The organism is Actinomadura miaoliensis (assembly GCF_039536785.1).
GTDB lineage: Bacteria > Actinomycetota > Actinomycetes > Streptosporangiales > Streptosporangiaceae > Spirillospora > Spirillospora miaoliensis.
In genome coordinates this window covers 199462-255466 of sequence record NZ_BAAAZG010000006.1, presented here as the reverse complement: position 1 = coordinate 255466, position 56005 = coordinate 199462, and the positions used below count along the sequence as shown (strand labels likewise).

Sequence of the window (56005 nt, the reverse complement as noted above, 5' to 3'; positions counted from 1 at the left end):
ACCGGTCACAGCCTCGCGGTGGACGGCGGCTCCCGTCATGTCTGACGCCTCGTCCACCGAGACCGTGCGCTACCCGGCGGTCGTGCTGGTCACCGGCGCGGCGGGCGGCATGGGCGCCGGGCACGCCCGGGCGCTGGCGGCGCGGGGCGTGCACGTGTGCGTCGCCGACGTGGCCGACACCGCTCCGGTCGTCGCGCGGATCCGCGCGGAGGGCGGTTCGGCGAGCGGCCACACGCTGGACGTCGCCGACCCCGGCGCGTGGGCGCGGGTCGTGGCGGAGATCCGCGACGCGCGCGGCGAGCTGGGCGGCCTAGTCAACAACGCCGGGATCTCGCGGCGGCTGGAGTTCCTCGACACCTCCGACGAGGTGTGGGAGCGGGTCATGCGGGTCAACCTGTTCGGCCCGTTCTACGGGATGAAGGCCGTGGCGGGGCTGATGCGCGACTCGGGCGGGGGCTCGATCGTCAACATCTCGTCCATCGCCGGGCAGATCGGCTACTTCTCGCCCGCGTACTCCTCCAGCAAATGGGGCCTGACCGGGCTGTCGAAGTCGGCGGCCGGAGCCTTCGCCAAGTGGGGCATCCGCGTCAACTCCGTCCACCCCGGGCTGGTCGACACGCCGCTGCTGGACGGCGCGGACGCGTTCGTCGCCTCCGCCGTCGCCAGCGTCCCCGCGGGGCGGACGGCCCGTCCCGAGGAGGTCACCGACGTCGTGCTGCACCTGCTGTCGGACCGTTCCACCTACCTGACCGGCAGCGAGGTCACGGTGGACGGCGGCCTGACGTCCAACGGTCTCTATCACCGCATCGTCGCCGAGTCGGGAGGTGCCCGGGCATGAACTGGGATGTGATCGTCATCGGGGGCGGCGGCGCGGGGCTCGCCGCGGCGGCCTCGGCCGCCGAGAGCGGCGCGTCGGTGCTGCTGCTGGAGTCCGAGCTGGAACTCGGCGGCTCCACGCAGCTGTCGGCCGGGATGTTCACCGCCGCGGGGACCAGCGTGCAGGCCGCGCTCGGCGTCGACGACTCGCCCGAGCGCTTCTTCCAGCACTACATGGACCTCAACCAGTGGATGCTGAAGCCGGGGCTGGTCAGGGCGTTCTGCGAGCAGGCCGGGCCGACGCTGGAATGGCTGCTCGGGCTGGGCGTGGAGATCCCGGCCGTCGTGTCGCACAACGCGCACATGCCGGGGCTGTGCCAGGCCGGGGTCGAGGACGTCTGGCGCGGGCACGTCCCCAAGGACCAGGGGCTCGGGCTCGTCCAGGTGCTGGCCAGGGCGTGCCGGACGGGCGGCGTCGAGATCGTTCTCGGCACGCGCGTGGACCGCCTGCTGCACGAGGACGGCCGGGTCGTCGGAGCGGTGGCCGACGACGTGGAGGTGCGGGCGGGCGCGGTGGTGGTGGCCAGCGGCGGTTTCGCGCGCGACCCCGAGCTGCTGGACCGCTACTACCCGTCCGCGGGACGCGCCGGCGACGCGCTGTTCGTGGTGGCGGCGCCCGGCAGCCGCGGCGACCACCTGCGGTTCGGCGAGCAGGTCGGCGCGGCGGTGACCGGCCACGAGTGGGGGCTGATGCTGCCGACCGCCTACTTCCAGCGGCTGCACCACTGGCAGTCCGGCTTCCCGCCGCGCTCACGGGTGTACGTCAACGGGCACGGCCGCCGGTTCATGGACGAGGACGCCTCCTACGCCGTCTCGGGCGGGATCATCGAGGCCCAGGACGGCCCGGTGTGGGCGATCTTCGACGAGCGGGCCCGGCGCGGCCTGCCGCCCGGGTACGCGCACTGGACGCCGGAGCACGTGCTGGCCGAGGCGGAGGCGGACCGCACCGCGCGCGCCGCCACCCTGCCGGAGCTGGCCGAGACGATCGGCGTCCCGGCCGACGCCCTGGTCGCGACCGTCGAGCGGTGGAACGCCCAGCTGCCCCACGGCCGCGACGCCGACTTCCTGCGGCACCGCACGCTGGCGGCCAAGGGCGCCGACGGCCCGCTCGACCCGATCGGCGAGCCGCCGTTCTACGCCGTCCGCACGCTGCCCGCCGAGCTGGTGTGCACCCACGCCGGACTGGAGATCAACGCGTCCGCCCAGGTCCTGGACGTCCGCGGCGACGTCGTCCCCGGCCTGTACGCGGCGGGCGAGGCGGGCGCGGGCGTGCTGGGCCCGCGCTACGTCGGCGGCGGCAACGCCGTCGCCAACGCGCTGACGATGGGCCGCATCGCGGGCCTCGACGCCGCCCGGACCGCCGGAGCGTCCGCCGCCGCGGCCTCCGCGTAGCACGACTCCCCCGCTTCCACCGCCGCCCGCCCCGGCGGATCCGACACGGGCTCCCACCCCGAGAGTTCGAGGAGAACGAACCATGGCCCATCCGACCACCGCCCCCGCCGACGCCGACGTCGGCGCGCGCACCGTCCGCCGGGTGTCGGCACGCATCCTGCCGATCGTCGGGCTGCTGTACGTGTTCAACTACATGGACCGTGCCAACATCAGCTACGCCCAGCTCGGCATGGAGCACGAGCTGGCCATCACGGCGGCCGTCTTCGGCACCGCGGCGGCGATCTTCTTCCTGGCGTACGTGGTGTTCGAGATCCCCAGCAACATGATCATGAAGCGGGTCGGCGCCCGGCTGTGGCTGGCCCGCATCGCGATCAGCTGGGGTCTGGTCACCGTCGTGACCGGGTTCGTGCACGACGTCACCCAGCTCTACATCGCCCGGATCCTGCTGGGCGTCGCCGAGGCGGGACTGTTCCCGGGCCTGCTGCTCTACATGACGCTGTGGTTCCGCTCCGGGGAGCGGGGCCGGGCGATCGCCGCGCTCGCCCTGGCCCAGCCGATCGCGATGATCCTCGGCAGCCTCACCGGCGGCCTGATCCTGGACCACGTGCACTGGTTCGACATGAGCAGCTGGCGCTGGGTGTTCATCCTGCAGGGCCTGCCCGCGGTGGTCCTGGGCGTGATCGTGCTGTTCTACCTGCCGGACGTGCCGTCCCGCGCCCGCTTCCTCAGCCCCGCCGAGAAGAAGTGGCTGGACGACGAGATCGCCAAGGAGTACGTCCCCGAGGGCAAGACCGGGCCGCTGGAGGAGCTGCGCGTCGTCCGCGACCCGAAGGTGCTCTACCTGGCGGTGGCCAACTTCTTCGCCGCCTGCGGGCTGTACGGGTTCACCTTCTTCCTGCCGCAGATCGTCAAGCAGATGGACCCGTCGTACTCGGCGACCAACATCGGCTTCCTCGGCGCGATCCCGTTCCTGGTCGGCGCCGTCGGCATGCTGCTGGTGGCGCGCAACTCCGACCGGACGGGGGAACGGCGCGGGCACGTCATCGCGCTGATGCTGCTGGCCGCGCTGGGCCTGTTCGGGACGATCCAGTTCCGGCACTCCCCGGTGCTGGCCCTGACCTGCCTGTCGATGGTCGCGATCGGGGTGCTCGGCTACATGGCGCCGTACTGGGCGATGGCGGCCCGGCTGCTGTCCCGCGAGCACACCGCGGTCGGGCTCGCGGCCATCAACTCCATCGCGGCGCTCGGCGGGTTCTTCGGCCCGTACGTGATCGGCAAGAACGCCACCACGGACAACGTCACGATCGGCCTCTACTTCCCGATCGCCTGCCTGCTGATCTGCGCCGTCATGCTGACGTTCCTGCGCGTCCCCCGAACGGCCTCCGGGAGCCGGCCGGTGAACGAGCGAACGTGACCGCCGCCCCGCTCCGGCCCCGCAGCCCATAACCGCACCCATCCAGCGACAGGGCGTCGCCGCCCGCACCGACCGGGCGCGAGCGACGACGCCCTCCGCACTTTCCGCCCAGCCCGAGCAACGCTCAAAGCTGACGGCGTCCCGGCAATGCCGGCTCTCGCCTGACCGTGGACAGGGCTCGATGCGCCCGGGCCCGCATGGCGATCGCATGTGTAGAACTCACCCTTCGGGTAGGGGTAAAGCCAGACCCCAAGGAAGGAAAAGGACAGATGCGACGCATCAGTGCCGCACTTCAGGCCATCATCGCCACGGTCATCAACGTCATCACGCTGCCGTTCAGGGTCATCGCGCGGCTGCTGACGCCCTCACGGGGGCGTCCGGCCTCGGCGGGCCGCCGGAGCACCCGGCGGAGGGCGGCCTGACGTCCCGGCCCGCGTTCGCCGCGCGGGCCGCACGCGACGCGACACAGCCTGACATGTCCCGGCCGGTGATCGGCCGAGAACCCGCCAGTGGCCGGGGGCACCCGCGAAGCCCCCGGCCACTGGCCTGCGGTGACCCCCGACGCCCCGCCGCAGCCACGGTGCTCGGTGAGCCGGTGTCCCGAGAGTCCCGGTTCGCCTGAAGCGGTTCCGGGTAGGGCCGCGCACAGAGCAGCCGCGCAAACACGGGGGACACCGCCATGACCAGGCACGGGGAGGCAGGCACGGTCTCCGATCCGGTCCCGCCGCAGGATCTGTCCGGCATCGTGGGACACCGTTTCATCTACACGTACGCCAACGGCTGGCAGTACGAGATGTACGTCAAGAACGCCACGGTCATCGACTACCGGATCCACAGCGGGATGGTGGGCGGCCGTTGGGTCAAGGACCAACAGGTCGACCTGGTCCAGCTTGACGAGGACAGCTACAAGGTCTCCTGGACCGAGCCCACCGGAACCTCCGTCAGCGTCAACGTCCTTCCGCGCAGCCGCCGCCTGCACGGCGTGATCTTCTTTCCGCACTGGGTGATGGAGCACCCCGAGCAGACCGTGCCGTTCCAGAACGACCACCTGGACGAGATGCACGCCCTGAGGGACGCCGGCCCCACCTACCCGATCCACGTCGTTCCGGAGTTCGCGAAGATCAGCCTCTTCGAGCGGGTCGGCGAGAACGACGAGACGGTCATCTCCACCGCCCCCGCCGACCTGCCCGCCGATTTCCCCGCCCGCACGAACTGACCGGGTCCCGCCAGGGCGGGTGCATGGCTGGGAACCGCATGAGCGTGGGTGACTGGTGGCGGTAGGCGCTTGGTGCGCCGGCGCGAGCTGCTCCTTACCGCCATGCGTGTTCCTCGGAGGGCCCGTCCGGATGGAAACTCGGCGCGGAGGTTGCCATGGGGAAGCACGGTAAGCCGGTGGACTGCGCGCTCTGCAACGGCAAGGGCAAGGTTCTGGTCAGCAAGAACGGCAGTGAGGAGCAAGAGGAGCGGACCTGTTCGCGCTGCAATGGGACCGGGCAGACTTGAGGTCATGACAGACAGGCTCGAATGTCCTGACTGCGGGGGAACGGGTGAGGCGCGTATCGGTGCACTGGTGATGCAGTGCGAGTTCTGCTGCGGGGCCGGATATGTCGGGGACGACAATGAGCCTGCGGAGGAGCATCCGCCGGGGCCGCCGTCGCCTGTCTGGGGGCAGGTAGGGGCGGATGCTCTGCCGGGGTGCCCGTTCTGTTTGGGACGGGGCGTGGTGATCAGTTTGGGGTCCGAACGACCGGCGAAAGTGATGGTCGAAGTGCCCTGTGCGGCGTGTTCTGGTAAGGGACGGGACACGTCGTGAGCGGGGCGGAGTAGCCGGCCTGCGTTGGGCTTGAATCCGGGCGCGTGGCGCGAGTACTGGGCCCGCGACATCTACGTGGGACGCAGCCGCGCCTGACGCTGGTCCCCGCCGTTTCCGTGATGTTCGCCTTGCCGGTGTCGGACGGCGACCGCGGCGTCGGGCGCGGTGGACACCCTCTCCGCCGTGAAGGTCGCCATCGTGACGGAGTCGTTCCCGCCCCGGGTCGACGGGGTGGCCAACTCGGTCGTCCGTGTCGTCGAGCAGCTCACCGCCCGCGGCCATGACGTTCTCGTGATCGCGCCGGGCGGTCCCGGGGACGCCGTGGGGCTCGGGCCGAGCGGCCCCGGCGGGGTGCCGGTCGAGCTGGTGCACGGCGTGTCCCTGCCGTTCTACCGGTCGTTCCACGTGGGGTTGCCCACCCGCCGCGTCACCGTCGCCCTGCGCGATTTCCGGCCCGACGTGGTCCATCTCGCCTCGCCGCTGGTGCTGGGCCTGTCCGGGCTGGCCGCCGCGCGCCGCCTCGGCATCCCGGCCGTCGCGGTGTTCCAGACCGACGTCGCCGGGTTCGCCCGCTGCTACGGGGTGCGCGGCGCCGATCCGCTCATCTGGTGGTGGCTGCGCCGCCTGCACCGCCGGGCCGACCGTACGCTCGCGCCGTCCACTCCGGTGCTGGCCGAACTGGAGCGCCGTGGGGTGCCGCGGCTGGCGTTCTGGGGACGGGGCGTGGACCGGCGCCGTTTCCACCCCGGCCACCGGTCGCCGCAACTGCGCGCCCGGCTCGCCCCAGACGGCGAGGTCGTCGTCGGGTACGTGGGACGCCTGGCGATGGAGAAACGCCCCGCTCTCCTGGCACGGATCGCCGACCTGCCCGGAATGAGACTGGTGGTCGTCGGGGACGGTCCCGAACGCGAACGCCTGGAGCGCCTGCTGCCCGACGCCACGTTCACCGGTTTCCGCACCGGGGCGGAACTGTCGGAGCTGGTCGCCTCCCTGGACGTGTTCGTCCACACCGGTGCGGACGAGACGTTCTGCCAGGCGATCCAGGAGGCGCTGGCGTCGGGTGTGCCGGTGGTGGCGCCCGCGTCGGGCGGTCCCGTCGATCTCGTCCGGCCCGGTGTCAACGGGCTCCTGTACGCACCCGGAGACGCGGGGCAGTTGCGCGCTTCGGTGTCCGCTCTGGTGGAGCACGCCACGTTGCGGCACTGGATGAGCGAGCGTGCCGTGGAGTCCGTGCGGGGACGCGACTGGGAGTCGGTGTGCGACGAGCTGATCCGCCACTACCGCGAGATCGCGGGAATCGCCGCCCCCGACACGCCACCGGGCCGTCAGGACGCCAGGGCGCGGCAGACAGAGGACGCCGTGTGATGGGCGAGTCCACGTTCCCCTTCGTCGTCTCGGTACACGACGCGGCGCCCGTGACGGCGGAGGCCGTCCAGCAGTGGCTGGACGACCTGGACGAGCGCGGCGTGCCGTCCACCGTGCTCGTCATACCGGGCTCCTACGGCGGCGGCCCCGCCCTACCGGACGCGCCAGACCTGGTGCGGTTCCTGCACAAGGCGGCCGTGCACGGACACGAGCTGTCCCTGCATGGACTGGAACACCGGGACGTGCCCGGAGGGCCGCCTTGGCGTCGAACGGTGAACCGGGTGCTGGCCAGAGGCGCGGGCGAGTTCTGGTCACTGTCAGAGGCACAGGCGCGTGCCCGGCTGCGTACGGGGCTGGACATCCTCACCGACGCCGACATCGGAGTGGTCGGGTTCACCCCGCCCGGTTGGCTGGCCTCCCCTGGCACGCGGCGCGCACTGGCCGCCCTGGGGTTCACCTACTGGACGAGCCAGCTGGGCGTGCACTGCCTCCCGGGCGGGCCCTCACGGCGCATGCCCGCGCTGTCCCATCGCCCCGGCGGGGCGGGCGAGCAGGCCGGTGCGCACCTGATGACGAGGGCCGCACGTGCCTTCGCCCGGGTACGCATGCCGTTCCGCATCGCCCTGCATCCGGCGGACCTGTCCAGGCCGGGCCTACGGGAGGCCGCACTCGACGCCATCGACACCGCACTCGCCGCAGGTGGCCGTGCCGTCACCTACGAGACGTTGGTGACCGCGTGAGGGTCGTGCAACTGGCCAACCTCTACAGCCCGGTGTCCGGTGGCCTGCGCACGGCCGTCGACATGTTGGGGAGCGGGTACGTCGCGGCGGGGCACGAGCGTGCGCTCGTCGTCCCGGGCCGTACGTACACGCGGCGGGAGACGGAGGCGGGGCTGGTCGTCACGGTGCCGGGGCCGTCGGTCGCCCCCGGGTACCGGCTCGTCCTGGATCCGCGTCCGGTGCTGCGCGTGCTGGGCACCCTGCGTCCGGACGTCATCGAGGTGTCCGACAAGGCGACGCTCACCGTGGCGGCGCGGTGGGCGCGACGCAACGACGTCCGTACCGTGCTGTTCTCCCACGAACGCTTGGACACGATCCTGCGCGCCCGTATCCCCGCCTGGTTCCCCTTGGAAACGCTGACGGACCGGTGGAACCGCCACCTGGCGACCGCGTTCGACGCCGTGGTGGTCACCTCCGCGTACGCGGCGGCGGAGTTCGCCCGGGTGGGGGCGTCCCGCCTGCACCGCGTGCCGCTGGGCGTCGACCTGGAGACGTTCCGCCCTGCCGGGGCGACGCCCGGCGGCTCCCTACGGCTGGTGCATCTCGGCCGTCTCTCCAAGGAGAAACGACCGGACGTCTCGTTGCGGGCGTTGGCCGAGTTGCGGCGCCGGGGCGTCCACGTCCATCTCGACGTGGTGGGCAGCGGCCCGATGTACGCCGCGCTGCGTGAATACGCGACGCGCCGGGGGCTGCCGGTCACGTTCCATGGGCAGGTGCGGGGGCGAGCCGACGTCGCGCGCCTGCTTGCCCAGGCGGACGTGTCGCTCGCCCCCTGCCCAGTGGAATCCTTCGGGTTGGCCGTGCTGGAATCCCTTGCCTGCGGCACGCCCGTGGTGGCGGCCGACAGGGGCGCCGCGCACGAGCTGCTGGCCCCGGGCGCCGGTGTCACGGCCGCGTCCACGCCCGCGGCCTTCGCCGACGCCGTCCTGGAGCTGGCGCGCCTGCCCTCCGACCAGCGTCGCAAGGCGGCCCGTGCCCGCGCCGAGTCCTACCCGTGGTCAGCCACCGTCACCGGCATGCTGGACGTCCTCACCGGCCCGTGGTGAAGCCCGGTCAGTCGGCCACGAACACGTCCCGGGCCGGTGCGAAGCCGACGCCGCGCACGGTGTCGGCGCCGGGCCCCCGCCGCTCGCGCTGCCGGCGGATCACGTAGGTGCCCGGCGCGATGCCGCTGCCGCCGTGCTCGGGATGGATCAGGTACGCCGGTGCGGTCGCCCGCAACGCGCCGACGGCGAGGCGGTCACCGTCGGTGAGCTGGGTGGTCCACTGGCAGGTGCGGGGGTCGGCGACGAGCGTGTGCGGGTTGCCGCCCGCCACGCCGCGGACGATTTCCACCCCGGCCTCGGGCACCCACCGCCACTCGGCGGCCGCCCGGATCGTCACCTGCGGCAGCATCGCCAGCGGAACGACGATCAGGTCCCCCTGGGCCTGCAGCCCGTCGATGACCGGGATCGTCACCTCCCGCTCCAGATGGTCGAGGACGTCCAGCCCGGTGCGCCGGGTCAGGTCGGCGAGGGTGGTGGCATGGGTCATGGCAGGAGTCATGGCAGAGTTCATGCGGATCACTTCCTGAGGTGAGGAGTCGGGTTCAGGTGCGGCGGGCCAGCCGGGCGTACTGCGCCCCCGTCAGGCCGTAGGACCAGCCGACCGCCGCGACCGGGTCGTCGATGCCGGCCGGGACGCCCAGCCCGTACCGGCGGCGGTGCCCGTCGCGTTCGACCGAGCCGTTGACGGCGAGCAGCACCCGCGTCGTCCCGCCGAAGCCCCAGGGCACGTCGTAGAGCTGGAGGTCACAGCCCGGATTGCCGGGGTCGGCGGTCTCGGCGACCAGGCGCAGCCCGGCCTGTTCGATGTAGGCGTCCCAGCCGATGTGTTCGATGGCGCTGCGGCGCACCTCGACGTTGTTCTCCCGGTGGATGCGCTCGACGGTCGGGTCGGTGACGACCCAGGACGGGACGAGCGTGCCGTGCCAGGAGTACACGCCCCATCCGTCGCGGAACCGTACGGCCGGGCCGTCCTCGCAGTGCAGCCGCCGCTGCCCGTGGAGACCGCCGGGCAGCGGCTCGGTGCGCACGGTGGCGGGCCGTTCGGACACCACGCACACGTCCTCGCCCGACCACCACCAGCCGCACGACCGCGCGACGGCGGCCCACACGTCGAGGTGCCGCTCCTGGACGGCCCCCATGCGCAGCGCCCCGACGCGCAGCCGCACGTCGATGTCCGCGATCCAGTGCGCGTCATGCTGCCCGTACCAGGTGCGCCCGGCGATGTCCGGGGCGTCCAGTTCGGTGCGCAACGGAGTGGCGAGCTGGTCCCGCAGGGTGTAACCGAGCGACTTTTCCACGACCTCGTCGAGCACGTGTGCCAGCGGCCACCCCGCCTCCAGGGCCTCCTGTGGCGTCATCGCCGCAGGAGTCCACCCCATGCCGGGGGCCCACATCAGCCTGTCGATCCGTCGCCCCAGGTTCCGGAGCGCGGACATCTCGGTGGCCAGCCGGGAGAAGAACGGCCAGTCCGCGCCCCGCGGGGGCGCCGACACACCCCGCAGCCGCAGGGGCCGGCGCTGGTCGTCGGGCAGCCGGGCGAGGCCGGCACGCGGCGAGTCCACCCAGACGAAACGGGGCGGACGCTGGCCGGCCAGCCGGTACAGCTCGGTGATGGCCGCCTCAGCGGCGGCCCTGTCGGCCGGGTCCACGGACAGTCCGTGCCCCAGCCACTCGTCTCGGATCTCGATGGCCCGGCGCAACCGCTCGCTGGCGATCTTCGTTGCGCGCGGGGTGGTCCGGCCCGTCATAGGGCGGCGGCGGAGCCCGCCTTTCTTTCGATCATGCGCCCGATGGTGCCAGCGGGCCCCGGCGCCGCGCAAGACGTTTGGGCGTCAGTCACCCGTCCCGCAGACGACGTCGCGGCCGGGCAACCGGCCGGTGAGCAGGTAGTCGTTCACCTTGTCGTCGACGCAGCGGTCGCCGTAACCCGACTGGTAGGGCGCGTGGACGTTGGCCTTCAACGTGATCAGCCGGGAGCCGTTGAGCGCCTCGTGCAGGCTGACGGTGTCGCGGTAGATCGTCCGGGTGTCGCCGGTGGCGCCGACGAGCAGCGCGGGAAGTTCGACCGCCGCCTCGGTCAGCGGCTCGCGCGGGGCCCACGCCCAGAACGCGCACGGGTTGGTGTTGGCGCCCAGCCCGCCGAACACGGGGTGGCGCTTGAGGTCCTTGCGCACGTCCCGCCAGTAGACCTGCGGGTCGCGCGGCGCCGCCGCGTCACCGCAGATGATCGCGCTCTGCGCGCTGCCGTACCGCGACTCGTCGCCTCTCAGCTGGAACACCAGGTCGTCCTTGAGCGCCCCGGTCGCCTCCACCGGGGTGCCGCCGGCGGCCTTCTTCAGCTGGACGACCGCGTCGGTGAACTCGGCGCGGCCCTCGTCCCGGTCCCTGTCGATCAGGTCGAACAGGGTGACCGGGACGATCGTGTCGTCCACCCCGGGCAGTCCCACGATCGGCAGCGGCCGTTCGGCCGCGGACTCGATGATCCGCCGCACGGTGCCGAGCACCTCGTCCTGGGTCGCGCCGAGGTGGTAGGTGTCGTCGCGGCGCGCCGCCCAGCCCGCCCAGTCGCGCAGTGCCGCCTCGTTGGCGGGCTCGGTGCCGTGGATGAGGCGGGGGCTCCAGCGTTCCGGGTCCACGGCGCTGTCCAGGAGCACCCGGTCGAGGCGGCCGGGGAACATCGCGGCGTAGACGGCTCCCAGGTAGGTGCCATAGGACCCGCCGTTGTAGGAGACCTTCCGTTCGCCCAGGGCGCCGCGCACGACGTCCATGTCCCGGGCGATGTTGCGGGTGCTGATGTGCGGCAGCGTGTCCGGATGCGCGCGTGCGCACCGCCGCGCCAGATCCCGGGCGAACGCGACGCCCCGGTCGAACGAACGCCGGTCGAGCCCGGACGACCGGATCCACGTACTGGCCGGCCAGCCGCAGTCCACCGGCGCGCTGCGGCCGATCGACCGCGGGTCCATCCCCACCAGGTCGAACCGGGGCCCCGCCTCCTTCATCAGGTCCCGCATGTACGGCGGCATGTCGATCGCCGGTCCGGGCCCGCCCCCGTTGAGGATCATCGTGCCGATCCGGTGACGGGGGTCGCTCGCCCGCAACCGCGAGATCGCGATCTTGATGGTGCGTCCCTCCGGCCGCGCGTAGTCCAGCGGCACGGTGACGTCCGCGCAGCGCGCCCCCGCCGCGTCCAGTTGCCTGCCCACCTCGTCGTCCGGGCCCAGCGTGCAGTTCTTCCAGTGCAGACGCTGCTGGTAGAAACGCCCGAGCTCGTCTTCGCCCGTGTCCGCGTCGGCGACACCGGCAGTCCCCGCCGCCAACACGGCGACGGCGACTGCGACGCACCTCCGCAAATGGCGGCGCCCAATGTTCTTCATGCGGCGAAGCTATTCACGCCCCGCCATTTCTGACATTGACGCCCCCACCCCTATTGATCCTCCGGTCATCCCCATGGACGGTTCTCGGCGGCGGGGCCCGGCTCCTCCGTCCACCCGGCCCGCCCCTTACCATCGGTGACGATGAAGACCATCGACAAGGTCGCCTGGATCCACCTCGACGACGGCAGGATCCTCGGCGCCCGCTCACGCGGCAAGGACGTCTACTACCTTCCGGGCGGCAAACCCGAACCCGGCGAGTCCGCCCTCGACACCCTCGTCCGCGAGATCGACGAGGAACTCGCCGTCACCATCGACCCGGCCACCGCCCGCCACCTGGGCACCTTCGAGGCCCAGGCCCACGGCCGTGCCGGCGACGTCACCGTCCGCATGACCTGCTACACAGCCGACCACCACGGCACCCTCACCCCCAGCGGCGAGATCGCCGAGATCGCCTGGCTCACCTACGCCGACCGCACCCGCGTGTCCCCCGTCAACCAGCTCATCTTCACCCACCTCCACCAAACCGGCGCCCTCCACTGACCCGCGCCCCGCTCCCCCCGCGACGCGAGGATCCGCGGGTCGCGGTGCCAGGACGCTGCTGGGGACGTGCGCCGCAACGTCACCGCACGGGCGAAGTCCCGGCCACCACCACGACGGCCTGCTCATCGCCCCCCAGGGCGGGTGAACGATACGGGTCCCTCACTGGCAGTTCCTCGGTCCGCCGACCAGCAACAGCAGGCATCTCCCGCCCTGCGGACGCGCACCGTCGCCGATCGCCGGGGTCACAGCAGTTTCGTCCGCCCTGCCATTCACGGCGTGGACATCGTCCCCGGCGACTCCAAATACCGCCGGATGTCGGCGGCGATCTCGTCACGCTGACTTTCGCTCAGGGCCCGCCCGTCGGGCTGGTTGAGCAACGCGAAGACTTTCGGCCCCCGCAACTCCGTCGCCAAGTCCCGCATGCGCGGGACGATGTGGAAATGCACATGGGAGAAGCCCTCAGCCTCGGCGAACTGAGCGACATAGGTCTTGGCGCAGCCGGTCGCGGCGTGCAAGGCCCGGGACAACCGCACCTGCCACTGCCCCAGACCTGCGGCTTCGGCGTCGGTCAGCTCGGCGATGGCGGTCACGTGCCGCAGAGGGACCAGGACCAGCCAGCCGCGCAGACCGGTGCCGAACGCGTGGGCCACCCGCCAGTGCTGATCGGACGCCAGGTGTTCCCGGGGCGGCGGTGAACCGAGGCGCGCATTCTCGTCACATATCAGGCATCCCGCAGATGTCGTCACGGTCCTCGATATTAGATCGCACCCATCGGCTCGACCGAGAAAAACCGCCACCGCTTCTGATCAACTGACGAACCGCAAGAACGCCCCCTGGCAACGTTCGCATTCCTTGCCCGAAATCGCGGCATCGCTGCGCGAACAAGACGCCCGAGTGCTCACCCTTGGCGCGGTGGTGGTCAGACCGGCCAGCAGGCGCAGGGCGGCCTCGGACGGTGATCCGGGCTCGGCGTTGAAGACGGCCACCCGCTGCCCGTCGTCGTTCGGCAGCGTCATGAACTCGGCCGTCAGCATCATGCCGCCCACCAGCGGATGGCGGTAGGCACGCGGGCCGGTCTCGCAGTCGGCCACCGGGTGCGCAGACCACAGTTCCGCGAACTCCCTGCTCGCCATGCTCAGCTCGCCGACCAGTGCGGCCAGTTCCGGGGCGTCCGGATACCGGCCGGCGATCAGGCGCAGATCGGCGACGGTGGAGCGGGCCTTCCGCGGCCAGTCGGCGTACAGCGCCCGCATGTGCGGGTCGAGGAAGAGCAGGCGCGCGATGTTGGGACGACCGGTGGGGTCGGCGGGCGCGTCGAAGTCCAGGTGCCCGGCCAGCAGGGCGTGTGCCATCGGGTTCCACGCGAGCACGTCGGTGAAGCGTCCCAGGACCAGGGCCGGCACGTCTCCGAACGAGAGGATCATTCGGCGGACGCCCTGCCGCACCCGCTCGGGCGCGGCCGCGTGCCTGCACGCATGCGTCCTGGGCCGGGCCAGCGTGTACAGGTGAGCGCGTTCGGCCTCGTCCAGCCGCAGGACCTGGGCGACCGCCTCGAGGACGGCGTCAGAGGCGTTCGGGCTCTGCCCCTGTTCGAGACGGGTGTAGTAGCCGGCGCTCACCCCGGCGAGCTGGGCCAGTTCCTCACGGCGCAGGCCGGGCACTCGACGACGCCCCCCGTACAGGGGAAGGCCGGCGTCCTCGGGCCGCACACGCGCCCGCCGCGACCGCAGAAACTCCCCCAGCTCCGCCTGAACGCGCATGCCGACCATTGTCGTGCACGCCCACCCCGCCGTGCCTGCACCTGACAGGTGTAGGCACAGCAGAGGGATGGCCGGTCCCTGACACCTCCCGCACGCTGATCCCCGACGAACACGAGCGGAGGAACTTGCATGCGCGTTCTTGTGATCGGCGCGACGGGCACCATTGGCCGCGCGGTCGGCGACCTGCTGGGCGAGCACCACGAGGTGGTGCCCGTCTCACGCCGCGGCCCCCTGCACGCGGACCTGACAGACCCGGCGAGCATCGACGCGATGTTCGCCGAAACCGGCCGGGTGGACGCGGTGGTGTGCTGCGCCGCCAACGCGCCCATGGCGCGCCTCAACCACCCGGACTATTGGACCGGCCTGGACGGCAAGCTCCTCGGGCAGGTGAACCTGGTGCGCCAGGCGGTCCCCCATGTCCGCGACGGCGGATCGATCACGCTCACCAGCGGCCGGTTCACCGAGCCGCTGCCGGGCACTTCGCTCGGCCACCTGGTGAACGCCGGACTGGAGGCGTTCGTCCGCGCGGCGGCCACAGAGTTGCCACGCGGCCTGCGCCTGAACGTCGTCAGCCCAGGGTGGGTCCGCGAAACCCTCCTTAACCTGCACATGGATCCACAACCGGGCACTCCCGCCGCCGACGTGGCCCGCCTCTACGCCAGCGCAGTGGAAGGCACCGCCCAAGGCCACACCTTCACCTGAACCGCGAAATCTCGCTACAGCGGTTGGAAAAACGCGAGTGACATATTGCGCACTTACCCATCTACTCGACACGTCGGACGTGATTTCGTGTGCTTTACCACCTGAGCCTGGACGTTCTGCCTAATCCAGTGGGTGCCGGGGTGGTAGAACGCTCGGTTATGGGCGATGAGCGGCTGCGGGAGATCGGGCGGGAACTGCGGTGGCGGCGGGCGGCCGCGGGTTTGACGGACGTCGAAATCGCATCGCGGGCCGGTGTGCCCGAGCCGACGGTGTCGCGGGTGGAGACGGGACGGCGGGTCTCCGACCCCGAGGCGGTGCTGCGGCTGTTCGCCGTGCTGGACATGGAGGCCGGAGAGGCCGGACGGCTGGCCGCCCTGGTACGGGACGCCTATGCGGAGACGGTGCCTCGACGGATGGAGGCGGGCGTGTCCTTCCGGCCCGGCGCCGCGGTGGATCTGGGCGAGAGGGCGACGGCGGTGTGGGGGTTCGGGGCGTTCGTCGTTCCCGGGCCGCTGCGGACGGCGGAGTACGTGGCCCAGTCCGCGCTGCCCATCGGGGGCGGCGGGGTGGACTGGGCCGCGGTGTTGGCGGACGAAGGTCGGCGGTTCACGTTCGTGCTGGCCGAGGCGGCGCTGCGGACGCGGCCGGGCTCGGGGACGTGCTTGACGGGACAGCTGGCGCATCTGCTGGCGGTGGCGGAACGACCCAATGTGCGGCTGGGCGTCGTGCCGGGCTCGTCGGATGGCTGGCCGCGGCTCCCGTTGCACGGCTTCACGGTGTTCGGCACCTTGGCCGTGACGGTGGAGACGTTCACACGCGAGCTGACCTTGACCGACGCGGCCGAGGTACGCAGGTACGCGGAGATCTTCCGGGAGTACGAACGCGCCGCGCTGTTCGGCGACGAGGCCCACCGGATGCTCGGACGGGCAGCCCGCGACAGTCCAGGAGACCACGCCGCGTGACTCCCCGCTGGCCAGTTCATCCCCTCGACGGCTGAGGCGGTCAGGGCATGGCCATGCTGTCTTCGCCGACGCGTCCGGTGGTGACCTTCGTCCCGGTGACGACGTGGACACGGTCGCCGATCACGGCGACGATCCGGTCGCCGGACACCTCGAACATCGTCGCCGCATCGGGAGCGCTCGGCGGCAGCGGCACCTGACGCGTGATCGTCTTGGTGACCGTCGAGTACCACAGCACTCGGTTCTGCCTGCCGTTGCGCACCAGCGCCACGATGTGCGTGCCGTCCTTGTCGAACGCGGCGCCGCACAGCATCCCGTCACCGATCCCCAGCGGGACCGGGCTGATCCGGCCCGTCGCTGTGTCCAGCGTCTGCAGGGTGCGCTCCAGGTAGTCGCCCATGGTCTCGAAGACCAGTTCCCGGCCGTTCGGCGCCCATCGCAAAGAGCTGGCCAGCGCACGAGGCGGAAGGCGTGTGACGCGTTGTTCGCCGGTGGCGGGGTCGACGACCGTGATGACGCCCCTGGCGGAGGCGCCTCCGCATTCCTTGCCCGCGAACGCGATACGGCGCGTCTGCCGGGACACGGCCAGCTGGTCCGGCCCCTCCCCTATCTGCTGCCGCAGGGTGGCGCGGCGCAACTCGGTCAGTCCCTCCTTCGGTCGGCCGTCCGCTCCCAGGGTCAGCCGGTAGAAGCGGACACTGCAGGCCTGCGGGTCGGCGGTGGTGAGGACGAACGTCCTGTTGTCCCCCGAGTCGGCGGAGTCACGGAAGCCCGACGACCCCTTGGGCGCGGGGAGCGTCGCGATCTGCCGGCCGGTGTCGGCCTTTCGCACCCTCACCCACTGACCGCCTGTCGGCCACGGCCCGTCGAGCACGTAGTCGATGCCCGTGTAGGCGGCCAGGGAGAAGGCCGGGGACGCGCCGTCCCGCCGGTGCTGCGACCACGGCGCGACGAGGAGGACGACCGCGATGGTCGCGGCGGCCGCCACGGCCAGGCCGCCGAGCGGCGCTGCACGCAGGCGGCGCCGCCGCTGGGGCCGGGCGGGCAGCGGCCGCAGTGCCTCTGGGCGGACGGTGTCGGCGGCGTCGGCCAGGGCTGCCCGTAGCAGTTCGTCGGAGACTCTGGTCATCGTTCTTCCTCGTAACGGTCGCGGAGCGCGTCCAGGCCCCGGGAGATGGTCGACTTGACGGTGCCGGGCCGCACGCCCATGGCAGCGGCGATCTCCGCTTCGGAGAGGCCGAGGTAGTAGCGCAGGACGATCGCCTCCCGCTGCCGGGCGGGCAGCCGGGTGAGGGCTCGGAGCACGCGCCGGCGGTCATCGGCGAGCAGCGCGTCGTTCTCCGCCGACCACACCGGCTCCGGAGGCTGGAACAGCCGGTTCGTCAGGGCCCGGCGACGCAACAGCGTCCGGCAGGCGTTCAGCACGGCGGCCCGGGTGTACGCGAGCAGCTCCGGCGGCGCGGCGGGCAGCCCGTTCCCCCGGCCACGCCTTTCCTGACGCCGCTGCAGCCGGGCGTACACGTCCTGGACGACGTCCTCCGCACTGCCCAGATCTCCCACAAGCAGCACCGCGAGCCGTACCAGCGACACGTGATGAACCCGAAACAGCCTCGTCAGCACGTCATCGGCCGCGGCGGCCTCCGCGTCAGCCGTGGCGGCGCCCACGCCGGATCCCCCGGCCTCCTCAGCCTCCTCCAAGCCCACGTCTCCGTCAGAGCCCTCGGACGCTCCACCGCCGTCGCGGCTCGCACCGCCCACCGCTGCGGCCAGTCCACTGTGCAACCTCATGCCCTGAGAACCAACGAACCCGGAAAAGGTTGCTTCCGTTCCCGGACATCCACCGGTGGCGTCCGCCGATGCCCTCGCGGCGCTGCGCCAAGGCGCGCCCTGTGCAGGGGCAGGCCGCTCCCTGCGGGGTCCGGCGCCATGTGCACCATGTGCCAAACTGCCCCGATGACTGGCTTCGACCCCAAAGCAGACCTTCACCGCTGCTTGCAGGACGCGCGCGAGGTCCTGTTGTGGAAGCTGGAGGGGCTGTCGGAGTACGACGTCCGCCGCCCCATGACTCCGACCGGCACCAACCTGCTGGGGCTGGTCAAGCATCTGGCGGGCGCCGAGGCGGCATACTTCGGCGCGGCCTTCGGACGTCCCTTCGACGGGCCGCCGCTGTGGATCGCCGGGGAAGCCGAGCCGAACGCGGACATGTGGGCGACCGCCGACGAGACGCGCGAGCAGATCGTCGACCTGTACCGACGGGCCTGGGCCCACTCGGACGCGACGATCGAGTCGCTGCCCCTGGACGCCGTCGGCCGCGTGCCCGGCGGAGACGGGCGTGAGCTGACGCTCCACCGGATCCTCGTCCACATGATCGGCGAGACTCATCGTCATGCCGGGCACGCCGACGTCGTCCGGGAACTCATCGACGGGGCCGTGGGGCAGCGAGACGGAGGCGGCAACATGGCGCCGGGCGATTCGGCGTGGTGGCAGAACTACCGAAACCGCCTGGAGCGCGTCGCCAAGCAAGCCGACCGAGGCCCGTAACCGACCACGCCCGGGCTGACGGTTGAGCAGGACACCAGCGCCAAGGAACAGGGCACCATCGACAGCGGATGGAGACGTCAGTGGGGCTGGCAGCGGGTGTGGCGTTGGCGGCGGCGCTGCCAGAGCTTCCAGGGCCACAATGCGTTCACGCTTCTGGCGGAGGGGCTCGGCAGGGACGAACACCCGCACGCGGATGCCAAGCCGGCGACAGGAGAAGGCGACGCCCTGACCGTGGTCGCCGACACCAGCGCATGGCGGAGGGTGTTGGCGGGGACGAACACCCGCACGCGGATACCGAGCCGGCGACAGGAGAAGGCGACGCCCTGACCATGGTTGCCGACACCGGCGCAGACCACCCCGCGCCGCCGCTCGGACTCGGTCAGCGAGGGCATCAGGTTGAAGGCTCCCCGCACCTTGTACGAGCGGCAGATCTGCCTGTCCTCGCGTTTGAACGTCACCGAGACGTCCAGCAGATCGGCCAGTCTCTGGTTCTCCTCCAGCGTTGTGGGCAGAGCACCGGTTCCAGCCACTCGGCCGCCCTCCGAGAGCCGTCCGGTGTCAGCCGATACGGTCGTTGTTCGCTCATGTGATCTTTGCCGCGGGGAAGGTGCCGCTCGGTGGCCGCGCTCGCGCAGGCCCGGCAGGCCACCGCAGAGCGCGACGAGCTGGCCACGAAGGTCAACGAAATCGCGATCCACCGGTACCCCTCCTGCTCGACAAGCTGCCGGAACAACTCGTTGCGCAAATCCAGCAGAACGCCCTCGCCGGAGGTGGTGTAACAGTTTTCGCAGGTGGAGAAGCCCCACCTTGTACACGCTGGCCAGGCTGCCTGGTAGGCCCCCTCCACTCCTACTACTAGACGATGCCTCTGGCGGTGCTCTGCAACGCCGTCCGGGGAAAATCCTGCCCCGCAAAGTCCTGCTGCGCGTCTCCAAGCCTCGGAAACGGCATGTGAAGCCCTGGAGCGTGGAGAAGGTCTTGAATTCCTCCTCTCGGCTCGTGATTCATGAGACTCGATGTAAATCGCATACGTCCCTCGCTCTCAGGCTGTGGCGGCGAGGTGCTCGCCTGCGATGGGCCGAGGTGGGCCTGGAGCATCGGGTGGCAGTGCAGCGGATTGACGGTCAGCTCCCGCACCGCGAGACCAAGACGAAGGCGTCCGACGCGCCCCTTCCCGTCGCCCCGGTTGGCGGCCGATTGCGCCGGTAGGGTCGGCACATGGCTGACTACCTCCAGGTTTCCACCACGACCGACAGTCGTGAGGCGGCGCAGGCGCTGCTCCGCTCCGCCGTGGGCGCCAGACTCGCCGCGTCCGGGCAGGTGTTCGGCCCGGCCGGGTCGGTGTTCTGGCATCTGGACGAACTCGGTGAAGGCGAGGAGTGGCAGCTGTTCCTGCGTACCACGGCCGAGCGGTACGAAGATCTGGAGAAGCACCTGGTCGAGCATCACCCGTGGGACAACCCCGAGGTGACGTTCACGGTGATCGACGGCGGGTCAGCCCGCTACCTGGAATGGCTCAGGCGAATGACAACGCCCTAGCCTGCTCGAACACCTCTGCCACCGCAGGCACGGACCTGTGCGGCTCAAGCCGCCGGAGCGCTACCCGCACTCTTTGCTTCGGCCGGGTCGACGCAACTTCGCATCCCAGGTCGATGGCGTGGCCGAGCCGCCGGGCACTCTCGGTGATCTCCCCAGCGTCGATGAGGGCTTCGACCAGCCATGTCGTGTAAAGCGACTTGTCGCGCGCGTGTGCGTCGTCATACCGGGCCAGCGCCTGCGTGAGCGCAGGCACTGCGCGGTCAGGTCGGTGGAGGGTGCTCCAGCAACGGCCGGTCATGATCTGCAGCTCGGTGCGGTCGACCCATGATGCCCAGTCCGGGTCGGGGGCACCGTCGTCTGCCAGGGCCTCCTCGGCCTTGTCCAGTGCCTCCGCGACCTGCGACTCATGATGCGACCCGGCCACCGCGTGGGCGAAGGCGGCGCGTTCGTACAGCAGTGCACGCACCGCGCGTGGTGCGTCCGGGGGCACCATCCGGCAAGAGGCGTCTGCCTCGGCCGTGCCCATCGCGCCCGCGCTAACCTTCTGGTACGCCGTGAGCGCCAGCGCGTTTCCCATCAACGCCGGATCCCCGGCTTCAGATGCGGCGGACAGGCTGTCGTGGAACAGACTGCGAGCCGCCGCTGCCCGTCCCGAGTCCAACGCGGCCCATCCCGCCTGCTGCGCCTGCTCGGCTAGGACACCCAGCAGCCTGCGGCCGGTCTCTTCGCTGTAGGTGGCCGTCTTCATCAGCCGTCTGGTGGCTGACAATTCGGCGGCGTAGATGCGGTAGGTGTCGCCGCCGCCGAGCACGTCGTCAAGGCGCCGGAGCCGGGACATGCGGCGCCTCAGTCGATCGACGGCGCCGGTTCCGACTCGCGTACCTGCCCGGCCAGCGACCTTCGTCGATGCGACCACGAGTCCGGCAGTGACCGCGGACGCTTCCAAGAACTCTCTCCGGAGCACAGGCACATCATCCCCCGGCACAGCGAAAAGTGTCTCCTCTGCAATCTCGAAGACGGCGGAGTACGCCACGCGGTAGCGGGGGCTGACGCCGACTTTGCCCCGCTCCCACCGTTTGACGTAGTCGGTGACAGTGTCCAGGTCCGGCACCTGAGTGCCAGTCAGCGCGTCTTGGAGCTGCCCGGCTACCTGCCGCTGTGACCAGCCCCGTTCGACACGTTCCCGCCGTAGTCGGGCGCCGAGTGCTTGTCGTTCCGCGGCCTGCTGTTCCGTGGGCGTCATCGCACTGCCCCCTGCGTGTCGCCGTGCCCCCAGGGGGCATTCAGGATGCCCCCCAGTCTGCCCCTCCCTTGCGTCGTGCGCACTGGATTCACTGACCGTAATCGAGGCGCTGCCGATACAGCATCGCCCTCAGTGCAAAGCGACCCCGGGCCGCTGCGCCAACAGCGGGGAGTCCCGGGGCCTCGCCGGACATGGGAGGTCCGACTCAATGACCGAGTATGACCAATTGACGGCGCTCGCCGAACAGCTCGCCCGCAGTGACGTGAAGCTGACTGGGTTGCTCGGCGTCGCGACGCCGGACGCGTCCGACACCATCGAGTGCCGCACGCGGCCGGAGGACGGCGACCGCCTGTGGTTCTTCGCGTCGGACGGTACGCCGATCTCCGAGGCCGACGACGCGCACTCCGACGACGCCGCCATCCTCGTCCTCGGGCACCTCGCCCGCCGCGCCGAGGAGACCAAGGAGGCAGTGCAGTGACCGCGCCGGCGCGCACGACGAGACCGGTGCGCTGGGATACCGACGCCATCACCACGTACCTGCGGCGCCGGTACCCCCGCGTGGCGCTGTGGTGGAGCGCGCCCAGCCGGTCGTGGATGGCGATGGTGCTGCGGCCGACCAGCGACCTGAACGGCGACGAACTGGTCGAGGCCGACACCCCCGCCGAGCTGGAACAGCGCCTGGCCGCCGCCGGGGTGCAGCCCGTCGTCGCGCCGCCGCCCGCGCCCGAGCGGCGTCCGGTACCCGCACCGCCGCCGCCCCGGCCCGCGCTGCGCCCGGTGTACGGGCGACACGAAGCGCCCCGGCCGCCGTGGTGGCAGCGGGTGGTCGGCGCGTTCGTTCAGCTCGACAACGAGTGGTGAGCCGGGGGCAGCGATGCAGAGGATCATCCCCCGAGTCCCGGCATCGTCGCCCTTCCAACGCCGCACCCAGGGATGGCGGGGATCAGAGAGGCCCGGGAGTGCGGCATCCGGCGGCGGCGCGACTTTCACCCACTTCCGTCGCGCCGCCGCCCTAGACCGCCGCGCCCCCGGGCTCAACGTGGCCCGACCCCGGGGGCGCGGTGTCAGACGGCAGGGCGGCCGGAAAGCGCGGCCGGTCGTCCCGCCCCGCAGTCCCGAGGCCAGGTGCGCACTCGGGTCTCGCGGAAACCAATCCATGGAGCGCGCCGGAGGTGCACATGACCGTCACCGCATCCGACCCGAGGGAAGCGTCCCAGCTGGAGGTGTTCCAGCCGCCCGCCGTGCGGGAGCTGAGCGTGGATCACCTGTTCGCCGGGGCGCCGCGCTACATCGTCCAGGGGCCGCCCGTCCGTAACGACTACAAGAAGAAGTCAGGCTCGTCCGACGGGGCGAAGACCTACGACACGACGGCCACCTGATCCGCAGACCGAGCAACGCCGGGGGGCCGGCTGGTGCGTCGGCCCCCCGGCCCCTGGAGTGAAAGGAGAAGGCCCATGCTCACCCTGCGGATCGCCCCGGACGCCTCACCGGTGTGGAGGTGGAACGGGGCGGCCTACGTGACCGACGACGGCGTAGCGTGGTGACGCCCTACTCGCATCCGATGGTCGAGCAGGTCGCCGCGACCGACGGCACCCGCACGGCGATCATCGTCCGGGAACGCGTCCCCGGCCGGGCAGTCGCGCCCCCAAGACCCGTGCCGGTCACGGCGGCCGAACTCGACGAGATCGCCGCGGCGGCCCGGGAATGGCCGGTCGACTTCGTGCTGATCGAGACCGCCGAGCACCGCCCAGTCCGCGTCACCGCCGGCGCCGCCCGCACCACACCGCTGTTCCTGACCCACCGTGACGGCGTCCTGCACGGCTCGTGGGACATGGCCGACCTGCGCCCCTTCACCACCGCGCTCAACCCGAAGGAGGCGACCCGGATGCTGGTGTACCGGCCGCGCTACAGCAGCGACACCGCCTTCGCCGGCATCCACCGCCTCACCGAGCGCGCGACCGCCACCTTCGGCGGTGACCTGGTCATCACCTACCCCGAACCCATCGTCCACGCCCAGCCTCTCGACCTCGCCGACGACGCCGACGTCCTGGCCGCGTTCGTGGACCGGATCGACGCCGCGCTCGACGCCCGCCCGCTCGACCCGGACGCCACGCTCGTGCACCTGACCGGCGGCCTGGACTCCGGCTCGATCGGCACCCGCATGGCGCGCCGCTGGCCCGGCCGCATCGACACCGCCACGCTGATCGGATCGGCCCCGGCCGCCAACAGCAGATCCGGCGCCGCGCCGAGATCCGCGCCCGCGTCCCGTTCGGCGACCGGGACCTTCAGCTGGACACGCGTGACCTGCTGATGTTCGGGCCTGACTGCGCCAGGATGCGCGGAGAACTGGTCAGCCCCTACGACGAGCCCCTCCATGAGCACTTCGCCCGCCTGAACGCCCAGATCGCCGCGACTGGCGCGCACACGGTGGTGACCGGGCTCGGCGGGGACGAGATGGTCGCTGTCGGGTCCGCCGAGTCCGAACAGGCCGCCGCCGACAAACGCGACGACTTCACCCTCCCGTGGCTGGGGCCGCGGGCCCGCGCCGCGATCGAGTACGGCGACGACGGCATCGCGCCGCCGGCGATAGCAGGCGGGATCACGCTGCTGGCGGCCGAGTGCGTCGCGCCGCCGCTGCTGCAGGCGGGGCTTTGGCCGGTGCACCCGTTCGCCGACCGCGCCTTGGTCGAACTCGGCGACCGGCTCCCGTTCCACTGGCGCGAACTCAAGCAGCTCCAGCGCCGCCACCTGGCGACGTTCGGGCTCTCGCACGATGCCTGCAACCCGCTCGTCCGCGAGTCCTTCGCCGAGCTGGTGGAGGAGTCCATGACCGTCCACGGGCTGCCGCTGCTGCAGCGCCTGCTCGATGAAGGGTCCCCGCTGATCGAGGCCGGCCTGGTGGACCCCGACGGCCTCGCCGGCGCCGTCCAGGAAGTCGCGAACGGCTTCTACAAGGAGGAGCCGCACTCCAAGCTGGTCGAGGTCATCACCCTCGACCAGGCTGCGCGAGCGTTCCTTCCCTGAGCACCTGGGCCAGGTCGAGCCGCTCGGCCCGCCGCGTCATCATGAACAGCCGGGCGTGCGTCCGCTGCTCCTCGCGCACCAGCGTGAACCCCTGCGACTCGTTGTAGCGGGCCACCCCGGCGAAGTGGCAGTGCCGCCGCACCCATGGCACCCCGAGACGGGCGGCCCGGTCGACCGCCCACAACGCCATCACCGTCCCCGGCCTCCGCTCGCGCATGGCCGGGTCGGTGATGGCCCCTGACAGGTACAGGGCGGCCTCGGCGCGCTCCTCATCCGTCCAGCCCCACGGCGGCCCCTGATCCTGCACGACCATCTGGCCGACGATGCCGTGCTCGTCGCTGTCGAGCACCCACACGTCCCCGTCGGGGTTGTCGCACTGGGCGACCAGATCATCGAGCGCTTCCCGCCAGCTCGGCATCCCGCGTTGCTCCATCCAATCGCACCGGGCCTCGATCACCCTGGCGACCTGGGACCGGTCGGCGCTGGTCGCAAGACGCATCTGCAGCACCCGCCCATTGTGCGGCAACACCACGGGGGCGCACGGGGAGCCAGCGGAACTACTCCAGATCCGTGCCCCACGGAAGGGAAGCACACAAGAAACGCCCACCCTCCCCGCCGAAGCAAAGGGCGGGCGTCCGTGCGCCGGTCGCACGTCAGGGCGACGGCGGCCGGGGCAGCTGCAGGGAGTTCGGCGTAACGTACACGCCCAGCACGGTCAGCACCGCCAGCGCGATGCCCGATCCATTCGGTCGTGGTGACGGTGATGGCCGCCTGGCACGCGTACGCGGCCGCGAGGTCGCCGGACCTGCCGCCCTTCTTATCGGACCTGCTGAGCCGTCAGGTGAAGGCGACGCAGCGCGACCGCGTCAAGGTGCGTCCCTGCTACCGGGAGGGGTGCGAGACCGAGCCGCACCCGGGCGGCGTGCACGTCTTCACCGGTCGCACGACCCGGCGGCGCGACGCCAAGCACGAGCTCGTGCCGGTGACCGCGGCGCATTGGCGACGGTCCGGGTTCGAGTCGATGGTGTTCAAGCCCGCGGCCGAAGGGTGGTTCCCTGCGAAGTCCCCGCTGCCGCGCCGTCCCGTCCCCGTGGCGGCCGAACCGGGTGGCGGTACGTGGCCGGAACTACGTCGAGCGCTCTACCGCGTGCTGGGTGCCGCTCGCGCCGGGCCTGACGCCGCACCTGCTGTCGCACAGCCACCGGACATGGATGGTCGAAGACCGCACCCCGGAGATCCTCATCCACGAGCGCCTGGAGCACGAGCTGGGCAGCGTGGGAGCGCGGTACACCGCTGCACGAGCGCTGTAACGCCGCCTTGGATGCGCGGTTGAGGATGCATCCGCGCTCCTTCCGTGGCCGCGCTGGACGAGCTTCTGGCCGCCCGTGCGTTGCGAAAGGGAGGAGACGAAGCCAAGATCGCCCCACAGATTCCCACAGCCAGGCGGTTGCGGGACTCCGGGCCAGGCCCAAAAAGCGGACCTGACCGTGAGTGGAGCTGAGGGGATTTGAACCCCTGACCCCCTCGATGCGAACTACTGGCGCTCACGGCCCTTCGCCGCTCTGCCGAGGTCGTGACGTGTGCCGATGGCAGATCACGTGAGCCGTTGTGTGGCGCCGTTGCTGTACTTCTCTGCTGTACAGCAGTCCCGCTTGACCTGCGACAGCACCCGAGCAATCCGAGGACAAGCCGACCCGGAGCGCAGGGCTGGCCACGGCCCGAGCACCGGAAGCCGCGCGGTAGCGATCGCCCCCAACCATCCACCCACCTTGGCCACGACGTGGCGATCGTAGGGCCGTACTGAGAATGCGCTGTCCTGCAAAGCTCGTGATCGTTTACGAGTCCCCCTCTGCGGGGGTTGGCGGGAAAAGACGATGCTGGTGTCTGGCGCACTGTGTACCTTAGGTATGAAGGAGATCACCTGTTGCCATCAGCGATAGAGAGTGAAGGGTGAGTGGCGAAGTGGTTCCGGCGAACGGCATGTGCAGATCCAGGTTCGTGGCGCGAGTCCGCCGACTGGCCTCTTCCATTCTTCCTGCACTGCGAATCTATCCGGCAACGCTGGTGGTAATCGACGTGACAGTTACACTCTGCGATCTTCTTGTCGATCCGGAGGACCCGCGTCCACGGCTGAAACGCCTCGAACACTACTTCGGAGAGATGAGTCAACAAGAGGTCACATCAGGCGTCGAAGCGCTCGCTAACGGCGAAGTCGATAATGCCATAGAATGGCTCAAGGGGGTCAATCGGGCCGAGTACAAAGCCTATGTCCGTCGCCTTGTTGGTGCTGCTGAGTACAGTCGCCTAGAACGTGCTCTCAAAGAGGATGCTGCTGTTGTCAGTCTAGCAATTAGACGTGCCGTGCGAGGGCTTATGCCGTTTGCTGTCGCATGGGAAGATGCCCTCACTGTGATGACTAGAGAGCAACTTTCCGCCGTGACGAAGATGGATCTTCTAGGCTTGAGTCTGGTAAAGGTGATCGCCAGCCTAGATTCCGTGGTGGGCGAGAAACTGCTGCCTGCCTTGCCGATGGAGGTCACGCGTGCAACTGAGGACGATCTCTCAACTTGGCAGGTAGAAAACCTCGCTGACCTCGCCAGTCAGTTCCGGCACCTCGTTTCCGCAGCGTCGGCTATGCGGATCGACAGGATCAACTCACCTCTGGTTAGGAAGATCCAAGGGGCGCGAGATGCCCTCACCTACTCGGCCGACGGCGTTTCACAAGCGGCTAATTCGCTTATCGAACTTATTGATCGCCTTATGCGTGAGGCTTACGATCAAGCGACTGTTCTTCGGTGGATTGACGCCAACTTCACAGACGATCGGGATCTTTCCTTTGTGGATAACAATGGCCAGAGGCGTGCCACCAAGAGAGGGGAAGCCCTCTGTCTCGTGTATGGCGGGGGTGCTGTAGCGAGAGAAGCAACTGACTTGGATGACGGAACGGGACCTTCGCTTATCCATGACATTGCTGCTCGTGTTATCGTGGCGGCGCGTACCCGACTGCAGAAATTCAAGCATGCAGATATAGACTCCGTTTCCGAGCGCGAGAAACTCGTGGCTACCATGGTGGCCCTCGAAGGCGCTCTTATGATCGGGCTTCAAATCGGAGCAATTTCGGGAACAGTCGGTGGTTTACCGCAGTTGCCCGAGACGGCTTAGATGAGGCGAGTTCCTTAGGGTCGGTCGGCCCGGAGAGGCTGCATACCCTCCCCGCGCAGTCCGGCGGCGGCCGCGTAGCGGGCGCCCTCGACCTGGTGTTTGTCGGTCAGTTCAGTCCCGCCCGCGCTGTCCGCTGACCTCTTTGTCCCGAACTACCGGCACTCCTGCGCGCCCTCGCCCAGCTCACGACGTGTGCCGCTGGAAGATCACGTAAGCCGTCCTGAGCGGCTGTTGCTGTATTCCGTGCTGTACAGCAGTCTGTCTGACCTGCGACGCCGCCCTCACAATTCGAGGGCAAGCGGATCCGGAGCGCAGGGCCGACCACGGCCCGAGCACCGGAAGCCGCGCGGCAGCGATCGCCCCCAGCCACGTGCCTACCCCAGCCCCGCCGTGGCGATCGTAGGGCCTTAGCTCCACACGAGTGGCCCCAACCATACCTCTTAACGATTGCTCACAATCACCTCGATGGCCAATAGTCGCAATAGCTCAATGTCTGGAAGGAGCTTCATGGCTTCATCACTCAAAGGCAACAAGATTTTCGACTCAGCAAATCGTACATCGTCTTTTGCGTGAACAATCCTATTTCGCAACATATACACTCTCTTGGCAACTTGCGATCCAATAGCCTCACCGCTCTTGAGGTTGATTGCAGGCACTCCAGCAATTGGCCCCTGTCGCCCGAAGTGTCCGCCATGATCAAGCTTGAAAAATTCCTGCAGCTTAGCATCCGGGACGGAATCTCCTATGAGGGTGCGGAGTTGATCGCCTTCGCTAGCGCCATGTGAGCGCTCCACAGAATTCAAGATTTGAAGTACAGAGGAGTCTTTTTCTTCGTCGAAGTCTAGAGATCTTAGGATTCTTCGAACTTGTCTAACAGCTTCACGCCTGTGCGCAGAGGGGAGATAGTGTTCGAGAACCTGATAATACGACAAGTATGATAGAGTGTAATTGCCGCGTACCGAGAAATTACTGGGCGTGGAGAACAGGTCTGCCACATTACTCGGCACCGGGGTTCTCGGGAACCTGACCTTGTGCACAATTTCCAGACTACGCCGCCGATGTCTAGCTCTTTCGATCTTTGGACGCAGCGAGTAAAAAGCTCTATGACGAGCGTTTAGCTCGAAGAGGAAAGAATTGGCAAGCTCGCGCGACCTGCGCAGGACTTCGGCTTTTTCGGCTGGTCCACTAAAGAAAATCTTAAGGGTGGATTGAGTTCGCTTCTGCCGAGTTCCTATATCTCGCGGCAAGAGAGGAATACAAAAGGCAGAATTAGGCGATATCTCTATGCACGTTGCCCCATCGCTTGAGGTGACTCTAATCAGAGGGGATACAAAGTCTCGATCCTCGTCGTGGATCAACGGAGGCGCGCCCACGTGAGTATGCGAACAAGGGCGAACGTCGAATTCAAATCTATCAATGTTCCTAAACGGGCTTATCCCTTGCTGTTGTATCTCAAATTCAGCGTATCCCCGATGGGGATCAACCCACCCCTCAACATCCTCCAATCTTTCGGCTCCTCGATCTATGGCCTCTAGGATAGGATTGACCGATTCCGAAGGGATTGCTATTTCTCGCCCACGAGAGGCATTCGTTTCAGGAGATTCATAGATGATGAAGTCCTCATCGTGAGAAACGTATGTTAGCTCCAGGGCCTGACCTATCCGGGATATTTGATCCTCTTCGAATCGACTAAAACCATTGCTCTTTGTCACAGCGCCTCCCGTAGTCACATGAGGATTGGTGTAAGCGCAAGTTTCGCTCAGTCCACCAAGCACTCCAGTCGCTCCATCAGCTATACCGGATCTTAGGCCGCAACAGGCCGAACTTCGGACTCTTCGGCCATCTGTAGCCGGTTGGTCGGGACGGGTCGGCCCGGAGAGGCCGCAGGCCCGGCCCGGCCGAACCGGCTGGCGGCGCGGAGCGGCGCCCTTGAAGACGTAGAGAAAGTTCTCATAGGGCGCGCTGGGCGCGTCGGTCCCTGGGGTCTTAGCTGGCTTGTTCCTGCTGGTCGTAGCGGCGGCGCCAGGCTGCGCAGCGTTCGATGTAGGCGGGGAGGTGCTGGGCCTGGAAGTGTTCGGCGGACCAGTCGTCGTCGCCTACTTCTGCGGTGGGGTTGCAGACGTAGGCCCAGCCGTGGCGGCCGTCGAGCAGGTCTAGGCGTGTCAGGTCGTAGAGCGGGTTCTCGAACGCGTCCAGTAGTTGCCACTCGTCGGGGGTGAGGCCGGTGAGCAGGTAGCCGCGGGCTGTGGTGGTGCCTGGGACCAAGCCGGGATAGACCTCGCCGGGCAGGGTGGCGACACGCCACCCGTGGGCGGCTGCGGGGCTGTGGTCGGGGACGCGGTCGATGAGGGTGAACAGGACCTCAGGGAACTGGAGGCTTCCATAGACGAACAGGGCCTCCGGGTCCACCGATAGGCGGTCCTTCCGGCCAGAGCTGGGCGAGGTCGGTCGGGGTGAGTGGGTCCCGGTATGCGGCATGGAGCACCTCCCGGGAAACCTTAGCGTCGGTGTCGGCGAGTGCGGCGAACCAGTCGAATCCGGCCGGGTAGGCCCACATGTAGGTGCGGTGGGTGGGGGCGGCTCCCCGGTCGGTGAGGTAACCGGAGATGGTCTTGTCGCTCCACCACGGGACGCATGCGCGGAGGTAGTCGGCGCACTCGGCGGCGGGGGTTCCGGTGTTGATGGCGCGGTGGGCCTGGCTGAGGACGAGCTGGGTGTAGTGGGCGAGGCGGACGCGGGTGATCAGAACCTTGTCGTCGGGCAGGACGAACAGGGGCCATGCCTGGGCGAGTCCTTCGAGCAACACTTGGTGTGGGGCGTGGATGGACAGGAGGCGGACCCACGGGACGTCTTCGGCAGCGGCGCTGGCGGTGTAGCTAGCGCTTTGGAGGCCGTGGCCGAGGACTTCATGTAGGGCGAACTGGCGGGCGCCTGCCTGGGTGAACTCGACGTTGGGCAGGTTGAGGCGGAGGCGGACGTTGTGGCCGGCGCCGTCGAGCCAGTAGGTCCAGTAGGCGTCGACCTCGGCGGTTTCGATGGTGAGGGTGTAGGGGGCGGTGCTGCCGGTCGCCTCGCGGATGGCGGATTCTAGGTCGTCGGCGGCCTGGCGGATGGCGTGGGGGGCATCGCTGACGTCGAGTGGTCCCTCTGCCCGGCGGAGTTCGCGGTTGGTGTCGGGGCCCCAGGCGATGCCGAGATCGGCCAGTGCGGTGCGGGCCTGGTCGAAGCGTTCGGCGATGTAGTCGTCTGGCCAACCGGCGGCGTCGCATCCCTGGGTGGCGCGGACGTAGTCGTTCAGAGGTGGGTGTTCGCCCAGCAGGGCGCCGAGGTAGGCGAGGTCGGCGTCAAGGCGGGCGGCCAAGGGGCCGGTGGCGTCCTGGCGGAGGTCGGCGAGTTGACGGTAGACGGTGAGGCGGTCGGGGGCGGGGTCTGGTTCGGGGCCGCCTGGGTGGCAGTCGAAATCGATGATGGGGGACGCTCCGCGCTGGACCTCGTGGGCGTTCCACGCGCGGAGAACCGTCTCGATGTCGTCACGCAGGCTCATGCGGTACATCCCATCGCAGGGTGAGGGACTGGTTCGGGCGTAGGTGGTTGCGGGTGAGCGTCATGACGGCGTCATCGCCGTCGTAGTCCCACACCAGGTCATCATCGGCCGAGATCTCCGCGCCGTTGGGGTCTTCCTCGGTGGCCTCGCAGCGCACGAGTTGCCCGGCGCCCTGGTGGCGGATGCGAAGGGTGTAGTGGCGGGTGTATCGAGGGATCGACTGGCGCCAGTAGTGGTCGTGGACGAACCCGGCCGCCTTCGCAGATAAAGCCGATCGTCGCCGTCTGCCCTGGCTGGAGGGGTGGGGAGATCTGGCAGGCGAATTTGGACAGGTTGGCGGTGTCGTGCCTGCGCTGGATCATCACCCGATGCTCGGGGTCGTTGATCGGGTCGATGACGAGGCGTTCGCGGGTGGTCTCGAACCACACTTCCCGGGCGAGGCGGGTCATGGGCTTGTTGCTGAGGTTCATCAGCTGGTGCCGGTAGGTGACGCGCGACCAGCCGTCGGGGTCGATGTCGATGTCGCACGTCATCGTCAGTTCAACGATGTTCCCGGCCAGGGTGGCGAACTGGGCGGTCTCCTCGTTGGTGAGGCGCAGGACCTGTTGCAGTTTCAGGAGTTGCCTGCCGAGCCGGCGGGCCTCGTCGGTGGCTCCTTCGACGGCGTCCAGATGCGTCGGCGACACGAACGTGGTGGGCTGGCGGGTGGTGCCCCATTCGACGTCTCCGCGTGGGGCGGTCAGCTGTTGATCGATGGCCTGTAGGAGTTGGGCGGCCTTCGTCGGGGCGGCGGGGCCGTCGTCGTCTGGGGGCTGGGGCGTCGGTTGGTCGTCGGTGACGCGTTCGAACAGCTGCCCCGCCGTCCAGCCCGGGAACATCTTCTCCAGCACGCGGCAGGTATCACGGCCCGCTGCGTCGCGGGGCGCTGCTGCGAGCAGTTCGCCTCTGAGCGGACCTGCCGGACGCCTGGACGACCCTCCGCCGCGCTGAGCAACGCCGTCGCCAGCAACCTGCTGCAGGCGCGCAAGAAGACCGACGCGTAGCTGCCGGACGGGTGGGACACGGTGGTCGGTGAGGGCGGCCGGGGGTTGTCGGGCGGGCAGCGGCAGCGGCTGCTGCTGGCGCGGGCGTTGCGGGAAGAAGTCCTGCCCTGCAACCTGTGGCGGCCCTGCTGCGCGTCTGCAAGCCTCTGAGACGGCGTGTGAAGCCCTGGAGCGTGGAGGAGGCTCGTAAGTTCCTGGTCTGGACTCATGATCGCCGAGACCCGTTTGTACGCCGCGTACGTCCCCATCCTGGCTCTCGGGCTGCGGCGCGGTGAGGTGCTGGGCCTGCGATGGGCCGATGTGGACCTAGGCACCGGAGAGATCCTCATCGGCTGGCAACTCCAGCAGATCAACGGTCTGCTTCTCCACAGGAAACCAAGATTGAAGCCTCGGGCGCAGCCCTTCCCCTCGTGGGCATCTGCGCCACCGCGCTCCGGGAGCGTCAGAAGGAGCAAGTGGCGGCACGGGAAGGGTGACCGAGTGGGCGCGGTCGGATCTTGTGTTCACGACGCGTACAGGGCGGCCCGTCCGCGGAACTTCGACCGCAGCTTTGTGGCGGCATGTGACCGGGCGGGCGTGCGTCGGCTGCCCGTCCACGTTCGCGGAAGATCGCGCGTCCCCTGGTGGTCCTGGGCGTCCATCCGCGCGTGGTGATGCAGATCGTTCGGCACAGCCAGATCGCCGTCACCATGGAGATCTACAACGAGCGAGGCTCGACGGCGGCCACGCGGAAGGCCCTGCGGAAGCTGGGCAGGCAGCTCGGCTGGCGGCGTAGCTGTACTTCGCTGTTGTACGGAGATCACGAAGGCCGGCACCCGCGCAGAGGCCGGCCTGCGGCAGCGGGGGGATTCGGGGGGTCGTCCCCCCGATAGAAATGACGAAGGACCAGGTGGAAGCGGTCTTCAACCGCGACCACGCTGGTCCCAGGTCCGAAGTGGAGCTGAGGGGATTTGAACCCCTGACCCCCTCGATGCGAACGAGGTGCGCTACCGGACTGCGCTACAGCCCCAAGGACGCGATAAGGCTAGCAAACTTCCAGGGGTGTTCGCGCATCGGGACGCGGCGCGTCACTCGCCGACGACGCGGCGGTCGTCTGCGTACTGGTCGAAGACCTCGTCCTGGGGGCGGGGGTCCAGCTCGATGACGTCGGCGTTCTGCTGGGCGGCGGCGCGTTCGGCGGCGGCGCGTTCGGCGCGGGCTCGGGCCGCGGCGGCGGCCACGGCGGCGCGTTCGCGGCGTCGGGCGGCGTCGATGCGGACGGCGACGCGGAGCAGGGCGACGTGTGCCGCGAACAGGACGGTGGCGGGCAGGACGGTCCACCAGGGCGCCAGGCCGGTGGCGGCGACGACGGTGGTGGCCAGGACGAGGACCGTCAGGCCGAACGTGCGGCGGCGGCGCCGGGCGATGACGGCGGCGCGGCCGCGGCGGCGCGGGGCGGGTGGAGGGGCCTCCTCTTCCTCCTCGACGGGGGTCTCCTCCGTGATCTCGTCTGTCTTCTTGGGGCGTGAGGTGTCGCGCCGCAGCCACATGGGGACCAGGACGACCGCCCACACCGCGACGATGGCCAGGTAGAGTACTGCGCTGCTCACCGGCTCACCACCGGAGCCCGGCGAAGACGCCGCAAGGCACGCCGGACGCGCGCGCCGTCTTTCGGCACGCGCACGTGCATTGGGAGCAGGGCCACGCCCCGCACGGTACGAGCCGGTGTCAGACGTTGACGAGCATAAGGGGCGGTGTGTCGCGAGATCGATCCCGCGGTTACTCTTCGTTTGCCAAGTCTTCTCGATCGCAGGATTCTTACGTGGCGGGCGCGGACGATTGTCGGCGCGCCGCCAAGGGTCACGAGGACGAAGAGGACCGGGGAAATTCCTGGCGGAGCGTGGACAGCCAGCGGCTGCGCAGACCGCCGGGCACGTCCTCCACGGTCAGCGCATAGCAGATGTGGTCCCGCCACGCTCCGTCGATGTGCAGATGGCGGCGCCGAATTCCCTCTTCGCGAAATCCGAGTTTTTCCACCACGCGGCGGCTGGCGGTGTTCTCGGGACGGATATTCGCCTCCAGCCGGTGCAAACCGACGGTGAAGAAACAGTGGTCGACGGCCAGTGCGACGGCGGTGGGAATCACGCCGCGGCCGGCCACCTGCCGGTCGATCCAGTAACCGATCTGCGCGGAGCGCGCCGAGCCCCACACGATCGCGCCGATGGTGAGCTGGCCGGCGAAGCGGCCCTCGTAGGTCACCACCCAGGGCAGGGCCAGCCCCTGCCGGGCCTCGCGGCGCATCGTGTGGACCATGCTGAGGTAGGGGCCGAGGCCGCTGCGGAACAGCGGCGTCTCGGGGTTGGTGGGCTCCCAGGGACGCAGCCAGTCGGCGTTGCGGACCCGTAGTTCCCGCCAGGTGGCGGCGTCGCGGTGCCGGAGGGGGCGCAGCCCGACCGGGCCCTCGGACAAGCTGGTCGGCCATCCCCGCATTCGTTCCACGGCTCCATGATTCCCCGGTGGCGGGCTCGGACGCCATCAATTGTCGCCCACAATCCGGCGGTGGGGCCCGCGCGCGCCCTTGAGAACCGGCGGTGCCCAGGGCGTTGCGGCGGCGTCCGGCAGGACGCCGCAGCGCGGCGCAGGGCGCCGGTCGGCGATACGGCGGGGTGCCGTGGTCGGCCGTGCCTCGGTCATAGCCAGCGGCCGTTCTTCATCACCCGGGTGACGGTGAGGTCGTCGTCGAGGACGAGGAGGTCGGCGCGTTTGCCGGGTTCCAGGGAGCCGATGTCGTCGGCGAGGCCGAGCATGCCCGCGGGGGTGAGGGCGGCGGCCCGGGCGGCCTGTTCGACGGGCAGGCCGACGTCGGTGACGGCGCGGCGGAAGGCGTCGGCCATGGTGATGGTGCTGCCGGCGATGGACGTTCCGTCCGCCAGCAGGGCGCGGCCGTCGCGGACGCGGACGTCCATGCCGCCGAGGCGGTAGTCGCCGTCGCCCATGCCGGTCGCGGCCATGGCATCGGTGATCAGGGCGACGCGTCCGGCGCCGGCGGCGGCGAAGACCAGCCGGGCCACGTCGGCGTCCACGTGCACCCCGTCGTTGATCAGCTCGACGGTGACGCGGGGGTCGTTCAGCGTCGCGACGACGGGGCCGCCGTCGCGGTGGTGCACGGGGCGCATGGCGTTGAACAGGTGCGTGGCGACGCGGGCCCCGGCCTCGATCGCCTCCCGGGTCCGCGCGGCGGTGGCGTCGGTGTGGCCGACGGCGGCGATCACTCCTTCGGACACGGCCGTCCGGACGAGTTCCAGCGCGCCGGGCAGCTCGGGCGCCAGGGTGATCATGCGGAGGTGGCCGCGTCCGGCCTGCACGAGGTCGCGGAACTCGGCGGGGTCGGGCGGCCGCAGCCATGCCGGGTCGTGTGCGCCGCAGCGGGCGGCCGACAGGTACGGGCCTTCGAGGTGGACGCCCGCGATGACGCCGTCCGCGGCCACTTCGGCGAGGCCCGAGACCGCCTTGGCCAGTTCCTGCGGGCTTCCGGTGACCAGGCTGGCCATGGTGGTGGTCGTCCCGTGCTCGCGGTGGAAGCGCGCCGCACGTGCCGCCTCGTCGGCCAGGCCGCTCTGGTACGACACGCCTGCCGCCCCATGCACGTGGACGTCCACGAACCCGGGGACGACGTACCGTCCGGCGACGTCGTCGACCTCGCCCGTGGACGGGGCCTGCCCTGGGGCCTCCCCCGGGGGAGCGAGTTCGGCGATGCGGTCGCCCGCCGTGCGGAGCCAGCCGTGCCGTACCTCGCCGGGAAGGACCAGCCGCGCGTTGACCAGCGTCGTCATGGCGTGATGATCTCGCGCCCGGGGTGGTGATGCGACATGTCCGACCTCCCGCTCCGCGCAGGCCTGACTCCGGTCGGTGTCCGGGGCCCGCGTCCGGCAAAGCGCGGTGCCTCTTACCCGTTCGGCGGCGTTTCCAACGCCCCGGTGATCAGTCGGCCGGTCGCGGGTGGTCGCCGCCGCCGATCTGGTCGACGGCGTGCGCGAGCACCGGCCCCAAGACCGCCATGCCGTCGCGGACGCCGCCGGTCGAGCCGGGCAGGTTGACGATGAGGGTGCGGCCGGCGACGCCCGCCAGGCCGCGCGACAGGACCGCCGTGGGCACCCGGTCGCGGTTCGCCAGCCGGATCGCGTCCGCGATGCCGGGAATCTCGCGTTCGATGACGCGCCGGGTCATCTCCGGGGTCTGGTCGGTGGGGGTGAGACCGGTGCCGCCCGAGGTCACGACCACGTCGTAGCCTTCGGCCACCGCGTTGTTCAGCACCTCGGCGACGGGTTCGCCGTCCGGGACGACGACTGGTCCGTGCACCTGGCAGCCGAGGTCCTCCAGCAGTTCCACCAGCACGGGCCCGGACTTGTCGGCGTACACGCCCGCCGCCGCCCGGTTCGACACCGTGACCGCCATCGCCCGGATCATTCCTGCTCCCCCTCGACGCCGTCGTACGGCATGGTCGCGCCCATCATGCCCGCCGCCCGCCGGCCGGGACGGCGGCGGGCCTGGTCAGCGGTGCCAGCGGCCGGTCTTGCCGCCGGTCTTCTCCTCGACGCGGACGTCCGTGATCACCGCGGCGGGGTCGATGGCCTTGACCATGTCGATGAGGGAGAGCGCCGCGACCGTCACGGACGTCAGCGCCTCCATCTCGACGCCGGTGCGGTCGGCGGTGCGGACGGTCGCGGCGATGGCGACCCCGTCGTCGCGGACGTCCAGGGTGACCTCGACGCCGTGCAGGGCGATGGGGTGGCACAGCGGCACCAGGTCGGGGGTGCGCTTGGCGGCCATGATCCCGGCGATGCGCGCCACCGCGAGGGCGTCGCCCTTGGGCACGTCGCCGGCGCGCAACGCCTTGACGCACGCTTCCGACAACCGGACGAACCCCGTGGCGACGGCCGAACGGGTCGTCACGTTCTTCTGCGAGACGTCCACCATCCGGGCGGCGCCGGTGGCGTCCAGATGGGTGAACTCGGAGCCCATGCTCATGACGGCAACCTCATGACCTCTACCTGCGATCCGGCGGGCAGCCTGTCGGCGTCCTCCGGCACGACGATCAGACCGTCGGCCGACGCCAGGGAGGCCAGCTGGTGGGAGCCCTGCGCTTCGACCGGTGCCACGGAGAGCGGTTCGCCCCCGGACGAGCTCAGCTTCCCCCGCAGGAAATGGCGCATGCCTGCCGGAGAGGTGACGTCCTCGGTGAGCACCGCCCGCACCACGGGGAGGCGCTCGGGGGGCAGGCCCTGCATGACCTGGAGGGCGGGCCGTACGAACACCTGGAACGACACGTAGGCGCTGACGGGGTTGCCCGGAAGGGTGAACACGGGCGTGCCCTGCAGGAGCCCGAACCCCTGGGGCTTGCCGGGACGCATCGCGACCTTGTGGAACCCGACCGTGCCCGTGCCCGCCAGCACCTCCTTGACCACGTCACGCGCGCCCATCGACACGCCCCCGGAGGTGACGATCGCGTCGGCGCGGGTGAGCTGGTCCTCCAGGGCGTCCATGACCTTCTCAGGCTCGTCCCCCACGGTGGCCTGCCGGTAGCCGACTCCCCCCGCCTCGGCCACCGCGAGGGTGAGCATGAAGCTGTTGGAGTCCCAGATCTCCCCGGGGGCGAGCCGTTCGCCGGGCTCGCGCAGTTCGGTGCCCGTGGACAGCACCACGACGCGCGGCCTCGGCCGTACGGTGACGCGCGAACGGCCCACCGCGGCGAGCATGCCGATCTGTGCCGCGCCCAGGCGGGTGCCGGGCTCGGCCACTACTTGGCCCTCCGTGACGTCCTCACCGGCCCTCCTGATGGAGTTGCCGGGGGGCGCGGACCGGGTGATGCGCACCGAGGCGGTACCGCCGTCGGTCCACTCCACCGGGACGACCGCGTCGGCCCCTGCGGGGATGGGCGCGCCGGTCATGATGCGCGCGGTCAGCCCCGGGCGTATGGCCGACACGCCCGGGTCCCCCGCGGCGATGTCGCCGACGACCGGGAGCACCACCGGATCGGTCTCCGACGCCCCCGCGACGTCCGCCGCCACCACCGCGTACCCGTCCATGGCGGAGTTGTCGAACGGCGGCAGCGGCACGGGCGCCGACACCGGCTCGGCCAGCACGGTGCCGTGCGCCTCCAGCAGTGCCAGGTCCAGCGGCGGAAGCTCCCGGACGGTGCCGAGGATCTCCGCCAGGTGTTCGTCGACGGTTCTCATGCCCACGGTCCCCCAGTGTGACGCGAGGACACAGCGCCTACGAGCCCTCCACGCCGTCGGCGGCGTCGTGCCGCTTCACGAATTCGCGCAGCCACGGGATGAACTCGGGAGCCAGGTCGGGACGCTCCGAGGCGAACTGCACCACGGTGCGCAGGTACTCCAGCTTGTTGCCGGTGTCGTAGCGGCGGCCGCGGAACTTCACCCCGTACACGGTGCCGCCCTGCTCCCGGGGCATCTCGGCGAGGGTGCGCAGCGCGTCGGTGAGCTGGATCTCGCCGCCGCGTCCGGGCGGGGTCTTCTCCAGCACGTCGAACACGGCCGGGTCGCACACGTACCGGCCGATGATGATCCAGTTGCTGGGCGCCTCGTCCGCGGCGGGCTTCTCCACCAGGTCGGTGATGCGCACCACGTCGTCCTCGTCGGTGCCCTCGATGGCGGCGCAGCCGTAGGCCGAGACCTGGTCCGGCGGCACCTCCATCAGCGCCACGACGCTGCCGCCGCGCTGCTGGCGCACCTCGATCATGCGGCTGAGCAGCCGGTCCCGGGAGTCGATCATGTCGTCGCCGAGCAGCACGGCGAACGGCTCGTCGCCCACGTGCTGGCGGGCGCAGTGCACCGCGTGCCCGAGGCCGCGCGGCTCGCCCTGCCGGACGTAGTGCATGATCGCCAGGTCGCTGGACTCGCGGACGGCGGCCAGGCGCTCCTCGTCGCCCTTGGCGCGCAGCGCCTCCTCCAGCTCGTAGGCGCGGTCGAAGTGGTCCTCGATCGACCGCTTGCTGCGCCCGGTGATCATCAGCACGTCGGTGAGGCCGGCGTCGACGGCCTCCTCGACGACGTACTGGATCGCGGGCTTGTCGACAACCGGGAGCATCTCCTTGGGGGTCGCCTTGGTGGCGGGCAAGAATCGGGTACCGAGGCCCGCCGCCGGGACCACCGCCTTCTGCACAGGTACGAAGTCGGCCATAGAGAGACCCTAGTCATCCACGAGGACCACAGCGTGCACCAGATCGATTCCAAACCCTCGCGCCGCGCCGAACTGCTGGCCAGGCGCACCGCCATGGACTCGGGCGCGCGCGCCGCCGCGGCCCGTTCGCTGCGGGACACCCTGTTGTCCACCCCCGAGGTGGAGATGGCGGGGACCATCGCGGCGTACGTGTCGATCGGCGCCGAGCCCGACACCCGGGGGCTGCTGTTCGCCTTGTGGAAGCGGGGCGCGTACGTGCTGCTGCCCCGTCTCCTGCCGGACGCCGACCTGGACTGGGCCTCCTACGAGGGGCCCGACTCGCTGGCTCCGGGGCCGCGCGGCCTGCTGGAGCCCACCGAGCCGTCCCGTGGGCCGGACGCTGTGGCGAGTGCGGATGTGGTGCTCGTCCCAGCAGTCGCCGTGGACCGTACCGGGATGCGCCTGGGCCGGGGCGGCGGTTCGTACGACCGCGCACTGGCGCGCGTGGGCCCCGCCATCCTCACCGTGGCCCTGCTCTACGACGGGGAGTTGGTCGACGCCCTGCCCGCCGAACCGCACGACCAGCGGGTGCGAGCCGCCGTGACCCCGTCAGAGGGCCTTGTCCGCTTCCCGCGCTAGAGGTGTGGCCTTCGGCGGCCAGGGGGCGGGCGCGTCGCGGCGTATGGGGCGAGGCGGGGCCGGGGCGGGCATAGGCGGACGGATCACTGCGCGTACAGTTCCGGATCGTCCAGCCCGCCGTGCGCCGACCGCTCCCCCGCGGTGGCGTGCCGCCGCAAGGGAGGTCTCCAGATGACGAAGCCGTGGCGGATCCTCGCCCTGCCCCCACTGGACCCGTCCTTGATCCGCGGCATGCTCGATCCGGTCGTGGGCGACGCGGCGGAGATCGTCCTCCCGGCGGAGCGGGAACGTGGCACGCTGCTGGACGCGCTGGCCGACGCCGAACTGGTGCTGGCCGACTTCAGCGGACGTTTGGCGCTGGACGCCGAAGCCGTGGCGGCGGCGCCGCGGCTGGCGTTCGTGCAGATGCCCGCGGTGGGAACGGACAGTCTCGACCTGGACGCGCTCACGGCCGCGGGCGTGCCCGTGGCCAACGCGGCGGGGACCAACGCCCGTTCGGTGGCCGAATGGGCGGTCGGCGCCGCGTTCGCGCTCTGCCGCCACCTGGCGTGGAGCGACCGGCGTGTCCGCGAGGGCGGATGGCCGCAACTGGAGATGCTGGGGCGAGGCGCCCGGGAGCTACGGGCCCAGCGTGTCGGGATCCTGGGGTACGGGGCGATCGGTTCCGAGACCGCCCGGCTGTTCCAGGCGCTGGGGTGCGCGGTGTCGTACTGGTCACGGCGGCGACGCGCCGACGCCTCGGCCACCTACCGCGAGCTGGACGACCTGCTCGCCACCTCGGACATCCTCGTGGTGACGCTGCCGCTCACGGACGAGACGCGCGGCCTGCTGGGCGCCGACCGCCTCGCCCGTCTCCCCCAGGGGGCCCTGCTGGTCAATGCCGCGCGCGGGGGCATCGCCCCCGACGAGGCGGTGCTGGCGGCGCTGGAGTCGGGGCGGCTGGGGGCCGCCGCGTTGGACGTGTTCGACGAGGAGCCGCCGCCCGCCGACAGCCCCCTGCGCAGGCACGAGAACGTACTGCTGTCCCCGCATTCGGCCGGTGCGACGCTGGACGCGCAGCTGGCCATCGTGTCGGTGGTGCAGGAGAACCTCGCCGCCGTCCTGGCCGGACGCCCCGTGGCGAACGTCGTGAACGCCGTGGAGCCGCTGGTCAGACGGCGCTGACGCTGACGACGCTCACGGCTGACGGCGTTGGCGGCGCTGATGGCCTAGTTCACGTCCCGGGACGGATCGCCCCAAGAGCCGGTTAAGAGACGGCCTCCAGGGCAGTACACAGGCCGGTTGGGGCACGTCCCGGCCCCCGGCTTCTGGGCCGCCCCAAAACGAATGTGTGTGTGAAGCACATAAATCGGTAGGATCGCGAACGATCTCAACTTCGCGACCCCGCAGGGGAGGGATGTGCGGCTCGACCTCTGGCTACTCTTCGGCGCGACACTTGTACTCATAGCGATCCTCGCGGTCCGGCTGTCCCACCGGGCGGGCTTGCCGACCCTCCTGGCGTACATGGGCATCGGCCTGTTCCTCGGCGAGTCCGGGCCCATCGGCCTGCGCTTCGACAACGCCGAACTGGCAGAGGTGCTGGGGCTGGCCGCGCTGGTCCTGATCCTGGCCGAGGGCGGCATCACCACCAACTGGCGCAACGTACGGCCGTCCGTACCCGCCGCGCTGGCCGTCTCCACGCTCGGCACCCTCATCAGCGTGATCATCGTGGCGGTCGCCGCGCACTGGCTCCTGGACATGGACTGGCGCCTGGCGTTCCTGCTGGGGGCCGTACTGGGCCCCACGGACGCCGCCGCGGTGTTCTCCGTGCTGCGCCGCCTGCCGCTACCGTCCCGGCTCGCCGGACTGCTGGAGGCCGAGTCCGGATTCAACGACGCACCCGTCGTCATCGTCGTCGTCTGGCTCAGCACCCACACCGGCGCGCCCAACCCGGCGGAACTGGTCGGCATCATGGTGTACGAGCTGACCGCGGGCGCCGTCATGGGATGCGTCATCGGCTGGCTGGGGGCGTACGCGCTTCGCCGGGTCGCCCTGCCCGCATCCGGTCTTTACCCCATCGCGGTGTTGTCGTTGTCGATCGGTTCCTACGGGGCCGCGACCCTTCTGCACGCCAGCGGCTTCATGGCCGTGTACGTCAGCGCGTTGGTGCTGGGCAACGCACGCCTTCCGCACCGTCCCGCCACCCGGGGGTTCGCCGAGGGAATCGCCTGGCTGGCCCAGATCGGCCTGTTCGTGATGCTGGGGCTGCTGGCCTCCCCCGAGGAACTGCCCGCGCAGATCGTTCCCGCTCTGGTGGCCGGATTCGTCCTGCTGCTGGTGGCCCGCCCCGTGTCGGTGCTGCTGTCGACGACGGGATTCGGGCTGTCGCTGGGCGAGAAGGCGTTCGCCTCCTGGGCGGGCCTACGCGGCGCCGTGCCGATCGTGCTGGCGACCATCCCGATGGTGGAGGACGTGGCGGGCGCCGACCGGCTCTTCTCCATCGTCTTCACCATCGTCGTGGTGTTCACCCTGCTGCAGGGGCCGACGCTGCCGCTGGCGGCCCGCCTGTGCCGTCTGAAGAGCGACGAACAGGCCCGCGAGCTGGACGTCGAGGCCGCCCCGCTGGAGGAACTGCACGCCGACCTGCTGGAGGTCCGGGTCCCCCGCGACTCGCTGCTGAACGGCGTGGAGATCTTCGAGCTGCGACTGCCGCAGGGCGCCTCGATCACGCTGATCGTGCGGGATGGGGCCAGCTTCGTCCCCGAGCCGACGACGGCGCTGCAGGCGGGCGACACGATGCTGGTGGTCACGACCGCGGCCGTACGGGAGGCCACGGAACGCCGCCTGCGGGCCGTCAGCCGCCGCGGCAAGCTGGCCGGTTGGTTCGGTGAGACGGGGACATAGCCGGCTCCCCCTGGCCACCAGGGCTCGCGACCTGTGGGAACAGGCCGCGCGCAAATCGTGTTCCACGCATGGGTACCATTAGCAGTCGTTCTAGGTGAGTGCCAGCCCGCGCAACCGGGCTGAGTCAGCGAGGAGGAACCGTGCCGACGTATCAGTACGTTTGCACCGAGTGCGGCGAGCCTCTGGAGGTCGTGCAGAAGTTCAGCGACGCCGCGCTGACGGACTGCCCGGCGTGCGACGGCAGGCTTCGCAAGGTCTTCTCCGCCGCGGGCATCATCTTCAAGGGCTCCGGCTTCTACCGGACCGACAGCCGCGGCTCCGGCTCGTCCTCGACCCGCAGCTCCTCCAACGGCTCGGGGTCGAACGGCTCGAAGAGCTCCTCCTCGAGCACGTCCGAGTCGTCGGGCTCGAACGGCTCGTCCTCTTCGTCGAGCTCGTCGTCGAGCTCGTCCTCGTCCTCCTCGTCGTCGTCGAGCAAGGTCGCCTGACCGGTCCGCGGACGTACCCGATCCGAAGGATCATGGCCGGTTTCCCAGGAGCCGCACCCGCCGCCCATGGTCCTTCGGACGTCCTCGCCTTCCTTTTCTCTCCCGCCGGCGCGCCCTCCGGCTTCTGACCGGAATCGGCCCGTCGCCGGCGTCATCGCCTGCCCGCCCCCAGGCGCTCGTTACGTTTGACGACGCCTCGTACAGCGGACGGATGCCGCCTCCTCCGCGAGGCGTAGCCGCGTTGAGCCGCCCCCACGTGCGGCGGCGTTTCTCCCCACCCGCCTGACGCCCCGTCCCACCGTGCCCCCTGCTGGCCACGGTGGGAGAGCAGCATGGGCGCTAAGCACATCTTTCCTCCTCCTCTGCGCAGTGCCGCCGTCCCCTGCCCGCATCCTCATGCGTGGGCGACGGCCCCCCTCCGCCCCCGTCCCCTACGTCTGGCGAAGTAGGACGGGGGCGGACGCGTGCCTCTTCGGAGGTAGCGCCACTCCCATCCAGCGCGGGACGACCGCCTTCGTTTCCACTGCGGACGATGGCCAGGTCCAGCGGAGAACCGTCCGACGCAGCGTCCGGCCGCCCCTCGGCCGAGAACTCGCGATAGTACTTGACAACTCTCCAAAGGCGAGACATTCTGACCCCGCGATCCGCTGACGCGACATATCTCGACTCTTCCAGGAGAAACCATGAGCGCACCCCCCGACGCTCGTCCCCCCGAACCCGGCGGCCCCGGCCCCGGACCCGCCCGCCGCCTCGCCGGGATCATCGCCGGGCGGCGCACCAAGTGGGTCGTGCTGGCCCTCTGGGTCGTGCTGCTGGCCGCCCTCGGCCCGCTCGCCGGCCGGCTCGGCGACGTCGAGGAGAACGACGCCGCCTCCTGGCTGCCCGGCGGCGCCGAGTCCACGCAGGTCGTCAAGCTGCAGGAACGGTTCCGCGACGACGAGACGATGCTCGCCGTGATCGTCTACGAGCGGCCGTCCGGCATCACCGCCGCCGACCAGGCCAAGGCCCGGTCCGACGTCGCGGCGTTCGCCGGGCTGCCGGGCGCGCAGCGCCCCCAGGGGCCGTTCCCCAGCCAGGACGGCAAGGCCCTGCAGACCCTCGTGCCGCTCACCGACGTCGACGTCGTCAAGGCCGTCGACGACGCCCGCGACCTGGCCGAGCGCGGCCCGCCCGGGCTGGCGGCGCACGTCACCGGCCCGGCGGGCGGCGGCGCCGACATGTTCAAGGTCTTCGACAGCATCGACGGCTTCCTGCTCATGGCCGCCGGCATCGTCGTGATCGTCCTGCTGCTGTTCATCTACCGCAGCCCGCTGCTGTGGATCGTCCCCGTGCTGAGCGCCCTGGTCGCGCTCGGCCTGGCCCAGTCGGTGGTGTACCTGCTGGCCCGGTACGCCGACCTGACCGTCAACGGGCAGAGCGCGGGCATCCTGACCGTCCTGGTGTTCGGCGTCGCCACCGACTACGCGCTGCTGCTGGTCGCCCGCTACCGCGAGGAGCTGCACCGGCACGCCGACCGGCACGAGGCCATGGAGTTCGCGCTGCGCCGCGCCGCCCCCGCGATCATCGCCTCCGCCGCCACCGTCGCGGCCGGCCTGCTGTGCCTGCTGGCCGCGGAGATGAACTCCACCGCGGGTCTCGGCCCGGTCGCCGCCGCCGGCGTGATCACCGCGCTGGCGTCCATCACCACCCTGCTGCCCGCCCTGCTGGTGATCTGCGGACGGTGGCTGTTCTGGCCGCTGGTGCCCCGCTACGACGCCAGGTACCTGGCACCCGAGGCGTACGAGGCCGAGCACGGCGTCTGGAGCCGCGTGGCCGGGCTGGTCGGCCGCCGCTCTCGGGTGATCTGGGCCGTCACGTCGATCGGCCTGGTCGCGCTGGTCTTCGGGCTGGGCTCGCTGCGGGCGCAGGGGCTGTCGGACGCCGGCCAGTTCGTCGACAAGCCCGACTCGGTGGCCGGCGCGGAGGCCGTCGCCCGGCACTTCCCGGCGGGCTCGGGCGTTCCCGCCGTCGTCATCGCCAAGGCCTCCGCGTCCCGGCAGGTCGCCGCCGCCGTCTCCGGCACGCCCGGGGTGGCCGAGCTGAGCCGTCCGGTCACCGCCGCGGGCCTGGTGCAGTACGAGGCGACGCTGCGCGACCCCGCCGACAGCAAGGCCGCCCAGCGCACCGTCGATCGCCTGCGCGACGCGGTGCACGCGGTGCCCGGCGCCGACGCCAAGGTCGGCGGCGCCACCGCCACCTCCCTCGACACCAACCGCGCCGCCGACCGCGACAACCTCGTGATCATCCCGATCGTCCTGGCGGTGGTCCTGCTCATCCTTGTCGCGCTGCTGCGGGCCCTGGTCGCCCCCCTGCTGATGATGGCCACAGTGGTGCTGTCGTTCCTGGCCTCCCTGGGCGCCAGCGCACTGGCCTTCCGGCACGTGTTCGGCTTCGAGGGGGCGGACGCCGGATTCCCTCTGCTGGCGTTCATCTTCCTGGTGGCGCTGGGCGTGGACTACAACATCTTCCTGATGCACCGCGTCCGGGAGGAGTCGCAGGCCCTCGGCACGCGCCGCGGGGTACTGCGCGGCCTCACCGTCACCGGCGGCGTCATCACCTCGGCCGGGCTGGTGCTGGCGGCCACCTTCACCGCCCTGACGACCCTGCCGCTGGTCGGCATGGTCGAGATGGGCTTCGTCGTCGCCTTCGGCGTGCTGCTCGACACGCTGATCGTCCGGTCGCTCCTCCTGCCCGCCCTGTCGCACGACCTCGGACGCCGCATCTGGCTCCCCAGCTCTCTGGGACGGCACCGCTCGTCCACCGAGCCCGACTCGGCCGAACTCCTGACCCCGGTGAGCTGACCCTCACCCTGAAGGGGCCCGGCGCCACGCCGGGCCCCTTCGCGTCGGGCCCCTTCGCGTCGGGCCCGTCCCGCGCCCGCGACGAAGATCACCAGGCCGGTTATCCACAATCGGAGACGAGGCTCCCGGCCGGATGTCGCGGATGGCTAGTGTCGGCGCCATGTCCACATTCGTTTCGCAGCCCTCCCCCTCCGAGCCCGCCGCCGAGATCGGGGTCATCGGCGGCTCCGGCTTCTACTCCTTCCTCGACGACGTCGAGGAGGTCGACGTCGACACCCCGTACGGGCCGCCCAGCGACCGCATCGCCCTCGGGGTGCTGGGCGGCCGCCGGGTCGCCTTCATCCCCCGGCACGGCCGCGACCACCGCTTCCCGCCGCACCGCATCCCCTACCGGGCCAACATGTGGGCGCTGCGGTCCCTCGGCGTGCGCCAGGTGGTGGCCCCCAGCGCGGTCGGCTCGCTGGTCGCCGAGCACGGCCCCGGCACGCTCGTCGTCCCCGACCAGCTCGTCGACCGCACGTCCGGGCGGACGCAGACGTTCTACGACGAGGGCGCCGCCATCCACCTGTCGTTCGCCGACCCGTACTGCCCGGCGGGCCGCCGCGTCGCCGTCGCGTCCGCCCGCGAAGCCGGCTGGGAACCGGTCGACGGCGGCACCCTCGTCGTCATCGAAGGCCCTCGGTTCTCCACCCGCGCCGAGTCGCGGTGGTACGCGGCGCAGGGCTGGACGCTGGTGGGCATGACCGGCCACCCCGAGGCCGTCCTGGCCCGCGAGCTGGCGCTGTGCTACACGCCGCTGTGCCTGGTCACCGACCTGGACGCCGGGATCGAGGAGGGCGAGGGCGTGACGATGGAGGAGGTCCTGCGCGTCTTCGCCGCCAACATCGACAGACTGCGCGTCCTGGTCGCCGAGCTGGTCCAGTCCCTGCCCGCCACCCGCGACTGCGCCTGCCCGAACGTCCTGGACGGCATGAAACTGCCCCTGGAGCTGCCGTGAGGGCGCCCCGTCTCCGACGGCCCCTGGCGGCGCTGTCAGCCGCGCTCGCCACCGGCCTGGCCGTGCTGGCCCTGCGCCCGCCCCCGGTCGCCACCGTCCGGGTGCTGGCCGCCGCCCGCGACCTGCCGTCCGGCACCGTCCTGAGCGCCCGCGACCTGCGCCCGCTGTCGCTGCCGCCCGACGCCGTCCCCGCCGGGGCGTTACGCGCGAACGCCGTCGGCCGCACCCTCGCGGGCCCCATGCGCCGGGGCGAGCCGCTCACCGACGCCCGCCTGCTGACCAGTGGCCTCCTGCGCGGCTACGGCGCCAACACGGTCGCCACCCCCATCCGCATCGCGGACGCGGGGGTGGCACGCCTCCTCCGCCCCGGCGACCGAATAGACGTGCTCACCACGCCGTCACCCGACACCCCGTTCTCCCGCACGGTGGTCTCCTCGGCCCCGGTGGTGGCTGTACCCAGGCCTCGCTCCGACCAGGGAGCCCTGATCGTCCTGGCCACAGACCGCCCCCAGGCCGCCGCTCTGGCCGCGGCAGGCTCCTCCCTGTCCGTGACGATCTCCGGCGCGCCGGCCGACCCGCCGCAGGACGACAGCCGCTGGTGAACCGGATGGCCCCCTATACCGGCGAAACCGAAAGTTGATATTCTCCGGTCCGCACCGCGCTACAGGCCGCCGGACCGCTCAACGACCCGACGCTCGCCACACCCGGACACTCAGCCCCGTCTGCCAGCCCCCCAGTCGATGCCAAGCGGGACGACACACCCCACCGGTCCAGCCACCCCAACACCGAAGCGAACCACCAGCAGCGCGCCACCCAAGACCTTTGGAAACTCGCTGCGCGGGCTGCCGGTCGGGTCAGGTAGCTGACGCGGTAGTTGGCGGCGCTGCGGGGCACTTGGCGTCGCGTGGTTAGGCGGCCGTCCCGTCGCGTCTGGACGAGCCTGGTGCGCTGGCCGTCCAGCGTCGCCGGCAGTGCACGCGGCCTGCGTGAGCGCCTCGACCGGTGAGGGGCGTCACCACACAGATGGAGGGGGCTTAGCTGCGAGGGGGCGCTCAGTCGTCGCCTTCGGAGCCGAATTCCCAGTGCCACGGCTCGAAGGGATTGCTGTAGGCCCAGGCGGGGTGGAACCAGCCGTACTTCTTCGAGTTGGCCTCCATCCAGCGGAACTGCACAGAGCCCGCGATCTGCACGCCGCCGCAGAGGTCGACGGCCTGACCGCGGCCGTGGTTGCTGGTGCCGGGGACGGCCGCGAACCCGGGTCGCTCCGCGTACACCCGATGCTGCTCCGAAAGGCTGCGGTAGGAGTCGGTCACGCAAATGTCGCGTCCGAACCGCCGCTTGTAGGCGTCGTTGAGCTTGTAGAAGCCCAACGCCGCGTCCGCCCGCAACTGCTCGCCCCGCTGCGGCAGCGGGCACAGGTAACGGGAGGGGATCAGCCCGTTGGGGAACCTGCGGGCGCCCGCGGCCAAGTACTTGGGACACATCGCCTGCAGGCGCTTGTCGCGGTCGGCGCGCATCCGGTCGAGCATCGCGGTGAGCTGCTTGGTGAGCTGTTCCGACCTGTCCCGCAGGCCTTGGACCTGCTGCTCCAGCTTGGTCTGCGCCACGGCGTTGCGCGACTGCAGCTCCTGCGCCGTCGAGGCCAGCCGCTGCCGCCGCTGCTGCAGGTCGTCGGCCTGTCGCACCAGCGCCTGCCGCCCTCCGGCGATGTAGGCCATGTCCGCCGTCGACCGCAGCCCCTCGCCGGCCTCCCCAGAGAAGATCGACATCGCGCCCCCGGCCCCCGGCTGCTGGTAGGAGGCGTTGGCCAGCCGGGCCACCGGCTGGCGGATCCGGTTGAGCTCGGCCTCGGCCGCCGCCAGGTCCTTGAGGGTGTCCCGCAGCTTGGCCTGCGAGCCGGCCAGCTCCTTCTTGCGGTCCTCCATCTGGCGGGTGGCCTTCTGCAGTTCCGTGCGCGCCTTGTCCGCCTCACGGCGCAGCGAGTCCACGGTGTCGCGCTGGCGCGTGGCGGCACCCGTGTGCGGCGCGCCGACCACGGCGAATATCACCAGGAAGACCGCGGTCAGCGCCGCCGACCGAGGAACTGGCACGTCGGATTCCTCCTGATGCCTGAAGCGGGGAACAGCGGCAGGAACGCTACTACAGCTTCACCATGAACTGGGCGTAACCGAGGTCATCGAGTGCGGTAACCATTCCTTTGACACCATTCGCGAAGGAACGGGTGCTCTGACCAGCGCGGAGGGCACATCCGTGGCCGCTCCCGCTGGCGCCGCCGCTCCCGCTGCGTCGGTGAGACGGTCGGCCGGCTCCGCGGCGACGCGGCGGCCTTCCGCGGCGGCGTCGAACGCGACGTCGGCGTCGGCCGCGGCGGCACGTACTCCCCGACCGTCGGATCAATGGGGACCGGCGACGGCGCCACCCGCGCCTGCGCCGTAGCGGCGGTCTCCGGCTCGGCCGGCGGCGCGTCCCGGCGCACCCCCACCACTCCGATCACCACGACGACCGCGACGACCCCACCACCGACGAGAAGCCCTCTACGTGGCCGCCGCCCATCGGCGCCCTCCGCCATTGGTCCACCACGATGCCGTCCCGTCACGGCACCGAAGCGTACCGGCAGCGCCGGATCCGGCCTAGAGGACACCGTTTAAGGGGGCGCGATCGCTCGCCGCTTCCCCTACCCTGTATGTGCTGTCCGCTAGGCTCTAGCGAGACAGGCCTCCGTAGCTCAGGGGATAGAGCACCGCTCTCCTAAAGCGGGTGTCGCAGGTTCGAATCCTGCCGGGGGCACACGGGTGACCAGCACCAGAGAGTCCCTGACCAGCGAACGCCGGTCAGGGACTCTCTGTCGTATGCGGCCTTGTGCGACCTGGCCGACCTCGAAGCTCGCATCGCCCTGGAGCGACTCTTCACCCGCTACCCGCATCTGACCCTTGCCACCGCTGACCTGCCGCGAGTGCGGTCAATGTTCACCCGCGCCTGGGCACACTTGCCCGTCGCGCTCGACCAGGGGCCGACAATTCGTGGTGGCGGAGCCAGAACATGAGGCCGACGGCCCAGCGATAAACGCGGCACTGCGCGGCCTGCTGGACGCGGTCGCCCCCGGCGGCACGCTGCTCGTGGTCAGCCATGACCTCGCCGACCTCCCGCCGGGTGACGAATTCGACCCCAGTCCCGCCGTCGTGGGGCCAGTTCCCGGTGTGGTGGACAGTCGCCGGCGAAGTCACGCCCGCCGACCTGGACGACGCCCGCGCCGCCCTCCGCGCCTTCCGTTCGCCCTCGGCGGGGGCGGTGGCGGTCGGGTCGCCGAGCACGCCCGACGGCGACCGGGTGGCGAGCCCGGATGAGGTTGCCGAAGCAGTGTTCGACCACGTTGCGGTGTCAAAAAGCGGTGCATGCCGTCCCGGTTGTCCTTGCCGTCCCGGTTGTCCTTGCGGGCCCGGTTGGCGAGCTGGTCACGGCGTTCGGGAGTCGCCGCGGGGATCTCGCGGGGGCGCAGATGTGCCGGATACGGCGGGCGGGGTAGCGCTTGTCGCCCAGTAGCACGACCGGCCCCGCGCACGGCCGACGTGAGGTGCCTGCAGCCGGCCTATGACCGGCTGGTCGGGGGGCGTCGTGGCCTGTGGGCGGTGTCTCCCTGAAGGAGTTGTGGGTCAGGGCTTCGGTCGTTCGGGAGGGGGGCGGGTGGCCGGGGGCCATTGTTCTGGGCCAGGTCTCCGGGGGGCGTCGTGGCGGTCTCGGTGGAAAGGACGTACGTCCTGACAATTATTGAAGCTTGCACCAAACCGTTACCAAACGATCAGACCACCATTTGACCGCAAAGAGTAGTCAATGCGTCTATTTGGGCCGACGAAGCCATGCTTACGATGTCTCTACAGACAAGTCGGAATAGCTGTAAATTTCTTCAGGTCGACGCGAATCGACGGGGGGACGAAGATGAACGCGACACCCGCCTCCGGCGCCGGTGGGCAAGAGGCCGTCCAGCGGTCGCTGGAGAACCTGGCGAGCAGGCTCGAGAAGACGCGGGGGCTGCGCGACGGTCACGCCCTGCTGCACCTGTCCGGTGCGGGCGGGGGGACGTACGTGCTCTCCACCCAGCGCGGCGAGGCGGCGGTATCCAGGAGCGAGGCCGGGGCCGTCCGCTCCGACGAACCGCCGGTGGTCGAGGTGATGGGAGACGCCGAGACCGTCCGGGCGATCCTGGACGGCGAGATCGACGCCCGCGAACGCTTCCTGCAGGGGGGCCTGCAGGTACGCGGCGACCTTCGCTACCTCAGTGACGTCGCCCTCGAACTCGGGCTGCTCAAGCACCCGCTGTAAGCCGCACGAAAGGAACACTGTCATGGCCGACACGGTCGAGACGGTCGGCCTGGTCCAGCGGGTCGCCGCGTCCTCCGCGTTCACCTGCGCATGGATCGGGCCCACGCCCGCCAACGTCGAGCTGCTCACCGTGACCAACGACGGCACGGCGCCCGACATCTCGCTGGCCGCCAGCCTCACCCAGATGCTGTCCGGCGCGGCCACCAACTACCGGGAGGTCCGGGCCTCGCATGCCAGCGACGACGCCAAGATCCTCACACTCGAGATCGATCCGGTGTAGCCGAAGGAGAAGGCCATGGCCGAGACGCAGGGCTTCGTCCAACGGTTCACCTGGCTGTCGGGACCGATGGCCTGCACGTGGATCGGCGTCGACGACGCGCACGCCGAGCTGCTGACCCTGGAACCTCCGGAGTCCGGCGACAGCGGGATGGGTGACGCGCTGGTCGACGCGATCCTGGGGGGCCGGCAGGTCAAGGTGCTCCATGCGGACGACTCCTCCAAGATCACGGGGGTGGAGCTGCCGGCACCCGACGTCGTCGCGCAGCCGCTGCAGATGGACGCGATGGAGGTGACCCAGGCGATCCAGGACCTGTCCCACTCGGTGCCGCTCATCGCGCGGAAACGCACGGTCGTGCGCGTCTACCTGAGCTACCACGGCACCGCGCCGGTCACGGTCTCGGGTGAGCTGACGGCGCGGCACTCGGCCGGCGGCCCGGAGGAGATCCTGCTGTCCGAGAACACGGTGACGCTGAACCCCGCGGACGCCGGCAACGTCGCGCTCGCCCGCTCGGACGCGTCCCGGACACTGAACTTCGTCCTGTCCGGCGCGGACGTTCCGCCCGGCCCGCTGACACTGCGGATCAACCGGGTGACCGACGCGCTGACCGGGGCGAGCCTGTCCGTGGGCGGCGAACGGCGGCCGATCCTCTACTTCCACGAGGGCGCGCCGCTTCGGGTGCGGGTGATCGCCTTCACCTACCAGTGGGGCACGCCGCCGAGCACGGTGGCGCCGACCGACCGCGACATGCGCCTGCTGCTGTCCTGGCTGGGGCGGGCGTACCCGGTGGCGGAGGTCCAGAGCACCCAGGGCAGCGTCGCGGCGACGGCGGTTCCGCCGTTCGGCTGCGGTGACATCAACGCCCAGCTGGCCGCGATCCGCGCCGTGGACGTCAACGCGGGCACCGACGCGCGCACCCACTACTACGGGCTGGTCAGCGACGCGGGCTTCTTCATGCGGGGATGCGCGGCCGGCATTCCGACGGGCGCACCCGACCCCGGGACCGTGGCCAGCGGGCCGACCGGGCCGAACAGCTGGGGCTGGGACCTCGACGGGTCGTACGGCGACTGGTACGGAGGGCACGAGATCGGGCACACGCTGGGCAGGCTGCATCCGGGGTTCTGCGGGGAGTCGCAGGACGACCTGAACAACTACCCGTTCCCCGCGGGGCAGTTGTCGGCGACCGGTGACGGGTTCGCCGGGTTCGACGTCGGTGACCCCACCAACGCCCTGCCGTTGCGGGCGCTGCCGGGCACCCAGTGGCACGACTGCATGACCTACTGCGATCGCCAGTGGCTGTCGGTCTACACCTACCTGGGGATCAGGGAGCGCCTGCGGCAGGAGGACGCCCTGCCCTCCGCGGCCAGGCGGGCCGGACGGGCCCGGATCCCGCAGGTCGCCGCCGCGGGCGGTGGCGGCCGTCCCGACCAGCGGCGCTTCCCCGGGGTCGTCCCCGCGGCCGGGCCGCGGGCGAAGGAGCCGGCCGGGCCGGAACCGGAGGAGGCGACCGCCAGTGTCGTCGCCCAGGTCGACCTGACCCGGCGGCGCGGGACCATCTCCCACGTCAACGCGGTGCCGAACCTGGAGCCGTCCCCGCGGCAGGAAGGAGCCGAAGCCGTAGTTCGGGTGGTCGACCAGGACGGGAGGTCTCTCGTCGATCATCCGGTCCCCGTCAAGCTGAACTCGGAACTGGGCAGCGGCGACGCTCGCACCGGGATCGTCGACGCCGTCGTCACCGTCCCGGCCGGAGCCTCGGCGATCGAGCTGCTCGTCGGCGACCAGGTGGTGGACAGCTTCCGGCTGGGCGGCCCGCCGCCGCGGATCGGTTCGGTCCGGGTGCTGCCGGTGCAGGACGGGGTGCGGATCGCGGTCGATCTCGACCGGCCGGCCGAGGCGGGCCACACGTTCGCGCTGCAGGTCAGCCGGGACGGCGGCGACACCTGGGAGACCGTGGGGGTGTCCCTGGAGCAGCCGCCCTTCCACCTGCCGCAGCCCGCGGCGGCCGGTCCGGCCGCGCGCGGTGAGCTCATCTTCAAGGTGATCGCGACGAACGGTCTCGCCAGCTCCGAGGCCACCAGCGCACCCACCCGGTTGAGCTGAGCCGGGTCGGTCGCGTCGGCGCGGTGCTCGGGCGGCGGTAGCTCGCGGCACCGCACCGGCCCGGCCGGAACGACACCCGAGGTCAGCGGGTGTGTTAACCGCCGCCTTATCGCGTCTCTGGGGCAATGGGAGCATGCGGATACTGGTGGCCGAAGACGAGTGTTTCCTTGCCGACCTGGTCGCCGAGGGGTTGCGCGAGCAGGCGATGGCGGTCGACGTCGCCTATGACGGGGCGGCCGCGTGGGAACGCCTGTCGGTCAACGAGTACGACGTGCTCGTGCTGGACCGCGACCTGCCCCACATGCACGGCGACGAGATCTGCCGCGAGCTGGCCCAGCGCGGCGAGACGGTGCGCATCCTGATGCTGACCGCCTCCGGCGCGGTGCACGAACGGGTCACCGGGCTCAATCTGGGAGCGGACGACTATCTGGCCAAACCGTTCGCCTTCGACGAGCTGGTGGCGCGGATCCGCGCGCTGGGCCGGCGGGCCGGCCCGCCGCTGCCTCCGGTGCTGGAACGCGCCGGCATCACCCTGGACACCGCGCGGCGGCAGGCCGTCCGCGACGGCCGCTTCCTGCCGTTGTCGCGCAAGGAGTACGCGGTGCTGGAGGTGCTGATGCAGGCGCGGGGCATGGTCGTCAGCACCGAGGAGCTCCTCGAACGGGCCTGGGACGAGCACACCGACCCGTTCACCACCGTCGTGAAGGTGACGATGAGCAAGCTGCGGGCCAAGCTCGGCGACCCGCCCGTCATCGTCACCGTCCCGGGAAGCGGGTACCGGCTGTGAGTCCGGTGCGGGCCGTCTGGTCGGGCATCCGGGGGTCGATACGGACGCGGATGACGCTGCTCTACAGCGGCGTGTTCACGGTCATCACCGGCGGCGTGCTGGTGGCCGCGCAGCAGGTGGAGCAGGTCGTCGTGGGGCGGCGGGTGCAGGACTTCCCCAAACGGGTGGCCAGCACGGTCCCGTGTCACGCGCGGCCGGCCCACGCGCCGTGCTCGGTCGTCCCCTACGAGGCGCCGCGGGGCGGTGTGCCAGGTGCGGACGAGCTGAACGACGGCAGGACCGAACTGCAGCACAGCCTGGTGAGTTCGCAGCGGCTCATCACCCTGATCACGATCGCGGTGATCACGGTGCTGGCGTTCGCGGTGTGCTGGTGGCTCACCGGGCGGCTGCTGCGGCCGCTGCACCGCGTCACCGCCACCGCCCGCCGGCTGTCGCTGTCCACCCTCCACGAACGCATCGCGCTCACCGGGCCGCAGGACGAGCTGAAGGAACTCGCCGACACCTTCGACGCGATGCTGGACCGGCTGGAACAGGCGGTGGCCAGCCAGCGCCGCTTCGTCGCCAACGCCTCCCACGAGCTGCGCACGCCGCTCGCCGTCCAGCGGACCGCCATCGAAGTCGGCCTGGCCGACCCCTCCCCCGCGAAGGTCGCCAGGATCCGGGCCGAGCTGTTGCGCAACACCCAGCGGTCCGAACGGCTCATCGAGGGCCTGCTCGTCCTGGCCCAGGGCGAACGCGGCCTCGACGCCCGCGCCCCGGTGGATCTCACGGTCGTGGTGGAGCAGGTCGTCAAGGACCATCGCCCGCTCGCCGAACGCGGCGCCGTCACCGTCGAGGCCGGCTTCGCCGCGCGCCCGGTCACCGTCCCCGGCGACGAGGTGCTGCTGACGCGGCTGGTGGCCAACCTGGTGCAGAACGCGATCCGGCACAACCACCCCGGCGGGCACGTCCTGGTGGAGGTGTCCCCCGGCACCGGGCTGGTGGTCCGCAACACCGGTCCGCGGGTCCCGCCGGACCAGGTCGGTGCCCTGTTCGAGCCCTTCCGGAGGCTGCACCCGGACCGGACCGGCTCGGGCGACGGCGCGGGGCTCGGCCTGTCCATCGTCGCGGCCGTCGCCCGCGCCCACGACGGCACCGTGCGCGCCACGGCGAACCCGGACGGCGGGCTCACCGTGACCGTGGCCCTCCCGGCGCTGCCCCCGGTCCCGGCCGTTGAGTCCCTTCCCGAAGCCTCAAGGTGATCCGGCGCACCACCGGCCGGCACATGGGGCTTCGGTGGTCGTCGCCTCCAAGCGCGCACCGTCGTGGCGGGCAGAGCCTCACAGCCGAAACTCCGCGCCCCCATGCCGTGCAGGTGGCGGGGTTCAACTGGTCAAGTGGCGCGGTCGAACGGGAACGGGGGG

Annotated in this window: 55 protein-coding genes, 2 tRNA genes and 1 pseudogene (1 of these 58 cut by a window edge); 34 read left to right on the top strand and 24 right to left on the bottom strand. The window is 70.6% G+C overall.

The annotated features are described in order from the left end of the window. The 9 genes from ABD811_RS08430 to ABD811_RS08390 form a co-directional block, all read left to right on the top strand. Window positions 1-45: the 3' portion of an SDR family NAD(P)-dependent oxidoreductase gene (locus ABD811_RS08430; RefSeq protein ID WP_344943384.1), read on the top strand. It extends 768 nt beyond the left edge of the window; the window shows 45 of its 813 coding nt (coding positions 769-813); its start codon lies off the left edge, out of view; it ends in the stop codon at window positions 43-45. Further along, on the top strand, window positions 38-838 hold the full coding sequence (locus tag ABD811_RS08425; RefSeq protein WP_344943381.1) for an SDR family NAD(P)-dependent oxidoreductase: 801 nt from the start codon (window positions 38-40) through the stop codon (window positions 836-838). Before ABD811_RS08430 ends, ABD811_RS08425 begins: the two co-directional genes overlap by 8 nt. Then, complete coding sequence (locus tag ABD811_RS08420) at window positions 835-2268, top strand: FAD-dependent oxidoreductase (RefSeq protein WP_344943378.1); 1434 nt, start codon at window positions 835-837, stop codon at window positions 2266-2268. Before ABD811_RS08425 ends, ABD811_RS08420 begins: the two co-directional genes overlap by 4 nt. Window positions 2269-2350: 82 nt before the next feature. Continuing rightward, window positions 2351-3682, top strand: coding sequence for an MFS transporter (locus tag ABD811_RS08415; protein ID WP_344943375.1), 1332 nt, complete (start codon window positions 2351-2353; stop codon window positions 3680-3682). Between the two features lie 269 nt (window positions 3683-3951). Then, window positions 3952-4104: an LPFR motif small protein gene (locus ABD811_RS08410; RefSeq protein ID WP_344943372.1), complete on the top strand. Its 153-nt coding sequence runs from the start codon at window positions 3952-3954 to the stop codon at window positions 4102-4104. Between the two features lie 257 nt (window positions 4105-4361). After that, complete coding sequence (locus ABD811_RS08405) at window positions 4362-4898, top strand: phenolic acid decarboxylase (RefSeq protein ID WP_344943370.1); 537 nt, start codon at window positions 4362-4364, stop codon at window positions 4896-4898. Between the two features lie 780 nt (window positions 4899-5678). After that, on the top strand, window positions 5679-6860 hold the full coding sequence (locus ABD811_RS08400; RefSeq protein ID WP_344943367.1) for a glycosyltransferase family 4 protein: 1182 nt from the start codon (window positions 5679-5681) through the stop codon (window positions 6858-6860). After that, the gene (locus ABD811_RS08395; RefSeq protein WP_344943364.1) at window positions 6860-7600 is read left to right on the top strand and encodes a DUF2334 domain-containing protein; all 741 of its coding nucleotides are present in this window, start codon (window positions 6860-6862) and stop codon (window positions 7598-7600) included. The genes ABD811_RS08400 and ABD811_RS08395 overlap by 1 nt, the downstream gene beginning before the upstream one ends. Further along, window positions 7597-8685, top strand: coding sequence for a glycosyltransferase (locus ABD811_RS08390; RefSeq protein ID WP_344943361.1), 1089 nt, complete (start codon window positions 7597-7599; stop codon window positions 8683-8685). The genes ABD811_RS08395 and ABD811_RS08390 overlap by 4 nt, the downstream gene beginning before the upstream one ends. Window positions 8686-8692: 7 nt before the next feature. Here the strand turns inward: ABD811_RS08390 and ABD811_RS08385 are convergent, their stop codons facing one another. The 3 genes from ABD811_RS08385 to ABD811_RS08375 all read right to left on the bottom strand — a co-directional run bounded on the left by ABD811_RS08385 (window position 8693) and on the right by ABD811_RS08375 (window position 12005). Next, the gene (locus ABD811_RS08385) at window positions 8693-9172 is read right to left on the bottom strand and encodes a hypothetical protein (protein ID WP_344943358.1); all 480 of its coding nucleotides are present in this window, start codon (window positions 9170-9172) and stop codon (window positions 8693-8695) included. Window positions 9173-9227: 55 nt separating this feature from the next. Continuing rightward, entirely contained in the window at window positions 9228-10433 is a 1206-nt protein-coding gene (locus tag ABD811_RS08380; protein WP_344943355.1) for a DUF6745 domain-containing protein, read from the bottom strand. Window positions 10434-10517: 84 nt separating this feature from the next. Then, window positions 10518-12005: an alpha/beta fold hydrolase gene (locus ABD811_RS08375; protein ID WP_425549382.1), complete on the bottom strand. Its 1488-nt coding sequence runs from the start codon at window positions 12003-12005 to the stop codon at window positions 10518-10520. A 195-nt stretch (window positions 12006-12200) separates the two neighbouring features. On the opposite strand from ABD811_RS08375, the gene ABD811_RS08370 reads away from it, so the two are divergent. After that, window positions 12201-12599, top strand: a complete 399-nt coding sequence (locus ABD811_RS08370; RefSeq protein ID WP_344943348.1) for an NUDIX hydrolase — start codon at window positions 12201-12203, stop codon at window positions 12597-12599. A 269-nt stretch (window positions 12600-12868) separates the two neighbouring features. Here ABD811_RS08370 and ABD811_RS08365 read toward each other — a convergent pair whose 3' ends face one another. Continuing rightward, window positions 12869-13345: an HIT family protein gene (locus tag ABD811_RS08365; RefSeq protein WP_344943346.1), complete on the bottom strand. Its 477-nt coding sequence runs from the start codon at window positions 13343-13345 to the stop codon at window positions 12869-12871. 60 nt (window positions 13346-13405) lie between these two features. Further along, window positions 13406-14359 (bottom strand): helix-turn-helix transcriptional regulator, encoded by a 954-nt coding sequence (locus ABD811_RS08360; protein ID WP_344943343.1) that lies wholly within the window; start codon window positions 14357-14359, stop codon window positions 13406-13408. A 129-nt stretch (window positions 14360-14488) separates the two neighbouring features. On the opposite strand from ABD811_RS08360, the gene ABD811_RS08355 reads away from it, so the two are divergent. Both ABD811_RS08355 and ABD811_RS08350 read left to right on the top strand, forming a co-directional pair. After that, a complete protein-coding gene (locus tag ABD811_RS08355) occupies window positions 14489-15061 on the top strand; it encodes a short chain dehydrogenase (RefSeq protein WP_344943337.1) in 573 nt (190 codons plus the stop codon). 158 nt (window positions 15062-15219) lie between these two features. After that, window positions 15220-16023: a Scr1 family TA system antitoxin-like transcriptional regulator gene (locus ABD811_RS08350; protein ID WP_344943334.1), complete on the top strand. Its 804-nt coding sequence runs from the start codon at window positions 15220-15222 to the stop codon at window positions 16021-16023. A 40-nt stretch (window positions 16024-16063) separates the two neighbouring features. Here ABD811_RS08350 and ABD811_RS08345 read toward each other — a convergent pair whose 3' ends face one another. Continuing rightward, window positions 16064-17149, bottom strand: a complete 1086-nt coding sequence (locus ABD811_RS08345; RefSeq protein ID WP_344943331.1) for a hypothetical protein — start codon at window positions 17147-17149, stop codon at window positions 16064-16066. Further along, window positions 17146-17718 (bottom strand): sigma-70 family RNA polymerase sigma factor, encoded by a 573-nt coding sequence (locus ABD811_RS08340; protein WP_344943328.1) that lies wholly within the window; start codon window positions 17716-17718, stop codon window positions 17146-17148. The genes ABD811_RS08345 and ABD811_RS08340 overlap by 4 nt, the downstream gene beginning before the upstream one ends. Window positions 17719-17973: 255 nt before the next feature. On the opposite strand from ABD811_RS08340, the gene ABD811_RS08335 reads away from it, so the two are divergent. Further along, window positions 17974-18561 (top strand): DinB family protein, encoded by a 588-nt coding sequence (locus ABD811_RS08335; protein ID WP_344943325.1) that lies wholly within the window; start codon window positions 17974-17976, stop codon window positions 18559-18561. 77 nt (window positions 18562-18638) lie between these two features. On the opposite strand, the gene ABD811_RS08330 is transcribed toward ABD811_RS08335, so the two are convergent. After that, window positions 18639-19259: a pyridoxal-phosphate dependent enzyme gene (locus ABD811_RS08330; RefSeq protein ID WP_344943322.1), complete on the bottom strand. Its 621-nt coding sequence runs from the start codon at window positions 19257-19259 to the stop codon at window positions 18639-18641. 520 nt (window positions 19260-19779) lie between these two features. On the opposite strand from ABD811_RS08330, the gene cutA reads away from it, so the two are divergent. Beyond that, the gene (gene cutA / locus ABD811_RS08325; RefSeq protein ID WP_344943319.1) at window positions 19780-20100 is read left to right on the top strand and encodes a divalent-cation tolerance protein CutA; all 321 of its coding nucleotides are present in this window, start codon (window positions 19780-19782) and stop codon (window positions 20098-20100) included. Here the strand turns inward: cutA and ABD811_RS08320 are convergent. Then, on the bottom strand, window positions 20078-21343 hold the full coding sequence (locus ABD811_RS08320) for a helix-turn-helix domain-containing protein (RefSeq protein ID WP_344943317.1): 1266 nt from the start codon (window positions 21341-21343) through the stop codon (window positions 20078-20080). The two genes, cutA and ABD811_RS08320, sit on opposite strands and share 23 nt — an antisense overlap. A 208-nt stretch (window positions 21344-21551) precedes the next feature. On the opposite strand from ABD811_RS08320, the gene ABD811_RS08315 reads away from it, so the two are divergent. From ABD811_RS08315 to ABD811_RS08295, 5 genes are all read left to right on the top strand, one after another. Next, entirely contained in the window at window positions 21552-21821 is a 270-nt protein-coding gene (locus ABD811_RS08315; RefSeq protein WP_344943314.1) for a hypothetical protein, read from the top strand. Continuing rightward, window positions 21818-22204: a hypothetical protein gene (locus ABD811_RS08310; protein ID WP_344943311.1), complete on the top strand. Its 387-nt coding sequence runs from the start codon at window positions 21818-21820 to the stop codon at window positions 22202-22204. The genes ABD811_RS08315 and ABD811_RS08310 overlap by 4 nt, the downstream gene beginning before the upstream one ends. Before the next feature lie 317 nt (window positions 22205-22521). Next, window positions 22522-22722, top strand: coding sequence for a hypothetical protein (locus tag ABD811_RS08305; RefSeq protein WP_344943308.1), 201 nt, complete (start codon window positions 22522-22524; stop codon window positions 22720-22722). A gap of 182 nt (window positions 22723-22904) precedes the next feature. Continuing rightward, a complete protein-coding gene (locus ABD811_RS08300) occupies window positions 22905-23654 on the top strand; it encodes an asparagine synthetase B family protein (RefSeq protein WP_344943305.1) in 750 nt (249 codons plus the stop codon). Between the two features lie 23 nt (window positions 23655-23677). Beyond that, a complete protein-coding gene (locus ABD811_RS08295) occupies window positions 23678-24367 on the top strand; it encodes a hypothetical protein (protein WP_344943303.1) in 690 nt (229 codons plus the stop codon). Here ABD811_RS08295 and ABD811_RS08290 read toward each other — a convergent pair. Further along, a complete protein-coding gene (locus ABD811_RS08290; RefSeq protein ID WP_344943548.1) occupies window positions 24330-24866 on the bottom strand; it encodes a GNAT family N-acetyltransferase in 537 nt (178 codons plus the stop codon). The two genes, ABD811_RS08295 and ABD811_RS08290, sit on opposite strands and share 38 nt — an antisense overlap. 655 nt (window positions 24867-25521) lie before the next feature. Between ABD811_RS08290 and ABD811_RS08285 the strand changes: the two genes are divergently transcribed. Together ABD811_RS08285 and ABD811_RS08280 are read left to right on the top strand one after the other, a co-directional pair. Beyond that, the gene (locus tag ABD811_RS08285; protein ID WP_344943300.1) at window positions 25522-25677 is read left to right on the top strand and encodes a hypothetical protein; all 156 of its coding nucleotides are present in this window, start codon (window positions 25522-25524) and stop codon (window positions 25675-25677) included. Window positions 25678-26317: 640 nt separating this feature from the next. Next, the gene (locus tag ABD811_RS08280; protein WP_344943298.1) at window positions 26318-27529 is read left to right on the top strand and encodes a hypothetical protein; all 1212 of its coding nucleotides are present in this window, start codon (window positions 26318-26320) and stop codon (window positions 27527-27529) included. Window positions 27530-27969: 440 nt separating this feature from the next. On the opposite strand, the gene ABD811_RS08275 is transcribed toward ABD811_RS08280, so the two are convergent. The 12 genes from ABD811_RS08275 to galU form a co-directional block, all read right to left on the bottom strand. Next, window positions 27970-29241 (bottom strand): hypothetical protein, encoded by a 1272-nt coding sequence (locus ABD811_RS08275; protein WP_344943295.1) that lies wholly within the window; start codon window positions 29239-29241, stop codon window positions 27970-27972. A 274-nt stretch (window positions 29242-29515) separates the two neighbouring features. Beyond that, window positions 29516-29938 carry a gamma-glutamylcyclotransferase family protein gene (locus ABD811_RS08270; RefSeq protein WP_344943293.1) on the bottom strand — a complete coding sequence of 141 codons (423 nt, stop codon included), beginning with the start codon at window positions 29936-29938 and terminating at the stop codon, window positions 29516-29518. Continuing rightward, window positions 29892-31073 (bottom strand): hypothetical protein, encoded by a 1182-nt coding sequence (locus ABD811_RS08265; protein ID WP_344943290.1) that lies wholly within the window; start codon window positions 31071-31073, stop codon window positions 29892-29894. Before ABD811_RS08265 ends, ABD811_RS08270 begins: the two co-directional genes overlap by 47 nt. Before the next feature lie 101 nt (window positions 31074-31174). Beyond that, window positions 31175-31963 carry a hypothetical protein gene (locus ABD811_RS08260; protein ID WP_344943288.1) on the bottom strand — a complete coding sequence of 263 codons (789 nt, stop codon included), beginning with the start codon at window positions 31961-31963 and terminating at the stop codon, window positions 31175-31177. A 1088-nt stretch (window positions 31964-33051) separates the two neighbouring features. Further along, window positions 33052-33125: transfer RNA gene (locus ABD811_RS08255), tRNA-Ala, on the bottom strand. 58 nt (window positions 33126-33183) lie between these two features. Continuing rightward, the gene (gene sepX / locus ABD811_RS08250; RefSeq protein WP_344943285.1) at window positions 33184-33705 is read right to left on the bottom strand and encodes a divisome protein SepX/GlpR; all 522 of its coding nucleotides are present in this window, start codon (window positions 33703-33705) and stop codon (window positions 33184-33186) included. Between the two features lie 250 nt (window positions 33706-33955). Then, complete coding sequence (locus ABD811_RS08245; RefSeq protein ID WP_344943545.1) at window positions 33956-34585, bottom strand: GNAT family N-acetyltransferase; 630 nt, start codon at window positions 34583-34585, stop codon at window positions 33956-33958. A 200-nt stretch (window positions 34586-34785) separates the two neighbouring features. Next, window positions 34786-35928, bottom strand: coding sequence for an N-acetylglucosamine-6-phosphate deacetylase (gene nagA, locus ABD811_RS08240; RefSeq protein WP_344943282.1), 1143 nt, complete (start codon window positions 35926-35928; stop codon window positions 34786-34788). Window positions 35929-36076: 148 nt separating this feature from the next. After that, window positions 36077-36562: a MogA/MoaB family molybdenum cofactor biosynthesis protein gene (locus ABD811_RS08235; protein ID WP_344943279.1), complete on the bottom strand. Its 486-nt coding sequence runs from the start codon at window positions 36560-36562 to the stop codon at window positions 36077-36079. 84 nt (window positions 36563-36646) lie between these two features. Continuing rightward, on the bottom strand, window positions 36647-37123 hold the full coding sequence (gene moaC, locus ABD811_RS08230) for a cyclic pyranopterin monophosphate synthase MoaC (RefSeq protein WP_344943277.1): 477 nt from the start codon (window positions 37121-37123) through the stop codon (window positions 36647-36649). Beyond that, the gene (gene glp / locus ABD811_RS08225) at window positions 37120-38331 is read right to left on the bottom strand and encodes a molybdotransferase-like divisome protein Glp (protein ID WP_344943274.1); all 1212 of its coding nucleotides are present in this window, start codon (window positions 38329-38331) and stop codon (window positions 37120-37122) included. The genes moaC and glp overlap by 4 nt, the downstream gene beginning before the upstream one ends. 37 nt (window positions 38332-38368) lie before the next feature. Next, the gene (gene galU, locus ABD811_RS08220) at window positions 38369-39295 is read right to left on the bottom strand and encodes a UTP--glucose-1-phosphate uridylyltransferase GalU (protein ID WP_344943271.1); all 927 of its coding nucleotides are present in this window, start codon (window positions 39293-39295) and stop codon (window positions 38369-38371) included. A 93-nt stretch (window positions 39296-39388) separates the two neighbouring features. Between galU and ABD811_RS08215 the strand changes: the two genes are divergently transcribed. The 4 genes and pseudogenes from ABD811_RS08215 to ABD811_RS43915 all read left to right on the top strand — a co-directional run. After that, the gene (locus ABD811_RS08215) at window positions 39389-39913 is read left to right on the top strand and encodes a 5-formyltetrahydrofolate cyclo-ligase (RefSeq protein WP_425549381.1); all 525 of its coding nucleotides are present in this window, start codon (window positions 39389-39391) and stop codon (window positions 39911-39913) included. Window positions 39914-40084: 171 nt separating this feature from the next. Next, a complete protein-coding gene (locus ABD811_RS08210) occupies window positions 40085-41077 on the top strand; it encodes a 2-hydroxyacid dehydrogenase (protein WP_344943265.1) in 993 nt (330 codons plus the stop codon). Window positions 41078-41311: 234 nt separating this feature from the next. Continuing rightward, window positions 41312-42796, top strand: coding sequence for a potassium/proton antiporter (locus ABD811_RS08205; RefSeq protein ID WP_344943262.1), 1485 nt, complete (start codon window positions 41312-41314; stop codon window positions 42794-42796). 98 nt (window positions 42797-42894) lie between these two features. Beyond that, a pseudogene (locus tag ABD811_RS43915) lies at window positions 42895-43077 on the top strand (FmdB family zinc ribbon protein); the annotation flags it as partial. A gap of 14 nt (window positions 43078-43091) precedes the next feature. Here ABD811_RS43915 and ABD811_RS43910 read toward each other — a convergent pair. Then, a complete protein-coding gene (locus ABD811_RS43910; RefSeq protein WP_425549383.1) occupies window positions 43092-43274 on the bottom strand; it encodes a hypothetical protein in 183 nt (60 codons plus the stop codon). Window positions 43275-43967: 693 nt separating this feature from the next. Between ABD811_RS43910 and ABD811_RS08195 the strand changes: the two genes are divergently transcribed. The 3 genes from ABD811_RS08195 (at window position 43968) to ABD811_RS08185 (ending at window position 47723) form a co-directional block, all read left to right on the top strand. Next, window positions 43968-46124, top strand: a complete 2157-nt coding sequence (locus ABD811_RS08195; RefSeq protein WP_344943257.1) for an MMPL family transporter — start codon at window positions 43968-43970, stop codon at window positions 46122-46124. 160 nt (window positions 46125-46284) lie between these two features. After that, window positions 46285-47121 carry an S-methyl-5'-thioadenosine phosphorylase gene (locus tag ABD811_RS08190; protein WP_344943254.1) on the top strand — a complete coding sequence of 279 codons (837 nt, stop codon included), beginning with the start codon at window positions 46285-46287 and terminating at the stop codon, window positions 47119-47121. Further along, on the top strand, window positions 47118-47723 hold the full coding sequence (locus ABD811_RS08185) for an SAF domain-containing protein (protein WP_344943251.1): 606 nt from the start codon (window positions 47118-47120) through the stop codon (window positions 47721-47723). The genes ABD811_RS08190 and ABD811_RS08185 overlap by 4 nt, the downstream gene beginning before the upstream one ends. 450 nt (window positions 47724-48173) lie before the next feature. On the opposite strand, the gene ABD811_RS08180 is transcribed toward ABD811_RS08185, so the two are convergent. Beyond that, window positions 48174-49211 (bottom strand): D-alanyl-D-alanine carboxypeptidase family protein, encoded by a 1038-nt coding sequence (locus ABD811_RS08180; RefSeq protein WP_344943248.1) that lies wholly within the window; start codon window positions 49209-49211, stop codon window positions 48174-48176. Window positions 49212-49835: 624 nt separating this feature from the next. Here ABD811_RS08180 and ABD811_RS08175 point away from each other — a divergent pair. The 6 genes from ABD811_RS08175 (at window position 49836) to ABD811_RS08150 (ending at window position 55843) form a co-directional block, all read left to right on the top strand. Then, window positions 49836-49908 (top strand) — tRNA-Arg (locus ABD811_RS08175). 1146 nt (window positions 49909-51054) lie between these two features. Continuing rightward, window positions 51055-51438 carry an SCP2 sterol-binding domain-containing protein gene (locus ABD811_RS08170; RefSeq protein ID WP_344943245.1) on the top strand — a complete coding sequence of 128 codons (384 nt, stop codon included), beginning with the start codon at window positions 51055-51057 and terminating at the stop codon, window positions 51436-51438. A 22-nt stretch (window positions 51439-51460) separates the two neighbouring features. Next, a complete protein-coding gene (locus tag ABD811_RS08165; RefSeq protein WP_344943242.1) occupies window positions 51461-51718 on the top strand; it encodes a hypothetical protein in 258 nt (85 codons plus the stop codon). 15 nt (window positions 51719-51733) lie between these two features. After that, window positions 51734-53815: a hypothetical protein gene (locus ABD811_RS08160; protein WP_344943240.1), complete on the top strand. Its 2082-nt coding sequence runs from the start codon at window positions 51734-51736 to the stop codon at window positions 53813-53815. Between the two features lie 133 nt (window positions 53816-53948). Then, complete coding sequence (locus tag ABD811_RS08155) at window positions 53949-54602, top strand: response regulator transcription factor (RefSeq protein ID WP_344943237.1); 654 nt, start codon at window positions 53949-53951, stop codon at window positions 54600-54602. A 50-nt stretch (window positions 54603-54652) separates the two neighbouring features. Further along, on the top strand, window positions 54653-55843 hold the full coding sequence (locus tag ABD811_RS08150) for a sensor histidine kinase (RefSeq protein WP_344943234.1): 1191 nt from the start codon (window positions 54653-54655) through the stop codon (window positions 55841-55843). Window positions 55844-56005: the final 162 nt, after the last annotated feature.

Bases quoted from the DNA above. Each gene is read 5' to 3' on its own strand.
- ABD811_RS08425 (WP_344943381.1), top strand. From the start codon at position 38: ATGTCTGACGCCTCGTCCACCGAGACCGTGCGCTACCCGGCGGTCGTG.
- ABD811_RS08420 (WP_344943378.1), top strand. From the start codon at position 835: ATGAACTGGGATGTGATCGTCATCGGGGGCGGCGGCGCGGGGCTCGCC.
- ABD811_RS08415 (WP_344943375.1), top strand. From the start codon at position 2,351: ATGGCCCATCCGACCACCGCCCCCGCCGACGCCGACGTCGGCGCGCGC.
- ABD811_RS08410 (WP_344943372.1), top strand. From the start codon at position 3,952: ATGCGACGCATCAGTGCCGCACTTCAGGCCATCATCGCCACGGTCATC.
- ABD811_RS08405 (WP_344943370.1), top strand. From the start codon at position 4,362: ATGACCAGGCACGGGGAGGCAGGCACGGTCTCCGATCCGGTCCCGCCG.
- ABD811_RS08395 (WP_344943364.1), top strand. From the start codon at position 6,860: ATGGGCGAGTCCACGTTCCCCTTCGTCGTCTCGGTACACGACGCGGCG.
- ABD811_RS08385 (WP_344943358.1), bottom strand. From the start codon at position 9,172: ATGACCCATGCCACCACCCTCGCCGACCTGACCCGGCGCACCGGGCTG.
- ABD811_RS08380 (WP_344943355.1), bottom strand. From the start codon at position 10,433: ATGACGGGCCGGACCACCCCGCGCGCAACGAAGATCGCCAGCGAGCGG.
- ABD811_RS08370 (WP_344943348.1), top strand. From the start codon at position 12,201: ATGAAGACCATCGACAAGGTCGCCTGGATCCACCTCGACGACGGCAGG.
- ABD811_RS08360 (WP_344943343.1), bottom strand. From the start codon at position 14,359: ATGCGCGTTCAGGCGGAGCTGGGGGAGTTTCTGCGGTCGCGGCGGGCG.
- ABD811_RS08355 (WP_344943337.1), top strand. From the start codon at position 14,489: ATGCGCGTTCTTGTGATCGGCGCGACGGGCACCATTGGCCGCGCGGTC.
- ABD811_RS08350 (WP_344943334.1), top strand. From the start codon at position 15,220: ATGGGCGATGAGCGGCTGCGGGAGATCGGGCGGGAACTGCGGTGGCGG.
- ABD811_RS08345 (WP_344943331.1), bottom strand. From the start codon at position 17,149: ATGACCAGAGTCTCCGACGAACTGCTACGGGCAGCCCTGGCCGACGCC.
- ABD811_RS08335 (WP_344943325.1), top strand. From the start codon at position 17,974: ATGACTGGCTTCGACCCCAAAGCAGACCTTCACCGCTGCTTGCAGGAC.
- cutA (WP_344943319.1), top strand. From the start codon at position 19,780: ATGGCTGACTACCTCCAGGTTTCCACCACGACCGACAGTCGTGAGGCG.
- ABD811_RS08320 (WP_344943317.1), bottom strand. From the start codon at position 21,343: ATGACGCCCACGGAACAGCAGGCCGCGGAACGACAAGCACTCGGCGCC.
- ABD811_RS08315 (WP_344943314.1), top strand. From the start codon at position 21,552: ATGACCGAGTATGACCAATTGACGGCGCTCGCCGAACAGCTCGCCCGC.
- ABD811_RS08305 (WP_344943308.1), top strand. From the start codon at position 22,522: ATGACCGTCACCGCATCCGACCCGAGGGAAGCGTCCCAGCTGGAGGTG.
- ABD811_RS08300 (WP_344943305.1), top strand. From the start codon at position 22,905: ATGGTCGAGCAGGTCGCCGCGACCGACGGCACCCGCACGGCGATCATC.
- ABD811_RS08295 (WP_344943303.1), top strand. From the start codon at position 23,678: ATGCGCGGAGAACTGGTCAGCCCCTACGACGAGCCCCTCCATGAGCAC.
- ABD811_RS08290 (WP_344943548.1), bottom strand. From the start codon at position 24,866: ATGCGTCTTGCGACCAGCGCCGACCGGTCCCAGGTCGCCAGGGTGATC.
- ABD811_RS08265 (WP_344943290.1), bottom strand. From the start codon at position 31,073: ATGAGCCTGCGTGACGACATCGAGACGGTTCTCCGCGCGTGGAACGCC.
- ABD811_RS08245 (WP_344943545.1), bottom strand. From the start codon at position 34,585: ATGCGGGGATGGCCGACCAGCTTGTCCGAGGGCCCGGTCGGGCTGCGC.
- nagA (WP_344943282.1), bottom strand. From the start codon at position 35,928: ATGACGACGCTGGTCAACGCGCGGCTGGTCCTTCCCGGCGAGGTACGG.
- ABD811_RS08235 (WP_344943279.1), bottom strand. From the start codon at position 36,562: ATGATCCGGGCGATGGCGGTCACGGTGTCGAACCGGGCGGCGGCGGGC.
- moaC (WP_344943277.1), bottom strand. From the start codon at position 37,123: ATGAGCATGGGCTCCGAGTTCACCCATCTGGACGCCACCGGCGCCGCC.
- glp (WP_344943274.1), bottom strand. From the start codon at position 38,331: ATGAGAACCGTCGACGAACACCTGGCGGAGATCCTCGGCACCGTCCGG.
- galU (WP_344943271.1), bottom strand. From the start codon at position 39,295: ATGGCCGACTTCGTACCTGTGCAGAAGGCGGTGGTCCCGGCGGCGGGC.
- ABD811_RS08215 (WP_425549381.1), top strand. From the start codon at position 39,389: ATGGACTCGGGCGCGCGCGCCGCCGCGGCCCGTTCGCTGCGGGACACC.
- ABD811_RS08210 (WP_344943265.1), top strand. From the start codon at position 40,085: ATGACGAAGCCGTGGCGGATCCTCGCCCTGCCCCCACTGGACCCGTCC.
- ABD811_RS08195 (WP_344943257.1), top strand. From the start codon at position 43,968: ATGAGCGCACCCCCCGACGCTCGTCCCCCCGAACCCGGCGGCCCCGGC.
- ABD811_RS08190 (WP_344943254.1), top strand. From the start codon at position 46,285: ATGTCCACATTCGTTTCGCAGCCCTCCCCCTCCGAGCCCGCCGCCGAG.
- ABD811_RS08170 (WP_344943245.1), top strand. From the start codon at position 51,055: ATGAACGCGACACCCGCCTCCGGCGCCGGTGGGCAAGAGGCCGTCCAG.
- ABD811_RS08165 (WP_344943242.1), top strand. From the start codon at position 51,461: ATGGCCGACACGGTCGAGACGGTCGGCCTGGTCCAGCGGGTCGCCGCG.
- ABD811_RS08160 (WP_344943240.1), top strand. From the start codon at position 51,734: ATGGCCGAGACGCAGGGCTTCGTCCAACGGTTCACCTGGCTGTCGGGA.
- ABD811_RS08155 (WP_344943237.1), top strand. From the start codon at position 53,949: ATGCGGATACTGGTGGCCGAAGACGAGTGTTTCCTTGCCGACCTGGTC.
- ABD811_RS08150 (WP_344943234.1), top strand. From the start codon at position 54,653: ATGACGCTGCTCTACAGCGGCGTGTTCACGGTCATCACCGGCGGCGTG.